The sequence below is a fragment of the Pseudomonas sp. s4 genome (genome assembly GCF_046764235.1).
Classification (GTDB): domain Bacteria; phylum Pseudomonadota; class Gammaproteobacteria; order Pseudomonadales; family Pseudomonadaceae; genus Aquipseudomonas; species Aquipseudomonas asiatica.
Genome location: NZ_CP177209.1, coordinates 4,970,217 through 5,025,692 on the forward strand (window position 1 = coordinate 4,970,217; position 55,476 = coordinate 5,025,692).

The 55,476-nt window shown below is 63.2% G+C and carries 56 protein-coding genes (2 of these 56 running past the window's edge); 35 read left to right on the forward strand and 21 right to left on the reverse strand.

Annotated features, from left to right (window positions below):
• From ACK56M_RS23080 to nhaA, 3 genes are all read left to right on the forward strand, one after another.
• Positions 1-165: the final stretch of a COG3650 family protein gene (locus tag ACK56M_RS23080; RefSeq protein ID WP_015271530.1), read on the forward strand. It extends 510 nt beyond the left edge of the window; only the last 165 of its 675 coding nucleotides appear in the window; its start codon lies off the left edge, out of view; its stop codon occupies positions 163-165.
• A 103-nt stretch (positions 166-268) separates the two neighbouring features.
• Complete coding sequence (locus ACK56M_RS23085; RefSeq protein WP_015271531.1) at positions 269-1,876, forward strand: NAD(P)/FAD-dependent oxidoreductase; 1,608 nt, start codon at positions 269-271, stop codon at positions 1,874-1,876.
• A 249-nt stretch (positions 1,877-2,125) separates the two neighbouring features.
• Positions 2,126-3,301 carry a Na+/H+ antiporter NhaA gene (gene nhaA / locus ACK56M_RS23090; RefSeq protein WP_015271532.1) on the forward strand — a complete coding sequence of 392 codons (1,176 nt, stop codon included), beginning with the start codon at positions 2,126-2,128 and terminating at the stop codon, positions 3,299-3,301.
• A gap of 69 nt (positions 3,302-3,370) precedes the next feature.
• Here nhaA and ACK56M_RS23095 read toward each other — a convergent pair whose 3' ends face one another.
• Positions 3,371-3,835, reverse strand: coding sequence for a glycine zipper 2TM domain-containing protein (locus ACK56M_RS23095; protein WP_013973925.1), 465 nt, complete (start codon positions 3,833-3,835; stop codon positions 3,371-3,373).
• 146 nt (positions 3,836-3,981) lie between these two features.
• Between ACK56M_RS23095 and ACK56M_RS23100 the strand changes: the two genes are divergently transcribed.
• Positions 3,982-4,215 (forward strand): hypothetical protein, encoded by a 234-nt coding sequence (locus tag ACK56M_RS23100; protein WP_015271533.1) that lies wholly within the window; start codon positions 3,982-3,984, stop codon positions 4,213-4,215.
• Between the two features lie 40 nt (positions 4,216-4,255).
• On the opposite strand, the gene pdxH is transcribed toward ACK56M_RS23100, so the two are convergent.
• The 5 genes from pdxH to dinG all read right to left on the reverse strand — a co-directional run bounded on the left by pdxH (position 4,256) and on the right by dinG (position 11,862).
• Entirely contained in the window at positions 4,256-4,903 is a 648-nt protein-coding gene (gene pdxH / locus ACK56M_RS23105) for a pyridoxamine 5'-phosphate oxidase (RefSeq protein WP_015271534.1), read from the reverse strand.
• A gap of 18 nt (positions 4,904-4,921) precedes the next feature.
• Positions 4,922-5,899, reverse strand: coding sequence for an OmpA family protein (locus ACK56M_RS23110; RefSeq protein WP_015271535.1), 978 nt, complete (start codon positions 5,897-5,899; stop codon positions 4,922-4,924).
• A gap of 99 nt (positions 5,900-5,998) precedes the next feature.
• A complete protein-coding gene (locus tag ACK56M_RS23115; RefSeq protein WP_015271536.1) occupies positions 5,999-7,144 on the reverse strand; it encodes an EstA family serine hydrolase in 1,146 nt (381 codons plus the stop codon).
• A gap of 257 nt (positions 7,145-7,401) precedes the next feature.
• Positions 7,402-9,636: a beta-galactosidase gene (locus tag ACK56M_RS23120; protein WP_015271537.1), complete on the reverse strand. Its 2,235-nt coding sequence runs from the start codon at positions 9,634-9,636 to the stop codon at positions 7,402-7,404.
• Positions 9,637-9,717: 81 nt separating this feature from the next.
• Positions 9,718-11,862: an ATP-dependent DNA helicase DinG gene (gene dinG, locus ACK56M_RS23125; RefSeq protein WP_013973931.1), complete on the reverse strand. Its 2,145-nt coding sequence runs from the start codon at positions 11,860-11,862 to the stop codon at positions 9,718-9,720.
• Between the two features lie 98 nt (positions 11,863-11,960).
• Between dinG and ACK56M_RS23130 the strand changes: the two genes are divergently transcribed.
• Positions 11,961-12,425 (forward strand): CopD family protein, encoded by a 465-nt coding sequence (locus ACK56M_RS23130; RefSeq protein WP_015271538.1) that lies wholly within the window; start codon positions 11,961-11,963, stop codon positions 12,423-12,425.
• A gap of 151 nt (positions 12,426-12,576) precedes the next feature.
• Here the strand turns inward: ACK56M_RS23130 and ACK56M_RS23135 are convergent, their stop codons facing one another.
• The 4 genes from ACK56M_RS23135 to ACK56M_RS23150 form a co-directional block, all read right to left on the reverse strand.
• Positions 12,577-13,335, reverse strand: a complete 759-nt coding sequence (locus tag ACK56M_RS23135; RefSeq protein ID WP_015271539.1) for a hypothetical protein — start codon at positions 13,333-13,335, stop codon at positions 12,577-12,579.
• Positions 13,328-13,603, reverse strand: a complete 276-nt coding sequence (locus tag ACK56M_RS23140) for a DUF1145 domain-containing protein (RefSeq protein ID WP_013973933.1) — start codon at positions 13,601-13,603, stop codon at positions 13,328-13,330. The genes ACK56M_RS23135 and ACK56M_RS23140 overlap by 8 nt, the downstream gene beginning before the upstream one ends.
• A gap of 98 nt (positions 13,604-13,701) precedes the next feature.
• Positions 13,702-14,421, reverse strand: coding sequence for an OmpA family protein (locus ACK56M_RS23145; protein ID WP_085721075.1), 720 nt, complete (start codon positions 14,419-14,421; stop codon positions 13,702-13,704).
• 89 nt (positions 14,422-14,510) lie between these two features.
• Positions 14,511-15,203: an OmpA family protein gene (locus tag ACK56M_RS23150; protein ID WP_411959092.1), complete on the reverse strand. Its 693-nt coding sequence runs from the start codon at positions 15,201-15,203 to the stop codon at positions 14,511-14,513.
• A 159-nt stretch (positions 15,204-15,362) separates the two neighbouring features.
• Here ACK56M_RS23150 and ACK56M_RS23155 point away from each other — a divergent pair, with 159 nt between their 5' ends.
• The 4 genes from ACK56M_RS23155 to ACK56M_RS23170 are packed head-to-tail and all read left to right on the forward strand — an operon-like array spanning position 15,363 to position 17,029.
• Positions 15,363-15,857: a DUF6231 family protein gene (locus ACK56M_RS23155; protein WP_015271541.1), complete on the forward strand. Its 495-nt coding sequence runs from the start codon at positions 15,363-15,365 to the stop codon at positions 15,855-15,857.
• A gap of 2 nt (positions 15,858-15,859) precedes the next feature.
• A complete protein-coding gene (locus tag ACK56M_RS23160) occupies positions 15,860-16,336 on the forward strand; it encodes a YchJ family protein (protein WP_411959093.1) in 477 nt (158 codons plus the stop codon).
• 2 nt (positions 16,337-16,338) lie between these two features.
• Entirely contained in the window at positions 16,339-16,824 is a 486-nt protein-coding gene (locus ACK56M_RS23165; RefSeq protein ID WP_015271543.1) for an LEA type 2 family protein, read from the forward strand.
• A gap of 7 nt (positions 16,825-16,831) precedes the next feature.
• Positions 16,832-17,029: an SEC-C metal-binding domain-containing protein gene (locus ACK56M_RS23170; RefSeq protein WP_003258907.1), complete on the forward strand. Its 198-nt coding sequence runs from the start codon at positions 16,832-16,834 to the stop codon at positions 17,027-17,029.
• 54 nt (positions 17,030-17,083) lie between these two features.
• Here ACK56M_RS23170 and ACK56M_RS23175 read toward each other — a convergent pair whose 3' ends face one another.
• On the reverse strand, positions 17,084-18,280 hold the full coding sequence (locus tag ACK56M_RS23175) for an MFS transporter (protein ID WP_054573725.1): 1,197 nt from the start codon (positions 18,278-18,280) through the stop codon (positions 17,084-17,086).
• A gap of 154 nt (positions 18,281-18,434) precedes the next feature.
• Between ACK56M_RS23175 and ACK56M_RS23180 the strand changes: the two genes are divergently transcribed.
• From ACK56M_RS23180 to pdeM, 8 genes are all read left to right on the forward strand, one after another.
• Entirely contained in the window at positions 18,435-19,775 is a 1,341-nt protein-coding gene (locus ACK56M_RS23180) for a PLP-dependent aminotransferase family protein (protein WP_015271545.1), read from the forward strand.
• A 378-nt stretch (positions 19,776-20,153) separates the two neighbouring features.
• Positions 20,154-22,595, forward strand: coding sequence for a penicillin acylase family protein (locus ACK56M_RS23185; RefSeq protein WP_054573726.1), 2,442 nt, complete (start codon positions 20,154-20,156; stop codon positions 22,593-22,595).
• Between the two features lie 105 nt (positions 22,596-22,700).
• Positions 22,701-23,042 (forward strand): hypothetical protein, encoded by a 342-nt coding sequence (locus ACK56M_RS23190; protein WP_015271547.1) that lies wholly within the window; start codon positions 22,701-22,703, stop codon positions 23,040-23,042.
• A 98-nt stretch (positions 23,043-23,140) separates the two neighbouring features.
• On the forward strand, positions 23,141-24,157 hold the full coding sequence (locus tag ACK56M_RS23195) for a ligase-associated DNA damage response exonuclease (RefSeq protein ID WP_015271548.1): 1,017 nt from the start codon (positions 23,141-23,143) through the stop codon (positions 24,155-24,157).
• Positions 24,154-25,812 (forward strand): ATP-dependent DNA ligase, encoded by a 1,659-nt coding sequence (locus ACK56M_RS23200; RefSeq protein ID WP_100412732.1) that lies wholly within the window; start codon positions 24,154-24,156, stop codon positions 25,810-25,812. Before ACK56M_RS23195 ends, ACK56M_RS23200 begins: the two co-directional genes overlap by 4 nt.
• A gap of 223 nt (positions 25,813-26,035) precedes the next feature.
• Positions 26,036-27,151, forward strand: a complete 1,116-nt coding sequence (locus tag ACK56M_RS23205) for a succinylglutamate desuccinylase/aspartoacylase family protein (protein WP_015271550.1) — start codon at positions 26,036-26,038, stop codon at positions 27,149-27,151.
• A 67-nt stretch (positions 27,152-27,218) separates the two neighbouring features.
• Positions 27,219-29,672, forward strand: coding sequence for a ligase-associated DNA damage response DEXH box helicase (locus ACK56M_RS23210; RefSeq protein ID WP_015271551.1), 2,454 nt, complete (start codon positions 27,219-27,221; stop codon positions 29,670-29,672).
• Complete coding sequence (gene pdeM / locus ACK56M_RS23215; RefSeq protein ID WP_015271552.1) at positions 29,669-30,322, forward strand: ligase-associated DNA damage response endonuclease PdeM; 654 nt, start codon at positions 29,669-29,671, stop codon at positions 30,320-30,322. Before ACK56M_RS23210 ends, pdeM begins: the two co-directional genes overlap by 4 nt.
• A 10-nt stretch (positions 30,323-30,332) precedes the next feature.
• On the opposite strand, the gene ACK56M_RS23220 is transcribed toward pdeM, so the two are convergent.
• Positions 30,333-30,560, reverse strand: a complete 228-nt coding sequence (locus ACK56M_RS23220; RefSeq protein ID WP_015271553.1) for a hypothetical protein — start codon at positions 30,558-30,560, stop codon at positions 30,333-30,335.
• Positions 30,561-30,653: 93 nt separating this feature from the next.
• Positions 30,654-31,220 carry a dCTP deaminase gene (gene dcd / locus ACK56M_RS23225; RefSeq protein ID WP_003258001.1) on the reverse strand — a complete coding sequence of 189 codons (567 nt, stop codon included), beginning with the start codon at positions 31,218-31,220 and terminating at the stop codon, positions 30,654-30,656.
• A 328-nt stretch (positions 31,221-31,548) separates the two neighbouring features.
• Here dcd and ACK56M_RS23230 point away from each other — a divergent pair, with 328 nt between their 5' ends.
• Positions 31,549-31,758 carry a cold-shock protein gene (locus ACK56M_RS23230; protein WP_003254922.1) on the forward strand — a complete coding sequence of 70 codons (210 nt, stop codon included), beginning with the start codon at positions 31,549-31,551 and terminating at the stop codon, positions 31,756-31,758.
• Between the two features lie 124 nt (positions 31,759-31,882).
• On the opposite strand, the gene apbC is transcribed toward ACK56M_RS23230, so the two are convergent.
• On the reverse strand, positions 31,883-32,977 hold the full coding sequence (gene apbC, locus ACK56M_RS23235; protein WP_015271554.1) for an iron-sulfur cluster carrier protein ApbC: 1,095 nt from the start codon (positions 32,975-32,977) through the stop codon (positions 31,883-31,885).
• 158 nt (positions 32,978-33,135) lie between these two features.
• Between apbC and metG the strand changes: the two genes are divergently transcribed.
• From metG to ACK56M_RS23270, 7 genes are all read left to right on the forward strand, one after another.
• Positions 33,136-35,175: a methionine--tRNA ligase gene (metG, locus tag ACK56M_RS23240; protein WP_015271555.1), complete on the forward strand. Its 2,040-nt coding sequence runs from the start codon at positions 33,136-33,138 to the stop codon at positions 35,173-35,175.
• A 165-nt stretch (positions 35,176-35,340) separates the two neighbouring features.
• Complete coding sequence (locus ACK56M_RS23245; protein WP_015271556.1) at positions 35,341-35,889, forward strand: Rnf-Nqr domain containing protein; 549 nt, start codon at positions 35,341-35,343, stop codon at positions 35,887-35,889.
• Complete coding sequence (locus ACK56M_RS23250; protein WP_013973950.1) at positions 35,886-36,860, forward strand: RnfABCDGE type electron transport complex subunit D; 975 nt, start codon at positions 35,886-35,888, stop codon at positions 36,858-36,860. Before ACK56M_RS23245 ends, ACK56M_RS23250 begins: the two co-directional genes overlap by 4 nt.
• Positions 36,857-37,459, forward strand: a complete 603-nt coding sequence (locus tag ACK56M_RS23255) for an RnfABCDGE type electron transport complex subunit G (RefSeq protein ID WP_015271557.1) — start codon at positions 36,857-36,859, stop codon at positions 37,457-37,459. The genes ACK56M_RS23250 and ACK56M_RS23255 overlap by 4 nt, the downstream gene beginning before the upstream one ends.
• Positions 37,452-37,976, forward strand: coding sequence for an Rnf-Nqr domain containing protein (locus tag ACK56M_RS23260; protein WP_015271558.1), 525 nt, complete (start codon positions 37,452-37,454; stop codon positions 37,974-37,976). Before ACK56M_RS23255 ends, ACK56M_RS23260 begins: the two co-directional genes overlap by 8 nt.
• A gap of 4 nt (positions 37,977-37,980) precedes the next feature.
• Positions 37,981-38,619: an endonuclease III gene (gene nth, locus ACK56M_RS23265; protein WP_013973953.1), complete on the forward strand. Its 639-nt coding sequence runs from the start codon at positions 37,981-37,983 to the stop codon at positions 38,617-38,619.
• Between the two features lie 104 nt (positions 38,620-38,723).
• The gene (locus ACK56M_RS23270) at positions 38,724-38,900 is read left to right on the forward strand and encodes a PA3496 family putative envelope integrity protein (protein ID WP_003258006.1); all 177 of its coding nucleotides are present in this window, start codon (positions 38,724-38,726) and stop codon (positions 38,898-38,900) included.
• A 43-nt stretch (positions 38,901-38,943) separates the two neighbouring features.
• On the opposite strand, the gene ACK56M_RS23275 is transcribed toward ACK56M_RS23270, so the two are convergent.
• Positions 38,944-39,564: a response regulator gene (locus ACK56M_RS23275; RefSeq protein WP_411959094.1), complete on the reverse strand. Its 621-nt coding sequence runs from the start codon at positions 39,562-39,564 to the stop codon at positions 38,944-38,946.
• 362 nt (positions 39,565-39,926) lie between these two features.
• On the opposite strand from ACK56M_RS23275, the gene ACK56M_RS23280 reads away from it, so the two are divergent.
• Positions 39,927-40,409, forward strand: a complete 483-nt coding sequence (locus ACK56M_RS23280) for a hypothetical protein (protein ID WP_015271560.1) — start codon at positions 39,927-39,929, stop codon at positions 40,407-40,409.
• A 58-nt stretch (positions 40,410-40,467) separates the two neighbouring features.
• Here the strand turns inward: ACK56M_RS23280 and ACK56M_RS23285 are convergent, their stop codons facing one another.
• On the reverse strand, positions 40,468-41,685 hold the full coding sequence (locus tag ACK56M_RS23285; RefSeq protein ID WP_013973956.1) for an argininosuccinate synthase: 1,218 nt from the start codon (positions 41,683-41,685) through the stop codon (positions 40,468-40,470).
• 156 nt (positions 41,686-41,841) lie between these two features.
• Positions 41,842-42,759 carry a flagellar protein MotY gene (locus tag ACK56M_RS23290; protein ID WP_015271561.1) on the reverse strand — a complete coding sequence of 306 codons (918 nt, stop codon included), beginning with the start codon at positions 42,757-42,759 and terminating at the stop codon, positions 41,842-41,844.
• Positions 42,760-42,889: 130 nt separating this feature from the next.
• On the opposite strand from ACK56M_RS23290, the gene pyrC reads away from it, so the two are divergent.
• Together pyrC and rnt are read left to right on the forward strand one after the other, a co-directional pair.
• Positions 42,890-43,936 carry a dihydroorotase gene (pyrC, locus tag ACK56M_RS23295; RefSeq protein ID WP_015271562.1) on the forward strand — a complete coding sequence of 349 codons (1,047 nt, stop codon included), beginning with the start codon at positions 42,890-42,892 and terminating at the stop codon, positions 43,934-43,936.
• 59 nt (positions 43,937-43,995) lie between these two features.
• Complete coding sequence (rnt, locus tag ACK56M_RS23300; protein ID WP_230388460.1) at positions 43,996-44,607, forward strand: ribonuclease T; 612 nt, start codon at positions 43,996-43,998, stop codon at positions 44,605-44,607.
• Between the two features lie 159 nt (positions 44,608-44,766).
• Here the strand turns inward: rnt and ACK56M_RS23305 are convergent, their stop codons facing one another.
• Complete coding sequence (locus ACK56M_RS23305) at positions 44,767-45,369, reverse strand: peroxiredoxin (protein ID WP_003254945.1); 603 nt, start codon at positions 45,367-45,369, stop codon at positions 44,767-44,769.
• A 224-nt stretch (positions 45,370-45,593) separates the two neighbouring features.
• Here ACK56M_RS23305 and ACK56M_RS23310 point away from each other — a divergent pair, with 224 nt between their 5' ends.
• Both ACK56M_RS23310 and bfr read left to right on the forward strand, forming a co-directional pair.
• Positions 45,594-45,812: a bacterioferritin-associated ferredoxin gene (locus ACK56M_RS23310; RefSeq protein WP_003254947.1), complete on the forward strand. Its 219-nt coding sequence runs from the start codon at positions 45,594-45,596 to the stop codon at positions 45,810-45,812.
• Between the two features lie 201 nt (positions 45,813-46,013).
• The gene (gene bfr / locus ACK56M_RS23315; RefSeq protein ID WP_003258014.1) at positions 46,014-46,487 is read left to right on the forward strand and encodes a bacterioferritin; all 474 of its coding nucleotides are present in this window, start codon (positions 46,014-46,016) and stop codon (positions 46,485-46,487) included.
• Between the two features lie 57 nt (positions 46,488-46,544).
• Here bfr and grxD read toward each other — a convergent pair whose 3' ends face one another.
• The gene (gene grxD / locus ACK56M_RS23320; RefSeq protein ID WP_003254949.1) at positions 46,545-46,880 is read right to left on the reverse strand and encodes a Grx4 family monothiol glutaredoxin; all 336 of its coding nucleotides are present in this window, start codon (positions 46,878-46,880) and stop codon (positions 46,545-46,547) included.
• Between the two features lie 91 nt (positions 46,881-46,971).
• Positions 46,972-49,080, reverse strand: a complete 2,109-nt coding sequence (locus ACK56M_RS23325) for a molybdopterin oxidoreductase family protein (RefSeq protein WP_191472212.1) — start codon at positions 49,078-49,080, stop codon at positions 46,972-46,974.
• A 397-nt stretch (positions 49,081-49,477) separates the two neighbouring features.
• Here ACK56M_RS23325 and argF point away from each other — a divergent pair, with 397 nt between their 5' ends.
• Together argF and ACK56M_RS23335 are read left to right on the forward strand one after the other, a co-directional pair.
• A complete protein-coding gene (gene argF / locus ACK56M_RS23330; protein WP_015271565.1) occupies positions 49,478-50,398 on the forward strand; it encodes an ornithine carbamoyltransferase in 921 nt (306 codons plus the stop codon).
• Positions 50,395-51,504, forward strand: coding sequence for an ABC transporter ATP-binding protein (locus ACK56M_RS23335; RefSeq protein ID WP_015271566.1), 1,110 nt, complete (start codon positions 50,395-50,397; stop codon positions 51,502-51,504). The genes argF and ACK56M_RS23335 overlap by 4 nt, the downstream gene beginning before the upstream one ends.
• Before the next feature lie 121 nt (positions 51,505-51,625).
• Here ACK56M_RS23335 and ybaK read toward each other — a convergent pair whose 3' ends face one another.
• Positions 51,626-52,096 (reverse strand): Cys-tRNA(Pro) deacylase, encoded by a 471-nt coding sequence (gene ybaK / locus ACK56M_RS23340; protein ID WP_015271567.1) that lies wholly within the window; start codon positions 52,094-52,096, stop codon positions 51,626-51,628.
• 302 nt (positions 52,097-52,398) lie between these two features.
• Here ybaK and ACK56M_RS23345 point away from each other — a divergent pair, with 302 nt between their 5' ends.
• The 3 genes from ACK56M_RS23345 to glpR form a co-directional block, all read left to right on the forward strand.
• Positions 52,399-53,250: an MIP/aquaporin family protein gene (locus ACK56M_RS23345; protein ID WP_015271568.1), complete on the forward strand. Its 852-nt coding sequence runs from the start codon at positions 52,399-52,401 to the stop codon at positions 53,248-53,250.
• Positions 53,251-53,301: 51 nt separating this feature from the next.
• Positions 53,302-54,801, forward strand: a complete 1,500-nt coding sequence (gene glpK, locus ACK56M_RS23350) for a glycerol kinase GlpK (protein WP_015271569.1) — start codon at positions 53,302-53,304, stop codon at positions 54,799-54,801.
• 276 nt (positions 54,802-55,077) lie between these two features.
• On the forward strand, positions 55,078-55,476 hold the 5' portion of the coding sequence (glpR, locus tag ACK56M_RS23355; protein ID WP_015271570.1) for a DNA-binding transcriptional repressor GlpR. The gene runs 357 nt beyond the window's last position; 399 of the gene's 756 nt are visible here — the first part of the coding sequence; its start codon is at positions 55,078-55,080; its stop codon lies beyond the right edge, outside the window.

Genomic DNA, 55,476 nt, shown 5'->3' on the forward strand with positions numbered 1-55,476 from the left:
ACCCTGACCAGCGAAGCCAACGGCCAGCACGTGGAGCTGTGGGTCGCGCCACAACGCTGTGTAGACACCGCCACCGGTGCCATCCACCACTTACGTGCCGAACTGCGCATCGACGGCAAGACCCTGCTGGGCTGCGGTTACTATGGCGGTGCACGCGACAACTGATCGCCGGGCGCTTTTATCCTGCCAGTCGGGGCGGCGAACAGCTTATACTTGGCGGTTTGTGTAAAGCCGCCGGCCGCCCATGGCCGGGATACTGGACCCTGCCATGCTACGAATCACCGAACTGAAGCTGCCCCTGGACCATCCCGACGAAGCCCTGCGTGAAGCGATCGTCCAGCGCCTGGGCATCCGCGACGAGCAACTGCTCAGCTTCAACCTGTTCAAGCGCAGCTACGATGCGCGCAAGAAGAACAGCGAACTGCTGTTCATCTACACCATCGACCTGGAAGCCAGCAACGAAGCCGAGCTGCTCAGCAAGTTCGCCGACGATCGCAATATCGGCCCGGCGCCAGACGTAACCTACAAGTTCGTCGGCAAGGCCCCTGCCGATCTGCAGGAGCGCCCGATCGTGGTCGGCTTCGGCCCGTGCGGCATCTTCGCCGGCCTGTTGCTGGCACAGATGGGCTTCAAGCCGATCATCCTCGAGCGCGGCAAGGAAGTACGCCAGCGCACCAAGGACACCTGGGGCCTGTGGCGCAAGAGCGTGCTCAACCCCGAGTCCAACGTGCAGTTCGGCGAAGGCGGCGCCGGTACCTTCTCCGACGGCAAGCTGTACAGCCAGATCAAGGACCCGCAGCACCACGGCCGCAAGGTGCTGGAAGAGTTCGTCAAGGCCGGTGCACCGGACGAGATCCTGTACATCAACAAACCGCACATCGGCACCTTCCGCCTCACCGGCATGGTCGAGCAGATGCGTCAGGACATGATTGCCCTTGGCGCCGAAGTGCGCTTCCAGCAGAAGGTCACCGACCTGCTGATCGAGGATGGGCAACTGACCGGCGTGGTGCTGGAGAGCGGCGAACAGCTGCACTCGCGCCATGTGGTGCTGGCACTGGGCCACAGTGCCCGCGACACCTTCCGCATGCTGCACGCCAAAGGCGTGTACATGGAAGCCAAGCCGTTCTCGGTGGGCTTCCGTATCGAGCACCCGCAAACGCTGATCGACAAGGCTCGCCTAGGCAAGTACGCCGGTCACCCGAAACTCGGTGCCGCCGACTACAAACTGGTGTATCACGCCAAGAATGGCCGCTCTGTGTACAGCTTCTGCATGTGCCCGGGCGGCACCGTGGTCGCAGCAACCAGCGAGCCAGGCCGGGTGGTTACCAACGGCATGAGCCAGTACTCGCGTAACGAGCGCAACGCCAACTCAGGCATCGTCGTCGGCATCGACCCCGAGCGCGATTACCCGGGCGGCCCGCTGGCCGGCATCGAGCTGCAGGAACGCCTGGAAGCCCACGCCTACGTGATGGGCGGCAGCAACTACCAGGCCCCGGCACAGCTGGTGGGTGACTTCGTCGCTGGCCGGCCGTCGACTGCACTGGGCAGTGTCGAGCCGTCCTACAAACCGGGCGTGACCCTGGGCGACCTGGCGCCGAGCCTGCCGGACTTCGCCATCGAAGCCATTCGCGAGGCGCTGCCAGCGTTCGACCGGCAGATCAAGGGCTACAACCTGCATGATGCAGTGCTGACTGGGATCGAGACCCGCACCTCCTCGCCGCTGCGCATTACCCGCGGTGAGGACTTCCAGAGCCTGAACCTCAAGGGGCTGTTCCCGGCGGGTGAAGGGGCCGGGTATGCGGGCGGAATCCTGTCGGCGGGTGTCGATGGGATTCGCATCGCTGAGGCGGTGGCGCGGGATATGCTCGGCCTCTGAGCCTTTTACATGCCAGGGCCTCTTCGCGGGTAAAACCGCGAAAGGGCCACTGCAGACATCAGAAAAATCCACAACAAACATCAGACTTCCCCTCCCCACTCCTTCCCCATCTGCGTCTAGGCTTTCCCGCAGCCCAGCCAGCAATACCATATAACAAAAACGAATATGGTTTTTGTTTGAAAGCATATCGCCAAAGGCTAGGGTGTACGCCCGTTCCATTGTCAACTGCTCATGGAGAGCCTATAGCCCGTGCGTAGCCTGTTCACCCGCTTCTTCCAGCTCGAAGCCGCCAGTGGCCTGTTGCTGATCGCTGCGGCCATCCTGGCCCTGATAATCAACAACTCGCCGCTGTCCTACCTGTACAGCGGCCTGCTCGACGTTCCCGTCGCCGTTCAGGTCGGTGCGCTGCACATCGCCAAACCGCTGTTGCTTTGGATCAACGACGGCCTGATGGCCCTGTTCTTCCTGCTGATCGGCCTGGAGGTCAAGCGCGAGGTAGTCGACGGCCACCTGTCCAAGCCCTCCCAGGTAATCCTGCCAGCCACCGCCGCCGTGGGCGGCATGGTGATACCGGCACTGATCTACTGGTTCATCAACCGTGACAACCCTGCCGCCATAGCCGGCTGGGCTATCCCCACAGCCACCGACATCGCCTTCGCCCTCGGCGTACTGGCCCTGCTGGGCAAGCGCGTGCCGGTGTCGCTGAAACTGTTCCTGATGACCCTGGCGATCATCGACGACCTGGGTGCGATCATCGTCATTGCCCTGTTCTACTCGGGCACCCTGTCGAGCATGTCGCTGCTGCTGGCTGCCGCCTGCCTGGTATTGCTGGTGTCGATGAATCGGCTTGGCGTGGTCAAGCTTGGGCCCTACATGGTCGTTGGCCTGATCCTGTGGGTCTGCGTGCTCAAGAGCGGCGTGCATGCCACCCTGGCCGGCGTCGCCCTGGCCCTGTGCATCCCGCTGCGCACGCGCCATGCCGAACGCTCACCACTGCTTGCCCTGGAACAAGCCCTGCATCCTTGGGTTGCCTACGCCATCCTGCCGCTGTTCGCTTTCGCCAACGCCGGTGTATCGCTGTCAGGCGTGACCTTAGAAAGCTTCACCCACCCGGTGCCACTGGGCATCGCCGTGGGGCTGTTGCTGGGCAAGACCGTGGGTGTCTTCGGCCTGACATGGGTCGCGGTCAAGCTGCGCCTGGCCGCACTGCCTGCAGGCGCCAGTTGGGGGCAATTGCTGGGTGTGGCGATACTTTGCGGTATCGGCTTCACCATGAGCCTGTTCGTCGGCTCGCTCGCCTTTGTGCCTGGAAGCAGTGATTACGCCGGGATGGACCGCATGGGTATTCTCACCGGATCGTTCTTCGCCGCCGTGTTCGGCTATGCAGTAACCGCCATGGCCAGCCGCAAGTCCAACGTCGGCTGACCTGGCCGCAGCATGAAAAAACCCCGACTGGCGAGCGCCATGTCGGGGTTTTTTCTTGTTGGGCTACGGTCAGTGCGTGACGCGGCTGGTGCCATCGACGGTCATGATGCGCACGCGGTCGCCAACGCGGAAGATCTCGTTCTGCTGCACGGCCTGCACATAGGCACGCATGCTGCCATCGTCCTCACGCACGGTGATCTCGACACCCTGGGTACGGGTCAGGCCCTCTTCGGCGGCGGAACCGGCCAGGCCACCGGCAACGGCACCGATCACGGCGGCGACGATGCTGCCACGGCCACCACCCACGGCGCTCCCGGCCACGCCACCCACGATGGCGCCAGCACCGCCACCGATCGGGGTCTTGGTGCCTTCGATCTTGACCGGACGCAGGGACTCGATAGTGCCCATGCGCACAGTTTGCACGCGGCGGGCCTCATCACGGGAGTAGCTGTCACCGGTCAGGCTCGAGGCACAGCCACCCAGCAACAGCGACATGGTGGTAAAGGTCGCCACCAGCAAAGCGGATTTACGCATGGGTAAGGTCTCCATAAGTCAGGTGCTCATTAGACGCTGCACGTTGACGGCTGTCACGGTACAAACGTAATAAAATTGTTTTCATTCAGCCAAGGGACAGCCTGCACGGCTGTGTCGAGGCCTTTCAAGTGAGACCAAGGATAGCCATGGATTACTTCATCGTCGTGGTCACCACCGTTGCGGGGCTGTATTTCCACTGGTGGCTGTATGTGCGCATGCGCCGCTGGATGGACCGTGACCTGGCGTTGTCGCTGGCAGGGGCGGACCCGGAAAAACGCGCGTATATGCTGCAAAGGCTGGAGCAGGCGCGGGTGGAGAAGGTGGGGCGCAAGCAGTTGGCGGGGTGGTTGGAACGGCAGGCTACAGGGTATCCGGGGTAGCCTGATGGAGCGCCGGGGCCGCAAAGCGGCCCCGACAAACTCAGGGCGCCAACCGCTCCCGCAGCCATTGCCCATCCACCAGCCGGTAGTTCAGTCGGTCATGCAGGCGGCTGGCCCGCCCCTGCCAGAACTCGATGCGCTCAGGTAGCAAACGATACCCACCCCAATGCTCCGGACAATGCGGCTGGGTGTCGGAAAAGCGCGCCTCAGTGGCCTTGACCAGTCCCTCCAGCTCCTCACGACCGGCAATCACCTGGCTCTGTGGCGAAGCCCAAGCACCTAGGCGGCTACCCAGCGGGCGCACCTGGTAGTAGGCGTCAGACTCCTGGGGGGTGACCTTTTCCACCCGCCCTTCGATGCGCACCTGGCGCTCCAGCGCCGGCCAGAAGAAGGTCATGGCGGCGAAAGGGTTGACCAGCAGTTGCTGGCCCTTGGCACTATCGTAGTTGGTGAAGAAAGTGAAGCCACGCTCATCGAGCCCCTTCAGCAACAAGATACGGCAGTGCGGGCGGCCTTCACCGTCGACAGTGGCCAAGGTCATGGCGTTGGCTTCCACCGGCACCTGCTCGGTTTTCACCGCTTCGGCGAACCACTGGTGGAACAGGGCGAACGGCTCTCCCGGGGCCTGGGATTCGGCCAGGCCATCACGGGTGTAGTCGCGGCGCATATCGGCCAGGGATTGGGTCATTGCTGCGTTCCTTGACGATCAGTTGGTCTTCGCAGGGCTGTTGGCAGCTACTTTCTTTTCAGTGGTAGCTTTCTTGGCAACCGGCTTGGCCGGTGCAGCTTTTTTCTTGGCCGTGGTCTTGGCTGGCGCCTTGGCCTTGGCTTTGGTCACAGGCTTCTTCGCCGCAGCCTTGATGGCCGGCTTGCTGTCGGCAGGCTTGGCAGCAGGTGCTTTGACATCTTGCACCGCCACCATTGGCGCGCGCGCCGGGGCGGCTTGCTGGTACTTGGCCAGCAGGGCGACCATGGTGTTCTGCGGGGTCAACAGCATTTCCACACGGCGGTTCAGGGCACGGCCCTCGGCGCTGTCGTTGGCGGCGCGCGGCATTTCCGAGCCCATGCCCTTGAGGTTCAGACGGTCACGCTGCAGGCCGCTGAGGCGGAAGATGGCCGACACCGAAGCGGCGCGCTCCAGGCTGAGCTTCTGGTTGGCGGCAGCGACCCCGCTGCTGTCGGCATGGCCGAGCACCAGCACGGCGGTCTTGGCATCGCCTTCGACAGTCTTGGCCACACGAGTAATCGGGCCCAGGGTCATCGGCAGCAGCATGTTCGGACGATCGGGGTTGTACGAACTGTCCACCGGGATGGTTACGGCCAGCACGTTGTCACGACGCTCCAGCTCCAGCTTGCTGCCCTTGATCGCCTCACGCAGCTTTGGCTCGTACTCGTCCAGCCAGGCCTGGGTGGCCTTCTGGTCGACCTTCGGCACCACCGGCCCCTTGGCCTGCTTCTCTTCACCGCCGAACGGCCACCACCAACGGCTGGCGTTGTCGGACTTGGCGTCGGCCTTGGCCACATTTTCCGTGACGGCTTGCTTCACTTCCTGCTCGGCAACCTTGTCCGAACCGAAGGGCCACCAGCTAGAGGCGCTGTCCTTCGAGCCGTCCTGGGGGTGACTGGCGCAGCCGGTAACGGCGGTCAGGCACAGGGCGAGTGCTAAGGTTTTGTGTGAAGACATCAGCGATACACCATGAAATAGAAAGAAATTTTGCTTACGCCCTTCAGGCGTTGGCATTGAGGATAGTCAAAGGGCTGGGGCAATACCCGCATTACCCGATCAAAGGCAATTGGCAAGGACGCGTACCAGTTTCTGGGCTCGCGGGTCCATGAGCACATAAGGGCCAAGGGTATTGACCACGAAACCGAAGGCCACATCGTGTTCCGGGTCAGCGAAACCAACCGAGCCGCCGGCGCCTGGGTGGCCGAAGGCGCGGGCCCCGAGGCCGAACGTGGCATTGGCCACGTCTGGCTGGTCGAGCATGCAGCCCAGGCCAAAACGGGTCTGGGTGAGCAGAGTACGATCCTGGCCGAGGCTGTGCTCACGGGTGAGTTCGTCGAGCAGCTCTGATTCGAGCAGGCTACCGTCCAACAGCCCGGCATAGAAGCCCGCCAGGCTGCGCGCATTGCCATGGCCATTGGCCGCTGGCTGCTGCATGCGCCGCCACTCCGGCTTGTTGGTACTGGTCAGGATCGCCGGCGGGTTGGTGAAGGCACGGGTCGACAGAGCCTCGGGCTCGCGCATGGTCACCTGCAGCAGGCGCTGAGCCGCAGCGTCCCCGGCGTTGCCCTTGCCACGGGCGATATGCGCTACGCGATGAAACTCATCGTCCGCCAGGCCGATATGAAAATCCAGCCCCAACGGCCGAGCGGTACGGGCCACGATCGAGTCGCCGGGGCCACGGCCGTCGGCACGGCGGATCAGCTCGCCAATCAGCCAGCCGTAGGTAATTGCGGCATAGCCATGCTCGGTGCCGGGTGTCCACCAGGGCGTTTCGGCAGCCAGCGCATCGACCATGGCCTGCCAGTCATACAGTGCCTCGGCCGGCAGCAGCTCACGGATGGCCGGCAAGCCGGCGCGGTGGCTGAGCAGCTGGCGCAGGGTAATCGCCTGTTTGCCTGCCTGGGCGAACTCGGGCCAGTAGTTGGCCACCGGCGCATCAAGCGCCAGCTTGCCCTCGCCGACCAGTTGCAGGGCGGTGACAGCGGTGAAGGTCTTGGTGCAGGAAAACAGGTTGGCGATGGTATCGCTGTGCCAGGCCTGCTGGCCGTCCTTGTCGGCACTGCCGGCCCACAGGTCGACCACGGTTTCGCCACCAACCTGGATGCACAGCGCGGCGCCACGCTCCTGGGGATCATCGAACAGCGCGGCGAAGGCTTCGCGCACTGCTTCGAACTTCAGCTCATAGTGACCCTGGATCTGCACCCGCTGTTCTCCGTACGACCAATTCCGAAAATGGTGTGCATTGTTTCAGTAGTTGCGTGTTTTGCAAACTGGCTTGGGCCAAGTGGTCGCGACGAATGGCAGCCAGGACGAACGGTGCCCCTGTAGGAGCGGCCTTGCGTCGCGATGGGCTGCGCAGCAGCCCCGGTAATTTGTGCATTGCGGCTGAGATCCTGGGGCTGCTGTGCAGCCCATCGCGACACAAGGCCGCTCCTACACAAGACCGCGTCAGCCGGTTGCTAGGGCGCCGGTTTTTCCAGTTGGACGCGCAGCTGGCTCATTGCCTGCAAGTTGCTCTTGCGCACGGCATCGACAAACCCCGGGTATGGCATATCGGTGATCGCCACCAACCCTAGGTGACCGTTCTCGCCATCGAGCAGGCGGCCGCTGGCCGGCTGGTCGAGGTACTGGAACCAGTGCGCGCCAACGATCATCGGCTGCGCCAGGGCCGCCTTGAGGAAGTTGCCGTAGGCCGGGCCACGGTCCTCTTCCCGCGCCACTTCCAGCGGCCCCGGCCAGAACGGCCCGCGATCGCGCGAGCCGAACTGGAACTCGGACACCAACACCGGCTTGTCCAGCTCGGCCAGGCGGGTGAAGTCGTAGCCATCCTGCGGCTTGAGGGTATAGAAGTTGAAGCTGAGCACATCGCAGAACTCGGCGCAGGCCTTGACCGCCTCCGGCGTGCTGACGGCATAGCGGCCACCCAGCAGCAAGTGATTGGGCGCATGCCACTTCAACGAGTCGGCAATGGTCCTGAAGTAGGTTTCGGCGAACACCTGCTGGAAGTGCTGGTAGTCACGCTCGATTTCCGGGTGCTCCGGGTTCGGCAACGGTGCCTCGAAACCCGGGTCCTCCATCAGTTCCCAGGCGCTCAGCTCGATGCCCCAGGCCTTGGACAACCCTTCCTGGTTGCGGTACTTGTCACGCAGTTGCTTGAGGAAGGCGCGCTTGGCCGGTACGTCGGTAGTCAGGCGCAAGGTTCCGTAGGCCAGGCCGTAACGCGCCTTTGGGTCGCTACCGGGGGCGGCCCAGGCCAGTTCGTTGTCGGCGAAATAGCCGATCAGCCAGGGGTCGTCACGGTGATCGCGGGCGGCAATGGCCACGGCGCGCTCGGTGGCCATGGCAAAACGCGGGTCGAACGGGTCGGGCATGCGGCCCCACCAGTCCATGCCAGTGCTGATGCTGGCGTAATCCCCCACGATCGATAGCGGCAAGGTGTAAGGCATGCGCCTGGTCTGGCCCAGGGCCGGTTCGCTCCAGTTGCCGACCGTGTTGAAACCCCAGGCCTGCAGGCGGTCGAGCGCATGCGCCTGCCAGCGGGCGGTATCCAGCGCCAATGGTGGGCAGCTTGCTGGCTGCCCCTCTACCGCGGGCGGGCAGGGTTTGCCATAGGTGCGCTGCAGGTTGGCGGCATAGAAATCGAACCAGCGCCCCTGCTTGAAGTTGCGACCTTGCGACGAGGGGTTGCCATCGTCGTTGTTGCCATCACCATAGAATGCGGCCAGTGCATCCCCCTCAACCGGCAACCCCTTGAACATCCCCTCACGCCCGGCGACGTAGGTACGCCCGCCATCCGCGGCGACGGCATTCACCCCCAGGGAATAGAACGGATGCCCCTCGGGCGTTACCAGGTACCAGCGGCCGTCACGCTTTTCGGTGCGGAAGAAGCCTTTGGCCTCGAACGCCGGCCCGGCCAGCAGGCCTCCGTAAGCGTCCAGCTGCTGCTTGCCACGCTCTGCCAGCCAGCCTTTGAGCTGTTGCTGCTCGCGTACATCGGCCGCCTTGAGCTGCTCGTCATTGGTAACCTTTTCTGGCCAATGGCCGCGGGTGGACTGGCCATAGGCATCGATCAGTTCCTGGTAGGCCGCCTTGTATGCCTGGTCGTCATCCTGGATGCCCACCCGCTCGATCAGCAGGTTCTGCGCCACCTTGGGGTTGGGGATACTCAGGCTGACCGACGTCACCTGCTTGAGGTCGACCGCACCCGCGCTGCTGGTCAGCAGCAGGCGCTGGCCGCCATGGTTCCAGGGCATGGGCGGGCCGGCGCGCATGCCTTGGCTCAATGGCGAACTGGCCGTCAGCGGTACCATCACGGTTTGTGCAGGACCGGCCGGAAGGTCGATGCGGCTGGTCAACGTGCGCCCATCACTGCCCTGCACCACCACGTCCACGGTCAGCGCCCAATCCATCGCGCTTTGCAGGCGCAAAGTCAGGAACTGACCGCCGGACCAGTCCCACACACCGCTTTGCGGGCTCAGGCGCAGGGTCGGCCGCTCGGCCGGGTTGAACACCACGCGCCGCAACACTTCACCTTCGGCCGTCTGCTCCGCGTTGTACTGCGGCATGCCGGCATCCTCGGTCGCCACATTGACCACCGAGGCCGGGCGCACGAAGCTGAAAAGCGTCTGCTGCCCAGCCAGCAACGGCGAGCTGAACAACAGGGCAAAAACGGCGGGCAGGGTACGGCGGACCATAAGGCTGGGGCTCTCCTTCAGGGCCCTCATGGCCCACGACTGAGTAATGGACAACGCACCGGAGCAAGTGTGCTCCGGCGGTCAGGAAATCTCCCGCCGGAACGGCGGCAGCGCATTGAGAATAGCCTTGCCGTAGCGCTGGGTGACCAGGCGCCGGTCAAGCAAGGTGATAACACCGCGGTCCTGTTCGGTTCGCAGCAGGCGGCCGCAGGCCTGGATCAGCCGCAGCGAGGCATCGGGCACGGCAATTTCCATGAACGGGTTGCCGCCGCGAGCTTCGATCCACTCGGCCAACGCCGCTTCGACCGGATCATCAGGCACGGCAAAAGGAATCTTGGCGATAACCACGTGCTCGCAGTAGGCACCCGGCAGGTCGACACCCTCGGCAAAGCTGGCCAGGCCGAACAGCACGCTGTGCTGGCCATCGTCGACCCGTGCCTTGTGCTTGTTCAGGGTTTCCTGCTTGGACAGGTTGCCTTGGATCAGCACTAGCTTGCGCCAGTCACGGTCCAGGCCATCGAACACGTCCTGCATCTGCTTGCGCGAGGAGAACAGCACCAGCGCGCCACGGGCATCTTCGACGATGTTCGGCAGTTCGCGGATGATCGCTGCGGTATGCGCCGCAGCATCGCGCGGGTCGGCCTTTAGGTCGGGGACCCGCAGCAGGCCGGCATCGCCATGCACGAACGGGCTGGGCACCACGCAAGTGACCGCGTCACGGGGCAACCCCGAGCGCATGCGGAAGCGGTCGAACTTGCCCAGCGCAGTCAGCGTCGCCGAGGTCACCAGTGCGCCATGTGCCACGCTCCACAGGCTGCGGCGAAGCATTTCGGCGGCCAGGATGGGGCTGGCATTGACTTCGATGTCGAACAGCGCACCGCTCTCGGCCAGGGTCAGCCAACGGGCCATGGGTGGGCTGTCTTCCGGATCTTCGGCGGTAAAGGCCGTCCACAGTTCCCAGTTGCCCTGGGCACGGGTGACCAGGCTACCGAACAGCGGGTACCACTCCTCGGCCTGGTGGCTGGCGATGCCGATGTTGACCTCACCGTCCATGCCTTCCTTGAGCAGGTCGGCCAAGCGGGTGAACAGGTCGTTGAGGCGGGCAAAGCCTTTTTTCAGCTCGATGCCCACTTCGCGAATCTGCTCCGGCACCACGCCGCCTTCAAAGCGGTAGCGCGGGCGCTCACGGCCTTCGTTGTCCTCGCTGGGGCGGAAGTCGGCAACCTGCTCGCACAGGGTGAACATGAACTGCTGCTGGGTGCGCACTTCCCGCGCAAGCTCCGGCACCTGCTCGATGTACTTGCCCAGGTCACCGGGCAGCGGGTGCTGGGCCAGCAGCTTGGTCAGGTTCTTGGCGGTCTGCTCCAGCCAGTCGGCAGTAGAGCGCAGGCGCGAATAGTGGGCGAAATGGCCGATAGCCTTGTCCGGCAGGTGGTGGCCTTCGTCGAACACGTACATGGTGTCGCGCGGGTCGGGCAATACCGCGCCGCCGCCCAGGGCCAGGTCGGCCAGCACCATATCGTGGTTGGTGACGATCACGTCGACCTTGCCCATGCCTTCACGGGCCTTGTAGAACACGCACTGCTGGAAGTTCGGGCAATGACGGCCGGTACACTGGCTGTGGTCGGTGGTCAGGCGTGCCCAGTCCTGGTCTTCCAGGGCTTCGGGCCAGCTGTCGCGGTCACCGTCCCAGCGGTTGCCGGCAAGCTTCTCGATCATGCTGTTGAACAGCTTCTGGCTGCGCTCGTCGACTTCGATGTGGAAGCCTTCTTCCTCGAACAGCTGGGCGGTGGCCGACTGGGCGTGGCCCTCCTGCAGCAGGATGTCGAGCTTGGACAGGCACAGGTAGCGGCCACGGCCCTTGGCCAGGGCGAAGCTGAAGTTCAGCCCGCTGCTGCGCATCAGGTCGGGCAGGTCCTTGAAGACAATCTGCTCCTGCAGCGCCACGGTGGCGGTGGCGATCACCAAACGCTTGCCGGCGGCCTTGGCGGCCGGAATGGCAGCCAGGCTGTAGGCCACCGTCTTGCCGGTACCGGTGCCCGCCTCCACTGCCACCACGGCAGGCTCGCCGGCACGGCGGCCTTCTTCGTCGCAGGCGATGTCGCCGAGCACCTTGGCCACTTCGGCGATCATCAGGCGCTGGCCATAGCGCGGCTTGAGGCTCTTGGCTTCGAGAAAACGCGTATAGGCGCCCTGGATGGTGGCTTTGAGTTCGTTGCTGATCATGGTCTGCAGGCGCCCGGAGGGCTGGATATATTTTCAGTGTTTCGCATGGGGCGGCTATCATACCCCGCTATTGCCCTTTATGCCGCATGGAGATCCGGATGCTTGCCTTTGCCCTGCCCTACACACTGCATGTCCTGGCCGCCCTGGTGTGGGTCGGCGGCATGTTCTTCGCCTGGCTGGTGCTGCGCCCGGCAACGGTTGCAGCCCTTGAAGGGCCTGCCCGGCTGCGCTTGTGGGTGGAAGTTTTCCGACGCTTCTTCGGTTGGGTCTGGCTGGCAGTGGCGATTTTGGCGATAAGTGGTATCGGCATGTTGCACATGCGCTTCAGCGGCTTCGAGACTGCACCGAAATATGTGCAGGTGATGATCGGTGGGGGCATCGCCATGTTTGCCCTGTTCATGCGCATCCAGGCGCTGCTGCTGCCGGAATTGAGGGGGGCAGTGCAGGCCGAGGACTGGCCGGCGGGTGCGGCAGTGCTGGGACGGATTCGGCGGATGGTGGGGATCAACCTGCTGCTCGGTCTGGCGGTGGTAGCCGTGGCCAGTTCGCGGCTGATGCTCTGACAGGATCTGCTCGGCCCCTGTAGGAGCGGCCTTGTGTCGCGATGGGCTGCGCAGCAGCCCCGGCAATTTGTGCGAAGGCGCTGAAATCCTGGGGCTGCTGCGCAGCCCATCGCGACACAAGGCCGCTCCTACAGGGGGGCGCGGCAAGGCTTCAGAGGCGCTGCAGAATCAGCTCACCTACAGCGCCGGCCAACCCAGGTTGGCCCGGCTGCCCCGGCCGGCCGTTGGCGCCGGCGTCTGTGCGGTAAACCAGGCAACCCTTGCTAGCGCCGCCCTTGCCGGCCTTGCCAGCAGCCCCGGCCTTGCCCGGTGCGCCGCCGTCCAGGCGGACCACGATGCGTTCCTGCGGGAAGCCCTGCGGCACGCTCAGGCGGATGCGCCCACCCGGCGCGCCATCGTGCCCGTTGCCGCCGTCATCGCCGTTGGCACCGCGGCTGGCCTGGCCCCAGGTGCAGCCACCGGCCTGGCCGTTGGCGCCATCCAGCCCCACGTACCCCGGCGCACCGGCACCGCCACGGGCATCGATGGCCAGGCGCTCGGCATCCACTTCAGCCAGTTTCAGGTCCAGGCTGCGGCCTGACCGGGCCCCCCGCTGGTAAGTACCCGCCGCTCCCGGCGCACTGAATTCGCTACCCTCACCCAGCCGCGCACTGCGCGCCTCGATCAGCAACGGGCTATCGGAAGGTGCAATGGCGATACGCGCATCGCGCCCCAGCTCCAGCTGGTCGACCTTCAATTCCGCGAGCGTGGCAGGCAGCAGCAGGGTTGCGGCATCGGCGACACGCAACTGTGCCAGGTGCACGCTGGCAGACTTGTCGGGCAGGCGCAGCATGGAATTGGCAGCGACCTCCAGGCTTTCGGCCTGGGCCAGGGGAGCGGCCAACATGGCCAATAACATCAGATTACGCATTTCGCGGCGCCTCCTGCACACGGGGGATGGACATGACATGGAAGATACCCGTCAACAGGATCTGCAAACGATCGAACCAGCGGTGGCTGCGGCCGCGCAAGCTGCCATTGAAGAACAGCACTTCAAGCAGGTGCAGGCCCAGCAAGGTGATGCCGGCGGCGTTGATCAGCAGGTTGAAGGGCAAGGGTTGTGGCATGAACTGATTGAACAGCACCACCCCCCAGAAAGCGACAGTCAGGACCTTGCCCAAGCCCAGGATGAACTTCATATCCCGCCCCCATGGATTGTTGTTATGTCGAGACGGCCCGTTCGAGCGGGCCGTGCGACCAACATTAACTGCAATGCCCGGACAGGCGCCAGCACCACTCAGTTGAGGTGCAGTTCCACCCGTCGGTTGCGGGCACGGCCCTCCTCGCTTTCGTTGTCGGTGAGCGGTTCACTCTCGCCGCGCCCCTGGCTGGTGACCTTGCCCGCCTCCAGCCCCTGGCCGATCAGGTAAACGGCCACGCTGCTGGCGCGGCGTTCGGAAAGTGCCTGGTTGTAGCTGTCGGAGCCGACGTTGTCGGTATGCCCGATCACGCTTACCTTGGCCACCGTCGGTGAATCGAGTTTTGCCACCAGGCCTTGCAGACGCTGCTGGGCCGCCGGGGTCAGCTCGGCGGAATCGAAGGCGAACATCACCGCGCCGTTGTCATCCAGGATGATCACCTCCGGCGAGGGTTCAGGTTCAGTGGCAGGCGGCAATGCGGGGTACACCCTCAACGGGCAACCCATGTGGTCGACCGCAGTGTTGGTGGGGGTATCGGGGCAACGATCACGGCGGTCGAAAATGCCGTCGCCATCTTCGTCGCCATCCTGGGCGTAACAGATCAGGCCCCCGGCGATGGCGCCAAGGGCACCGCCGCCAGCCGCCCAACTCGAACTTTCGATGGCGCCCAGGCCACCACCGACCAGGCCGCCGAGCAGGCTGCAGATGGGCCAGGTCCTCTGGTTGAGCGGCGCGCTGCCATCGCTGTGGGTGGCGCAGCCCGCTAGCAGGCTGGCAGCCACCAACAGCGGCAGCGCCGCCTTCGACGTCACACTCATGCTGAATGCTCCTGTGTCATTGGCCACGGGCGGCTGACCGCCGTGAAGACGCGCCCGTGCCACTGCTCAAGGCACGGGCGCACGCCGGTCTACCGCTGGATCTTGATCTCGGTACGGCGGTTCATGGCACGCCCCTCGGCCGTGGCGTTGTCTGCCACCGGCTGGGTTTCACCAGCACCGACCACCGACACGAAGCTGCTGCGCGGCACACCGCTCTCGACCAGGTAATCGGTCACCGAGTGGGCACGGCGCTCGGACAGTCTCTGGTTGTAGCTGTCGGAGCCGACGCTATCGGTATGGCCGCTGACGCTCAGGCGGGCGGACGGCGCCTCCTGTTTCAGGCGCGTGGCAATGGTGTTGAGGCGCTCCTTGTCGCTGGCGGTCAGGCGCGCAGAGTCGAACTCGAAGTGCACATCGCGGATGACGATGACTTCTTCCTTCTGCACCACCACTTCCTCGACCACCGCGGCCGGCTCCGGTGGGCAGCCGTTGGCATCGACCTGCACACCGCGCGGGGTGCCTGGGCACTTGTCACGGCTGTCCGGCACACCGTCACCATCCTCGTCGCCATCGCCATGGGCCCAGCAATAGCCCGCCGCCAGGCCACCGCCCAGCAACGCGCCCCAACCAGCCCAGCTGGAGCTCTCGATGGCGCCCAGGGCAGCGCCGCTTACACCCCCGACGGCGGCACATTTCGGCCAGTCGGTCTTTTGCAAACCTGCACAACCAGTCAACACACTGGTGAGCAGAACCAGGGGTATCGCTGTGCGTACTATGCTCATTTCATTGCTTCTCCTAGGGGGAATCGGCATAAGGCCGATTTCAGGGAGTAAAGACCGAGCATCTGATCCCTGCCACCAATAAGCCACGACACAGTCACATGCCTCTTTGCCCGCACGCTGCGGCCCGCTAGTCTTGGATGACTTCAACGAGGATTGGCAATGACCGACGGTTTTTCCCAGCGCACCCCGCAGCAGGCCTTGGCGGCCCTGCTCGATCGCTTCACTCCGCAACGCCTGCTGCTGGTGGGCACGCGCTTCCCGGCGCTGGACGCCTTCGCCCAGGCGCACCCACAGGTAACCATCGCCACGGCCGCCCCAGGCCCGCTGCCGGCAGAACTGGCAGCCCAGCGCTTTGACCTGGCGGTACTGGTGGACTGCCTGGAGCACCTGCCAAAACGCACCGGCCTGGAATTGCTCGGTGGCATTCGCAACCTCAATGCCAGCCGGGTCGCTGTGCTGGCCGACCTGGCCGCCTGTGGCTGGCAGGACACCGATTTCTTTGCCCTTGCCCTGTCGGCCAGCGAGAAATTCCGCCGTGACCAGCAGGTATTGAGCCTGTTCACCTATGATCTACATGACTACAAGCAGGTACCGGACTGGCTGAATGCCAAGTTCTGGGCCAACCCTGAAAACTTCGGCAAGTACTGGTGGTGATGATGAGTGTCTCGGTCTGCCCTTGTGGCAGTGGCAACCTGCTCGACGCCTGCTGCGGGCACTACCATGCCGGCACCCCGGCGCCGGATGCCCAGGCGCTGATGCGCTCACGCTACAGTGCCTACGTGCTGGGCCTGGTCGACTACCTGGTGGCCACCACCCTGCCGGCCCAGCAAGCCGGCCTGGACCGTGCCGCCATGGCCGCCTGGAGCGCCCAGAGCACCTGGCTGGGCCTGGAGGTGGAAAGCGCAGAGGTGCTGGGCGGCCAGCCAGAGCACGGTTTTGTCACCTTCACTGCACGCTGGCACGACCTGGAGGGTGACCATCAGCACCGCGAGCGCTCGGCATTCGTCCAGCACGCCGGGCGCTGGTACTTCATCGACCCCACGGTCGGGCTCAAGGCCGGGCGCAACGACCCCTGCCCCTGCGCCAGCGGCCAGAAGTTCAAGAAATGCTGCGCCAGTTACGTGGGTAGCTGACCATGATCGCCCGCACCCGCCCGCTGCTGCTCGCCACCCTGATGGCATGGCTTGCACTGCTGGCGGGCTGCGCCAGCTGGGGCGGTGACGACTGGCGCGAACCCGAGGTGCACCTGGTCGAGGTGGAGACGGTCAAGGCCAGGTTGCTGGAGCAGGAGTTCGTGCTGCATCTGCGAATCGACAACCCCAATGACAGCCGCCTGTTCATCCGCAACCTGTCGTATGCCATACGCCTCAACGACCTGTTGCTGGTGCAGGATGAAACCAGCGTGTGGCGCAGTGTCGGCGGGCATGCCCGGCGTACTTTCAAGATCACCGCACGGACCAACCTGTGGCAGCACCTGAAACCGCTGGCCAAGCTGCTGAAAAGCGAACAACCACTGCATTACAGCCTGCAGGGCGAGCTGGCGACCGGGTTGCTCATCCATCGGGACCTGCACTTGTCGCGCAGTGGTGAGATAATCCCCGGCGATTACAAACCGGAGTGACCCTGCAATGTCCCAGCAACCCCACGTTCATGGCCCTGACTGCAACCACGATCATGATCACCACCACGATCATGGCCATGTACACGGCCCGCACTGCAACCACGGCCACCAGGAGCCGGTACGCAACGCCCTGAAGGACGTTGGCCGTAACGACCCATGCCCGTGCGGTAGCCAGAAAAAGTTCAAGAAGTGCCACGGCGCCTGACCTGAACAGCACTCGCGCGTCCCTGCTGCGGGCCGCGCGGAGGGTAGCCGGGGTCTAACTGGCCCTGGCAGGCCCTGAAACCTTGCGCTGCAGCAACCCTGCGGTGGCCATGAGCAGCACGATGCAGAGGGCCATGCAAATGGCATTGGTGCCATCCCAGCCGACCGTACCCAGCAACAGCGATGGGCTGAATGCACCAACGGTCGCGAACACCGCAATGGCCAGATCGTTCTTCCCCTGCATCTGCATCGCTGCCGGGCTGTTTTGCAGCGTCTGCGCCAACAGCGCCCCACCGCCCACGTAGGTCAGGTTCCAACCCAGGCCCAGGGCTATCAGTGACAAGGTCATCATCGCGTAGCTGTGCGACCACATGTTCATGGCCGTGCAACCGATCAGCAGGCACAGGCCGAGACAGATGGTGGCCCTGATGCCGAGCTTGTGGATGATGGCGCCGGTGAAGAACGACGGCGCAAACATGGCAATCACATGCCATTGAATCGCCAAGCGAACGTCGGAAAAGTCCTCATGCATGTGTTTCATGTGCATGGACGCCTGGATCATCAGCAAATTCATGATGCCGTAGCCCAGCGCGGCCACCGCCATGGCCACGGCAACCACCGGGCTCAGCGGCTCGGCGGTCGTGCCAGCCGGTTTCGCTGCACGGTCGTTACTGGCGGTGCCGGTATCGCCGGGCAGGCAGGCCGCTGTCAGCAACGACATCACCGCCAGGCCGACAAAAGCGGCGTAGCACAGCGAAAACAGCGGATACCCACCAACGTCCCTCAGCCACTCGGTGAGCGCCGGCCCGACCACGGCAGCGATCACCCCACCGGCCACCACCAGGGAAAGCGCCTTGGGCTTCAGGTTCTGGGCCAGATTGTCGGTGGCCGCGAAGCGATTGAAGTTGGCAAACGCAATGTAGATGCCCAATGCCGAATGGCTGATCACCAGCGTCGGGAAGTGCTGGTACTGCACCGCCAGGTAACCACTGATGCCAGACACCGCCAAAGGGACCGAGCCCAGCATGAAGGCGCGCTTGCGGCCAATGCGGCTCATCAGCCTGGAGACCGGATAGGTAGCCAGCATCAGGCAAAGGAACTGGAACCCATAGGGCACAGTGGACCATGTGGCAGCAGGCGCCAGCGCCGCCCCGACAATGGCCGCCATGGTCACGGACATGACCGCAGTCGTCAGGTTGATCGATTGCGCGGTGAAATACAGGTACGTGCGCCGTGGAAGGGGGCTCGACATGGCGTGTGCTCACGGTTGGTGGACGGGTGGAATTCTGCATTGGAAAGATGCCGACAGGTGCATGGTGGCATCTGCCGCGCCCTGTAGTTCGAACAGTCGACGCGCTTTCCAGTTAACTGTTAGGCTGTTTTTTCTAACAGCTGCTGGACCCGCCATGCGCCCGCACAGCCTTCATGATCAGTTGAAACAGCGCCTCGAAGCCGGCGAATGGCTGCCTGGCCAGCGCATGCCGTCCATCCGCAAGCTGACGGCGGCGGTTGGCTGCAGCTACCACGATGTCGTCTCCAGCTATGCCCGATTGGTAAGCGAAGGTGTGTTGACCGCCATTCCTGGCCGCGGCTACTTCGTCGCCAGCCACACACGGCAAACCGGCACAGTGGATACGCCCGCAGGCATGGCCGACGACCCGCTGTTCAAGTTGCTGCAGGGGGGCCAGCACTACACCAAACTGGGCAGCGGCTGGCTGCCACCCGCCTGGCGAGACACCGAGCTGCTGGCCAGGGCAATTCGGCGCACGGCACGCCTGGAGCAGAGTTCGCTGGCAGAATATGGCGACATCCAGGGCTACCTGCCCATGCGCAAGCAGTTGTGCGTGCACCTGAAACGCCTGACCCGTGTGGATGCCCGGCCAAGTCAGTTGCTGACTACGCTGGGCGCCACACAAGCGCTGGACCTGGTGGCGCGGTTGTTGATCAAGCCAGGCGATCACGTGTTCGTCGACGAGCCTGGCAATGGCAACCTGATCAAGCTGATCCAGTTGGCCGGCGGCCATGTGGTCGGGGTGCGCCGAACCCAGGACGGACCGAACGTTGAAGACATGAAGGAGCACCTGGCCAGGCACAAGGTCAAGGCACTCTTCTGCAACAGCACCTTCCACAACCCGACCGGCGGCAACATCAGCCCGCACAATGCCTTCAGCGTCCTGCGCCTGGCGGTGGAACACGACTTCTTCGTGGTCGAGGACGATGTCTACGGCGACTTCAGCCCGGGTGTGCGCCAGACCTTTGCCGAACTGGACAACCTTGAGCGGGTCATCTACATCGGCAGCTTCTCGAAATGCCTGTCCGCCTCATTGCGCGTGGGCTACATCGCCTGCTCGGCAGAGCTGATGGAGCCGCTGACACGCCTGAAGCTGCTGACCTGCGTGGCGGTACCGGCGTTTTGCGAGCGCTTCGTCAACACCATCTTGTCCGACGGCACCTATGCCCGGCACATGCAAGACCTGCAGCAGCGCCTGATCCGGCAGCAGGCGCAGACCCAGCAGTTGTTGCGGGCGCGTGGCTGGCAATTCGACATAACGCCCCAAGGTGGCATGTTCCTGTGGGTCTACCACCCCGAACTGGCCGACCTGCAGCCCTTCATGCGTCGCCTGGAACAGCACAAGGTGCTATTGATGCCAGGCTCGGCCTTCGCCGTCAGCCGTGACTATCAACGCCTTGCTCGCATCAATTGCACGCACTTTTCCGACGCCGTGGCCGAACATTTCAAGGTTTGAGTGCATGTCTTGATTTTTGAGGTGGCGCGCAAATCGAGCGCCGCCCGCGCGGCGCTTCGCAGCACAAGGCTGCTCCTACATCTGTTTCGGGCCAGTAATGCCTATGCCAGTGCACGCGACCGCCTTGTTCGTACAACGCGATATCGAGCCATGCGCCAAAGCGTTCGCGCACAAACCTCACAGGAATAATTGGCCTGAAACAAATGTAGGAGCAGCCTTGTGCTGCGAAGCGCCGCGCGGGCGGCGCTCGATCTCACAGGCACCACACACCCCACGCCAAGCACAAAAAATAAACCGCCCAGGGACCTTGCACGGCGCCTGCGCGCTCACTACCTTAGCGCCTTTCGAAACCCGCCACGCCTTGCAGGAGCCCTTGTCATGGCCGCCTCCGCCTTTCCTCCATTCCGCCCGCGGTTCGCAACCGCTGCCACGCTGCTCGGCATGCTCGGGCTGGCCGGCTGCCAGACGGGCGGCTACCAGGGCAGCGTGCCACCGACCAGCGGCGTGCAGCCGCTCAAGGGCCTGGCGCAGAACGTCTCGGTACGGCGCAACGCAATGGGCGCACCACTGATCGAAAGCAGCAGCTTCCATGACGCCCTGTTCAGCCTGGGCTATGTGCATGCCGGCGACCGCATCGAGCAGATGGTCGCCATGCGCCTGCTGGCCCAGGGCCGCCTGGCAGAACTGGCCGGCAGCGACGCGCTGGACATCGACCGCCTGATGCGCGCGGCCAACCTCAAGCAAAGCGCCGCCCAGCAGTACGCCGACGCGTCGCCACGGCTCAAGCGCTTCTTCGAAGTGTATGCACGCGGGGTCAACGCCTACCTGTTCCGCTACCGCGACAAGCTGCCCGCCGGCCTGGCCAGCAGTGGATACCGCCCCGAATACTGGAAGCCCGAGGACTCGGCACTGATCTTCAGCCTGTATGCGTTCAGCCAGTCGGTGAACCTGCAGGAAGAACTGAGCGCCCTGACCCTGGCGCAAAAAGCCGGCAGCGACAAGCTGGCCTGGCTGCTACCCGGTGCCCCGGACGAGCCGTTGGCCGAAGCCGAAGTGGACAAGCTCAAGGGCCTGAACCTGGCCAGCCAGTTGCCGGGGCTGCCAGCCCTGGCAGCCGCCAGCCAGAAGCTGGCCGACCTCGACCTTCTGGGCAGCCCGGGCTCGGCCAACCTGGCCCTGGCGCCGCAGCGCAGCCGCAGCGGCAAAAGCTTGCTGGCCTGCGACAGCCGAGCCGCCTGGGCCCTGAGCCCGGTGCAGATCCACACCGGCAAGTACCAGGTCGCCGGCCTGTCGTTGCCTGGCCTGCCGATCGTGCTGGCCGGCTACAACGGCAAGCTGGCCTGGAGCAGCAGCGCGGTCATGGCCGACAACCAGGACTTGTATCTGGAGCAACTGCGCCACCAGGGCAGCCAACTGAGCTACCTCGCCGACGGCAAATGGCTGCCGGCCCGCGCCCGTAGCGAAACCTTCTTCGTCCGCGGCCAGCGCCCGCTGCGCGAGGTGATGTACGACACCCGCCACGGCACCCTGCTGGCCCAGCCAGGCAATGCCAGCCTGGGCCTGGCGCTGAACCTGCCACAGTTCAAGGGCGACCGCAGCCTGGATGCGCTGTTCGACCTGACCCGTGCCAAGAGCGTGGAGCGTGCCTTCGACAGTACCCGTGAAGTGACCGCCGCCGCCCTCAACTTCGTCTTCGCCGAACCCGAGCACATCGGCTGGCAAGTCAGTGGCCGCTACCCCAACCGCCGCGAAGGCCAGGGCCTGCTGCCGTCGCCTGGCTGGGACGGGCGCTACGACTGGGACGGCTATGCCGACCCGATGCTGCACCCTTACGATCAGGACCCGCCCGCCGGCTGGATCGGCCACGCCAACCAGCGCAGCCTTCCGCGTGGCTATGGCATGCAGCTGTCCAGCACCTGGTACTACCCAGAACGCGCCGAGCGCCTGGCCCAGTTGGCCGGCAATGGCCGCCACGACAGCCGCAGCCTGATGGCCCTGCAGAACGACCAGACCACCCTGCTGGCCGACAAGCTCAAGCAGATGTTCGACGCCCCGGGCATGGCCCAGCCGCTCAAGCAGGCGATCGACGCCCTGCCCGCCGCACAGCGCGACAAGGCCAGCGACGCGCTGGCCCGGCTCAAGGCCTTCGATGGCCGCCTGAGCCCGGTGTCGGCCGATGCCGCACTGTACGAACTGTTCCTCCAGGAAGTCGCCCGGCAAACCTTCCTTGATGACCTGGGCCCGGAATCCGGCCCGGCCTGGCAGGCGTTCGTCAGCAATGCCCGCTTGTCGTTCTCGGCGCAGGCCGACCACCTGCTGGGCCGCGACGACAGCCCGTTCTGGGATGACCGCAATACCCCGCAGAAAGAAGACAAGCCGGCCATTCTCGCCCGCAGCCTGGCTGGTGCTGTGGATGCCGGCACCGCTCAACTGGGAGCCGACCGCCGCGCCTGGCAGTGGGGCAAGCTGCACCAGTACCGCTGGCCTGCACCGGCCTACCATGGCCTGGGCGATGCCCTCGGTCGCCCGCCGCTGGCTGCCGGTGGCGACTTTACCACCCTGGCCCTGACGCCATACGCTTGGGGCAGCGACTTCGACACCCGCCTGCCGGCCTCGGCACGGATGATCGTCGACTTCGGCCAGGCCGAGCCGTTGCAGGTGCTGACCAGCAGCGGGCAGTCCGGCAACCCGGCCAGCACGCATTACAGCGATGGGCTGGATGCCTGGTTCAAAGGGCGCTTCATGAGCCTGCCACTGCAGCAGCAGAACTTCGGGCGGGCGTATGGCAACCAGCGTTTGACGTTGGTGCCTGGGCGCTAGTGGAGCCTTTCCTCCTTACCGGCAGCCACCCAGCTACCTAGCATCCTCGGTGCCGCACTGTTCCCGGACAGGTGCGGCACACTTTCCATCAAGAGGATGATGAACATGGCTACAGAAACCCTGAAAATTGAAATTTCCTGGCCTGATACGCTCAAAGTTCCAGCTGGCGCTACCGTCAATGCACAACTTTGGCTGGGAACCGCAATCGCCGACTACCGCATGATCAGCGACGGAGATGCCAGCGCCCCTGCGGTTTCTTCACCCGTCACCCTGGAAATCGCTTATGACTCCGAGGACCTACTGCCCGACAGCGTCGATACCACTTGGGATCACTTCCGCGCTTCGCCATATCTGATGCATGACGGCAAACGCCTGAACATCGCCCGCGTCGCCAAGATCAGCATCGAAGAAGCCCGAAAATCGGGCTGGAAGGTCGCTATTTCCTGACGCGGGTCTGGCAGCCCTCAAGAGGGCTGCCTCACACATAGAACTTGTCGCAGGCCTCGCCACTCTGACCTAGCAAGCCCTACTCCAGACGTTGAGCCATGGACCTCGTCATCGCCCGCCCCGAAGGCCTGTACTGCCCGCCCGGTGATTTCTACATCGACCCGTGGCGCCCCGTAGACCGCGCTGTTATTACCCATGGTCACGGCGACCATGCCCGCGTCGGCAACCGCCATTACCTCACCGCCGCCTCAGGCGCCGGCATCCTGCGCAGCCGCCTGGGCCAGGACATCCACCTGCAAACCCTGCCGTACGGCGAACGCCTGCTGCACCATGGCGTAACCCTGAGCCTGCACCCGGCCGGGCATGTACTGGGCTCGGCGCAAGTGCGCCTGGAGTACCAGGGCGAGGTCTGGGTCGCCTCCGGCGACTACAAAGTGGAACCCGACGGCACCTGCACGCCGTTCGAACCGGTGCGCTGCCACACGTTCATCAGCGAATCGACCTTCGGCCTGCCCATCTACCGTTGGCCCAGCCAGGGCGAGATTTTCACCGGCATTAATAACTGGTGGCGCGCCAATAGCGAACAGGGCAAAGCCAGCGTGCTGTTCTGCTATGCCTTCGGCAAGGCCCAGCGAATCCTCCACGGGCTGGACGCCAACATTGGCCCTGTCCTCGTGCATGGTGCTGTCGAACCACTCAACCGGGTTTACCGGGACGCTGGCGTCTACCTTCCGCAAACCCGCTATGTCGGCGATATCCCTCGCAACGACCCGCTGCTGCGCCAGGCACTGGTCCTGGCACCGCCTTCGGCGGGTGGCAGCAGTTGGATGCGCCGTTTCGGCGACTACAGCGATGCCTTTGCCAGTGGCTGGATGCTGTTGCGCGGCACCCGACGCCGGCGTGGGGTAGACCGAGGTTTCGTGCTCTCGGACCATGCCGATTGGCCGGGATTGCTCTGGGCCATCGGCCAGACCGGCGCAGAACGCGTGATGGTCACCCATGGTTCGGTCAATGTGCTGGTGCGCTACCTCATCGAACAAGGCCTCGATGCCCGCGCCTTCGTGACCGAGTACGGTGAGGAAGATGACATTGTGACCACGGAGCCAGGCGCATGAAAGCATTCGCCGAGCTGTACATGAGGCTGGATGCGACCACCTCCAGCACTGCAAAGCTCAAGGCGCTACGCGACTACTTCAACACCGCCCCGCCTGTGGATGCCGCCTGGGCGGTGTACTTCCTGGCAGGTGGCCGCCCCCGCCAGCTGGTGCCTACACGCGTGCTGCGGGAGCTGGCCGGCAGGTTGGCGGGGCTGCCTGACTGGCTTTTCGAGGAGTGCTACCAGGCCGTTGGCGACCTGGCCGAAACCATTTCCCTGCTGGTTCCGGAAAGCCGCCACCCTGGCGACGACGGCCTCGCCCGCTGGGTCGAAGCCCATCTGCTGCCATTGCGGAACCTGCCGGTCGAGGAGATCCAGCAACGCCTGCCGCCTCTTTGGGCCCAGCTGGACCGCCCCAGCCTGATGCTCTGCCTGAAACTCATCACTGGCAGCTTTCGCGTGGGCGTATCGAAGCTGTTGGTCACTCGCGCCCTCGCGCAACTGGCCGGGCTGGATGCCAAACGCGTGGCCCAGCGCCTGGTTGGCTACACCGACATCAGCCACCGCCCGACGGCAGCCAGCTATCAACGGCTGATAGCCCCGGAATCAGACGATGAACATAGCTTGCGTGGCGGCCAGCCCTACCCGTTTTTCCTGGCCCACCCCCTGCAGGTATCAACCGAACAGCTCGATACACTGCTCGGGCCGCCGAGCGAATGGCAAATCGAGTGGAAATGGGACGGCATTCGCGCCCAGGTGGTCAAGCGCGAAGGCCAGCTGTGGGTCTGGTCGCGCGGTGAGGAACTGGTCACCGAACGCTTCCCCGAATTGCACAGCCTGGCGCAGACGTTACCCGACGGTGTCGTGCTCGATGGCGAGATCCTGGTTTGGAAACCTGGTGGCTCAGCGGCTGAGCTGGCTGTGCAGCCATTTGCCCTGTTGCAGCAGCGCCTGGGACGCAAGACCTTGGGCAAGAAGCTGCTGAGCGACGCCCCGGTCGTGCTGCAGGCCTACGACCTGCTGGAATGGCAAGGCGAGGATTGGCGCAGCCGCCCGCAGCATGTACGCCGCCAGCAGTTGGAGCAGGTACTTGAGCAGCACCCATTGGCCCCGGTATTGCTCTCGCCTCTGCTCGAAGGCCAGGACTGGGCCGACCTTGCCCGCCAGCGCGAACAGTCCCGCAGCCTGGGGGTGGAAGGGCTGATGCTGAAACAGCGAGAGGCGTTGTATGGCGTGGGGCGCACCAAGGACATGGGCACCTGGTGGAAGTGGAAGATCGACCCGTTCAGCGTCGATGCCGTGCTGATCTATGCTCAGCGCGGCCACGGCCGGCGGGCCAGCTTGTACAGCGACTACACCTTCGCCGTGTGGGACGCGCCAGCCGGTACGCCGGGTCGGGCACTGGTCCCCTTTGCCAAGGCCTATTCAGGGCTCAGTGACGAAGAAATGCGCAAGGTCGACGCCATCATTCGCAAGACCACGGTTGAAACCTTCGGGCCGGTGCGCAGCGTGACGCCGACGCTGGTGTTCGAGTTGGGCTTCGAGGGCATCGCCCTGTCCAGGAGGCACAAGAGCGGCATCGCCGTGCGCTTTCCGCGGATGCTGCGCTGGCGGCTGGACAAGCCAGTGGAAGAAGCGGATGACCTGGCTACATTGCAGGCGCTGCTGGCCTGAAACCATTTCGATACGGCGTTGGCTTTTTCGCGGGCACGCCCGCTCCCGCAGGTTCATCACAGGCCGGGAGGATTGTGAGGTTCCTTGTGGGAGCAGGCACGCCCGCGAAGAAGCCGACGGGGTAATCGGGGCGCAATCGAAGGAGGCGCAAGCCCGAAAACTGTGCTTCCATCTTTGTGCCGACTGTGTCGCAGACCGTTTTCGCCACGCACCCAGGACCACCATGCACCACTCAACTCACGACCTGCTCTCGCCCGTTCCGGGCATCACCCGCCAGTTGCACAGCTTCCACTTCGGACCTCGCGGTGGCGGCAAAGTCTATATCCAGGCCTCGCTGCATGCCGACGAGCTGCCCGGCATGCTGGTGGCCTGGCACCTCAAAAGCCGCCTGGGTGAACTGGAACAGCAAGGCCGCCTGCAGCGCGAGATCATCCTGGTGCCGGTGGCCAACCCGGTCGGCCTGGAACAAGTGCTGCTGGACGCGCCGCTGGGACGATTCGAACTGCAAAGCGGCGAGAACTTCAACCGTAACTTCGTCGATCTTTCCGACAGCATCGGCGACCAGATCGAAGAACACCTGACCGAAGACCCGGCACACAACCTCGCGCTGATCCGCGAATACCTGCGGCGGGGGCTGGACGCACACCCGGCGCGCACACCGCTGCAGGCCCAACGCCTGATATTGCAGCGCCTTGCCTGCGATGCCGACATGGTGCTGGACCTGCACTGCGACTTCGAGGCGGTCGAGCACCTGTACACCACGCCAGACGCCTGGCCGCAGATCGAACCTCTGGCCCGCTACCTGGGTGCCCAAGCCAGCCTGCTTGCCACCGACTCTGGCGGGCAGTCGTTCGATGAATGCTTCAGCCTGGTCTGGTGGCAGCTGCAACAACGCTTCGGCAAACGTTTCCCGATTCCGCTGGGCTGCTGCTCGGTCACCGTCGAGTTGCGCGGCCAGGCCGATGTCAGCCACGACCTGGCCAGCAAGGACTGCCAGGCGATCCTCGACTTCCTTACCCATGCGGGGGTCATCGAAGGCGCAAGCCCGGCCCTGCCCGCCTTGCGCTGCCCGGCCACACCACTGGCCGCAGTAGAACCGGTGATAACGCCACTGGGCGGGTTGCTGGTGTACCACGCCCGGCCAGGCCAGCACCTGGAGGCGGGCCAGTTGATCGCTGAAGTCATCGACCCGCTCAGCGACCGGGTGACGGCCATCCGCAACAGCCAGCCCGGCCTGCTGTATGCACGTAACGTACGGCGCATGGCTACCGCAGGCATGGTCATCGCCCACGTCGCAGGCGAGCAGGTGTGCCGCAGCGGCTATCTGCTGGCAAACTGATCCGGTAAAACCATTGCGCCTGGCTGGTTGTCTGTAGAAACACAGCCACCGAAGGACCCTATGCCCCATGCCCGCCGCCACCGACCTCGCCAAGGCCTGGTTCGCCAAGCGTGGCTGGAAGCCTTTCGCTTTCCAGCGCCGCGTCTGGGCCGCCGTGGAACGGGGCGAATCCGGCTTGCTGCATGCCAGTACCGGTGCCGGCAAGACCTACGCGGTATGGCTCGCCGCACTGAGGGCCTTCAAGGCCGAAGCCCAAGGACGTCATGCTGCACCCTTGCAGGTGGTGTGGGTTACCCCCATGCGAGCCTTGGCCGCCGACACCGCCCGCGCACTGCAGATGCCGCTGGACGACCTGGGCCTGCCCTGGAGCGTGGGCATTCGCAGCGGCGACACCGGCAGTGCCGAACGTGCCCGGCAAGCACGGCGCCTGCCCAGCGTACTGGTCACTACCCCTGAAAGCCTTACGCTGCTGTTGACCCGGGCACAAGCTCGCGAAGACTTCGCCACACTGCGCCTGGTAGTGGTGGACGAATGGCACGAACTACTGGGCAACAAGCGTGGAGTACAACTGCAACTGGCTTTGGCCCGCCTGCGCCACTGGCACCCGAGCCTGCCGACCTGGGGCCTGTCCGCGACCCTCGGCAATCTCCAACATGCGCTGGACGTATTGCTGCCACAAGGCGGCCTGCTGGTACAAGGCCGACAGGACAAGCAGTTGCAGGTCGATACCCTGCTGCCAACGGCCATCGAGCGCTTCCCCTGGGCCGGGCACATGGGTTTGAAGATGCTCGATCAGGTCAGCCGGGAGATCGATGCCAGCACTAGTTGCCTTGTCTTCACCAACACTCGGGCGCAGGCCGAACTCTGGTACCAGGCCCTGCTCGAGGTACGCCCCGAGTGGGCCGGGCTGATTGCCTTGCACCATGCCTCACTGGCCCGCGATACCCGTGACTGGGTCGAGCGCAGCCTCAAGCAAGGCAACCTGAAGGCAGTGATCTGCACCTCCAGCCTGGACCTGGGGGTGGACTTCCTGCCCGTGGAGCGAGTACTGCAGATCGGTTCCGCCAAGGGCATTGCCCGCCTCGTGCAACGGGCCGGGCGCTCCGGCCATGCGCCGGGGCGGCGCTCCCGGGTGACTCTGGTGCCCACCCACAGCCTGGAACTGGTGGAAGCAGCCGCCGCCAGGCACGCCCTGGCAGCCGGGCACATCGAAGCCCGGCATTCGCCGCGCTTGTGCATGGACGTGCTGGTGCAACACTTGGTAAGCATGGCTTTGGGCAGCGGCTTTCACCCGCAGCAGTTGCTGGCCGAAGTGCGCAGTACCTGGGCCTTCAGCGAATTGCGTGACAGCCAGTGGCAATGGGCGCTGGACTTCGTCTGCCATGGCGGCAGCTCACTCAGCGCCTACCCAGACTACCAGCGCGTCGAGCGCCAGCCCGACGGCACTTACAAGGTTGCCAGCGAACGTTTGGCACGTCGCCACCGCATGAGTATCGGTACCATCGTCAGCGACGCCAGCCTGCAGCTCAAGTACTGGAGCAAGGGTGGTGGGGGCAAGGCGCTGGGCAGCGTCGAAGAGGCGTTCATTGCCCGTTTGCGCCCTGGCGACACCTTGGTGTTCGCCGGGCGAGTGCTGGAACTGGTGCGCGTGGAAAACATGACGGCCTACGTACGCCGCAGTACCGCGCGCAAGGCAGCGGTTGCACGCTGGAATGGTGGCCGCATGCCGCTCTCCAGCGAACTGGCCGACGCACTGGTCGAGCAGCTCGGCGCAGCATCCCAAGGGCGCTTTCAAAGCCCGGAGATGCGTGCAGTACGCCCCCTGCTGGCCTTGCAGGCGCAATGGTCGGCGCTGCCCACCCCCGAAACGCTGCTGGCAGAAACCTTCAAGTCGCGCCAGGGTTGGCACCTGTTCCTGTATCCGTTCGCCGGGCGCATGGCCAACCTTGGACTGGCCAACCTGATCGCCTGGCGGGTGAGCCGCGTGCAGCCGCTTTCGGTTTCGATTGCGGTCAATGACTACGGTTTCGAACTGCTCAGTCCAGGCAAGGTGGACTGGACGACGCACCTGCCGCAGGCACTTGGTACCGAACACCTGCTGGATGATGTGCTGGCCAGCCTCAACGCAGGAGAAATGGCGTTGCGTCGTTTTCGCGAGATCGCACAGATTGCCGGGTTGGTGTTTGGCGGGTATCCGGCGGCGCAGAAAAGCCTCAGGCAGATCCAGGCCTCCAGCGGCTTGTTCTATGAGGTATTTCGCAAGCATGACACCGGCAACCTGCTGCTGGCCCAGGCACGGGACGAGGTGCTGAATGAGGAACTGGAGATCGAGCGGTTGCACCGGCAATTGCTGAAGATGGGCCAGTTACAGCTGGAACTGCGACCACTCAAACGGCCCGGACCGTTGGCATTTGCCTTGCTGGTGGAAGGCATGCGCGAAACGTTGAGCACCGAGAGACTGGCGGACCGGATTGCGAGGATGGTCGCGGAGCTGAACAGTGCGGCGGACGCTACGGAATGACCAACCTTCTACCCATCGAACACCATGGCCAAGTGCTCTGGCTGCTTTCGGACAAGGCCATCTACTGGCCAGCCCGTCATGCTCTGCTGGTGGCCGACGTGCACATCGGCAAGGCAGCAAGCTATCGCGCCTTGCACCAACCGGTACCGCGCGGCACCACCGAGGCGACACTCTCCCGCCTGGATGCATTGCTGGCAAGGCATGATTGCGAGCAACTGATCATTCTTGGCGATTTTCTGCATGCGCGCGCAGCGCAGGCGCCGGCAACTTTGGCAACGCTGCAGGCCTGGCGAGAGCGCCACAGAACCCTGAAAATCGTGCTGATCCGCGGCAATCACGATCGAAACGCCGGTGACCCGCCCGCGTCACTTGGTATCGAAGTCGTGAGCGAACCTTGGCTGTTGGAACCCTTTGCGCTACAGCACGAACCCCGCCCCCACCCGACCCAACCGGTGTTGGCAGGGCACGTACACCCGGTATTCGTCCTGCGCGGCAAGGCTCGGCAACGCCTGCGATTGCCCTGCTTCCTGATCGATGGACAGGTCAGCCTGCTGCCGGCGTTCGGTGAGTTTACCGGGGGTTGGGAAATCGCCCCCACGGGCGCCAGCCGGGTGTTCCTGACCGGGGCAGACCGCGTCTGGCCGCTCTAGCCCGGATCACTCAGGCTACAGGTGCCGGTGGAGGCTCGTCCGGCAGGGTCGGCTCGCCCGGCTCCATGGGTGGTGTATCACCGGGCTCCGGCGGTTGCGGGGTATCCGGGTCAGGCTGGTGGGGCACGCCCCCCGCCTGCATCGGCAGCGGGTGTGCCAGCAGTGACCATGGTAGCAACCCGACGTGGTTGGGCTGCAGGCCTGCCAGCTTGGCACTGATTGCGGGGTGGAGTTTCATTGGCTGCTCCTGGCAAGGCCGCTACGCGTCATGCGCACCGGCGTTATCCAGTTGGAGTGCCAAAGGCGCGGGGAATTCCCCGCGCTTGTCGGCTCAGGTACGCGGCAGGGTGACGCCGCGCTGGCCCTGGTACTTGCCGCCACGGTCCTTGTACGACACTTCACATTCTTCGTCGGACTGCAGGAACAGCATCTGGGCCACACCTTCGTTGGCGTAGATCTTCGCCGGCAGCGTGGTGGTATTGGAGAACTCCAGTGTCACATGGCCTTCCCACTCGGGCTCGAGCGGGGTGACATTGACGATGATGCCGCAACGGGCGTAGGTGCTCTTGCCCAGGCAAATGGTCAACACATCACGCGGAATGCGGAAATACTCGACGGTACGCGCCAGGGCGAAGGAGTTCGGCGGGATGATGCACACGTCGCTCTTGATGTCGACGAAACTGCCTGCATCGAAGTTCTTCGGGTCGACGGTGGCCGAGTTGATATTGGTAAACACCTTGAATTCGTCGGCGCAGCGCACGTCGTAGCCGTAGCTGGAGACGCCGAAGGAGATCACCCGGCTGTCCTGTTCGCCGCGCACCTGGCGCTCGACGAACGGTTCGATCATGCCGTGTTCCTGCGCCATGCGGCGAATCCACTTGTCCGATTTGATGCTCATGGCGGGGTGTCCTGAAGAGTTGCGAGGTGAAAATTCGAGACGCGCATCTTACCGGTCCCGGCGCCCAGGTTAAAGTTCCATGCCTCATCCCGCGCCGGGCGGGGGCTTCAGCCGCCGTCGATCCGAATTTGCGTAAAGCGCCTTCTGACCATTGGCAGGTTGCGGAAAGTGGGGTAAGGTGGCGCCACTGTGCTGCACGTGACACCGAGAATCTCTAGTTTGATGCACGATCCTGATCGGCCCATCGCTGAATTTTCTGCTCTCTTTGCGCTCAGTCCCGGCCAGGGTTTTTCCTGACCGTTATCAAATTGTCCAAGGAGACAGAAAAATGTCCAACCGTCAATCCGGTGTTGTTAAGTGGTTCAACGATGAGAAAGGCTACGGCTTCATCACCCCTCAGTCGGGCGACGACCTGTTCGTGCACTTCAAAGCCATCCAAGCTGACGGCTTCAAAACCCTGAAAGAAGGCCAGGCTGTTACTTTCGTCGCTACCCGCGGCCAGAAAGGCATGCAGGCTGAAGAAGTTCAGATCGCCTAAGTCGATCGAAGCTTCCTAGCTTTCAAAAAACCCGCCTTCCGGCGGGTTTTTTTATGCCTGGCCGAAAGACCGTGTCGCCTGCTTCGCGGGCTTGCCCGCGAAGAGAGCGACGCGATCTGACAGATCAATCTTCGCTGATGGTAATGCTAGGCATCGCCGGCGCAGCAGCTTCCTGCAGCACGATCCGCGCGCCCACCTGACGGGCCAGCTCCTGATAGACCATCGCAATCTGGCTTTCCGGCTCGGCGATCGCCGTCGGCTTGCCACTATCGGCCTGCTCGCGAATCAGCATCGACAGCGGCAACGACGCCAACAGGTCGACGCCATACTGGCTCGCCAGCTTCTCGCCACCGCCTTCGCCGAACAGGTGCTCGGCATGACCGCAGTTCGAGCAGATGTGCACGGCCATGTTCTCCACCACGCCCAGCACCGGGATGTTGACCTTGCGGAACATCTCCACGCCCTTCTTGGCATCCAGCAGGGCCAGGTCCTGCGGGGTGGTGACGATCACCGAACCGGCAACCGGTACCTTCTGCGCCAGGGTCAGCTGGATGTCACCGGTGCCCGGCGGCATGTCGATCACCAGGTAATCCAGGTCGTCCCAGGCAGTCTGGGTCACCAGCTGCAGCAGCGCGCCGGAAACCATAGGGCCACGCCATACCATCGGCGTGTTGTCGTCGGTAAGGAACGCCATGGACATGACTTCCACGCCATGGGCCTTGATCGGCACGAACCACTTCTGCTCGCGAATTTGCGGGCGGGTGCCTTCGGCGATGCCGAACATCACGCCCTGGCTGGGGCCATAGATATCGGCATCGAGAATACCCACCCGCGCGCCCTCGCGAGCCAGCGCCAGGGCCAGGTTGGCCGCGGTGGTCGACTTGCCCACACCGCCCTTGCCCGAGGCCACGGCGATGATGTTCTTGACGTTGGCCATTGCCGGCACCTGAGCCTGGGCCTTGTGCGCAGCCACCACGCAGTCGATCGACACCTGGGCACTGCTGACGCCCTCCAGGTTGCCGATGGCGGTCTGCAGCACCTGGGCCCAGCCGTTCTTGAACAGCCCTGCGGCATAACCCAGTTGCAATTGCACGCTGACCTGGCCGCCCTGGATATCGATTGCGCGCACACAGCCGGCGCTGATCGGGTCCTGGTTCAGGTAGGGGTCGGTGTACTGGCGAAGCACGCCTTCGACGGCGGCACGGGTGACGGCACTCATGGAGACTCCCAATGGCAAACTGAATGTAAAACAGACGCCTATCCTAACCCGTCAATCGTCAGCAGATGCGCATGCGGGGTGAAATATCTTCGCCAGCCCTTTATAGTGGCCGATCACCCTCATTTTTACCCCGTCGCCAGATAAGTAGCCGAGCCACCATGTCCGAGCCACGTCAGATTCTCGTCACCAGCGCCTTGCCCTATGCCAACGGATCGATCCACCTTGGCCATATGCTCGAGTACATTCAGACAGACATGTGGGTCCGCTTCCAGAAGCTGCGCGGCAACCAGTGCATCTACGTCTGCGCCGACGACGCCCACGGTTCGGCCATCATGCTGCGCGCCGAGAAGGAAGGCATCACCCCGGAACAGCTGATCGCCAACGTCCAGGCCGAACACAGCAGCGACTTCGCCGACTTCCTGGTGGACTTCGACAACTTCCACTCCACCCACAGCGAAGAAAACCGCGAACTGTCGGGCCTGATCTACGCGCGCCTGCGAGACGCCGGGCACATCGCCACCCGTTCGGTAACCCAGTATTTCGACCCGGAAAAGGGCATGTTCCTCGCCGACCGCTTCATCAAGGGCACCTGCCCCAAGTGCGCGGCCGAAGACCAGTACGGCGACAACTGCGAGAAATGCGGCGCCACCTACGCGCCCACCGAGCTGAAGAACCCCAAGTCGGCCATCTCTGGTGCCACCCCGGTATTGCGTGATTCCCAGCACTTCTTCTTCAAGCTGCCGGACTTCCAGGCCATGCTGCAGCAGTGGACCCGTAGCGGCACGCTGCAGGACGCGGTAGCCAACAAGCTGGCCGAATGGCTGGACTCGGGCCTGCAGGAGTGGGACATCTCGCGCGACGCGCCGTACTTCGGCTTCGAGATCCCAGGCGAGCCAGGCAAGTACTTCTACGTGTGGCTGGATGCACCGATCGGCTACATGGCCAGCTTCAAGAACCTTTGTGCACGCCGCCCGGAGCTGGACTTCGACGCGTTCTGGAACGAAGGCTCCAAGGCCGAGCTGTACCACTTCATCGGCAAGGACATCGTCAACTTCCACGCCCTGTTCTGGCCAGCCATGCTCGAAGGCGCGGGCTTCCGCAAGCCGAGCGCGGTCAACGTGCACGGCTACCTGACCGTGAACGGCGCCAAGATGTCCAAGTCGCGCGGTACCTTCATCAAGGCCCGCACCTACCTCGACCACCTGCAGCCGGAATACCTGCGCTACTACTACGCCGCCAAGCTGGGCCGTGGCGTCGATGACCTGGACCTGAACCTGGAAGACTTCGTACAGAAGGTCAACTCCGACCTGGTCGGCAAGGTGGTCAACATCGCCAGCCGCTGCGCCGGTTTCATCCACAAGGGCAATGAAGGCGTGATGGTGGCTGGCGATGCTGCACCGGAGCTGACCGAAGCCTTCCTGGCGGCCGCCCCGTCGATCGCCGACGCCTATGAAGGCCGCGACTTCGGCCGTGCCATGCGCGAAATCATGGCGCTGGCCGATCGCGCCAACGCCTGGATCGCTGACAAGGCCCCATGGTCGCTGGCCAAACAGGAAGGCAAGCAGGATGAAGTTCAGGCCATCTGCGCCCAAGGCATCAACTTGTTCCGTCAGCTGGTGATCTTCCTCAAGCCGGTGCTGCCGGTACTGGCTGCCGATGCCGAGGCCTTCCTCAACGTGGCACCACTGACCTGGAACGACCACCTGTCGCGCCTGGAAAACCATCAGCTGAACCCGTTCAAGGCGCTGATGAGCCGCATCGAACCGGCCAAGGTCGAAGCCATGGTCGCCGCCAGCAAGGAAGACCTGCTGGCCGCCGAAGCCAAGGCCCCGGCCGGCAATGGCGAGCTGGCCAAGGACCCACTGTCGGCGGAAATCGAGTTCGACACCTTCGCTGCCGTCGACCTGCGCGTGGCGCTGATCGTCAAGGCCGAGGCCGTACCGGGCGCGGACAAGCTGCTGCAACTGACCCTGGACATCGGTGACGAGCGCCGCAACGTGTTTTCCGGCATCAAGTCGGCGTACCCCGACCCGTCCCAGCTGGAAGGCCGGCTGACCATGATGGTGGCCAACCTCAAACCACGGAAGATGCGCTTTGGGGTGTCCGAAGGGATGGTCATGGCGGCCGGGCCTGGCGGTGAAGAGATCTACCTGCTGAGCCCGGACAGCGGTGCCAAGCCAGGCCAGCGCATCAAGTAACAAAACCTGCTGGACCTTGTGGGAGCGGGCGTGCCCGCGAAACTGACTACGCGGTGCATGGCACTGGCGTTGCCGGTGCTCGCGGGCACGCCCGCTCTCACAATGACTCCGGCACCTTGATGCCAAACCCGGACAATCGCCCCGATTCCCGGCTATCGTCATCTCATGAGCGACTACATCCTGGTACTGATCAGCGCTGCGCTGGTCAATCACCTGTGCCTGCAACAACAGCCATTCCCAAGGCTGCACCTCCACGTGCACGGCCTCGCCTGCGCACTGTGCATTGCCTTGGGCGTGATCGGCGCACAACTACTGGTGCGCGGGGTGCTTGCCCCACTGCAAGCCCAGGACCTTGCCCTGTTCCTGTTGTTGCCCTGGCTGGCCGTGCTTGCCTGGGGCGTACCATGGCTACTGACAAGATGGCGCCCGAGCTGGCCGGTGACGCAACTGCCCGCGCTGCTGTTGAGCAACGCGGTAGTACTGGGCTTGACCCTGCAACAGGCAAGCGACGAAAGCACATGGCTCGCTACCTTGCTGCAAGGCCTGCTGGCTGGCGGCGGCTTCTGGCTGGCGTTGGTGCTGTTCGCCGACCTGCGCCAGCGCAGCGCTCATGCCGACGTCCCCGGGGCAATGCGCGGCCTGCCCATCGAACTGCTTGGGGCCGGAGTAATGGCCATGGCGTTTTCCGGCTTCAACGGGCTGTTTGCCCAATGACCGCCAAGCCCGACCCGCGGCTACGCACCAGCATGGGCCTGGTGTTGCTGGCCTGCGTACCTGGCCTGCTGGCGCTGTTCTGGCTTCATGGCTGGAGTTTGCTACTGAACCTGTTGCTGTGCGCCAGCACCGCGCTGCTGTGCGAGGCGCTGTTGCTTACCTTGCGAGCACAACCGCTGCGCACGGCGCTGAACGACGGCAGCGCGCTGGTGACCGCCGTGCTGCTGGCCGCCGCCCTGCCCACCTTGGCACCCTGGTGGTTGCCGGTGGTCGCTACCAGCGTTGCCATCGGCATCGGCAAGCAGGCCTTTGGCGGGGTTGGGCGCAACCTGTTCAACCCGGCCATGGTCGGCTACGCCTTCGTGCTGCTGAGCTTCCCGTTGCAGATGAACCATTGGCCGGGGCCGGCACCAGGCCTGCTCGACAGCCTGCAGCTGGTGTTCGCCGGCGGCGAGCAGATCGATGCCTGGGCCAGGCCGACGCTGCTCGACGGCCTTCGCCACAACCACAGCCTGACCATCGATGAACTGTTCGCCGGTCACCCGGGTTTCGGCAGCATCGGTGGACGGGGCAGCGAATGGGTCAACCTGGCGTTCCTGCTGGGCGGCCTGTTCCTGCTGCAACGCAAGGTTATCAGTTGGCATGCGCCGGCCGGTCTGCTGGCTGGGTTGTTCCTGTTCAGCCTGCTGGGCTGGAATGGCTCGGGCTCGGACTCCAACGGCTCTCCCCTGGTGCACCTGTTCTCCGGCTCGACAATGATGGCGGCGTTCTTCATTGCCACCGAACCGGTGTCCGGGCCCCGGCAGGAGTGGGCGAAGCTGGGTTTCGGCCTGGGGGCGGGCCTGCTGATCTATCTGATCCGCACCTGGGGTAGCTACCCGGACGGTACAGCGTTCGCCGTCCTGCTCATGAACCTCATGGCGCCGAGCCTCGAACGCCTGGCTCTGCAGCGCCAGCAGGTTGCCCGATGAAGCGCCTGGTACGTGATGTGGGTTTGTTGCTCCTGACCGGAGCACTGGCGCTGTCGACCACTTTGGCCTGGCGGCACTGGACCAGCGCAGCCATCGCCGACGCCGAGAAGCAACTGAATAGCCGCCAGCGGCTGGCGGTGTTGCCAGAAGGCAGTTACGACAACCAACCTTTGGACAGCCCGTTGCCCAGGCCCGCCGCACAGCGGCCAAACAGCCGCATCCTGGCAGCTTACCGGGCAACGCTGGCGGGTAAACCGGCCGCCGTCATACTGGTCACAAAGGCCCAGGGCTATGCCGGGCCTATCGTGCTGAGCGTGGCCATCGCAGCGGACGGCCGACTGATCGGCAGCCAGGTGGTCGAGCACCAGGAAAGCCCTGGGCTGGGTGCACGCCTGGGTGATGCGCAGCTGAACTGGCTGGGGCAATTTGCCAACCGTCAGCTGGGCGACCACTGGGCGCTGAAGCGCGACCAGGGCGACTTTGACCAGTTGGCCGGCGCAACCGTGACCTCACGTGCAGTGATCGTCGCGCTACAGGAAGCGCTGAGCTACTTCGATGAGCAGCGCAGCGTATTGCTGGAGGGCGCCACGCATGAATAGGCTCTACCTGCTCGGCGCAAGCCTGGTGCCTCTGCTGGGCGCCACCCGAACACTGAGCGAAGGCGCCACCATAGGCGTGTGCGCAGTGCTGCTGAGCAGCCTTCACCAGCTATCAATGGCACCCCTGCGCCGACGGTCCGCCACCTGGACCTATGTACTGGCCAGCCTGCTGGTTCTGGCGGCCCTGGCCAGTTGCTTGCAACTGGCACTGCGTGCCTGGCTGCTGCCACTGGCACTCGCCCTCGGCCACTATCCCGCACTGCTGTGCCTGCAATGCCTGGCCATTGACTACCTGCTGCCCGATCAAGGGCGCTGGCGCCTGCTCGCCGGCCACCTTTGCGCGTTGTTTGCCACATGCCTGCTGCTTGGTGCCAGCCGCCAATGGCTGGCCGACGGTATCGGCCTGCACCTGGCCAGCCTGGCCCCGGGCGCCTTGCTACTGCTCGGACTGCTGTTGGCCTTGTACAATCGTCTGCGTCCGGGCCCTGCCCAATCACGTCATCAAGGAAAGCTCTGATTTCATGAATGCCGCCAAACGCCTGGAGATCTTTCGCAGGCTGCACGAAGACAACCCCGACCCGAAGACCGAACTGGCGTACACCACCCCGTTCGAGTTGCTGGTCGCCGTGACACTGTCTGCGCAATCCACCGATGTCGGCGTCAACAAGGCTACCGCACGCCTGTTCCCGGTCGCCAACACCCCCGAGGCCATCTATGCGCTGGGCGTCGAAGGCCTGAGTGAGTACATCAAGACCATTGGCTTGTACAACAGCAAGGCGAAAAACGTTATCGAAGCCTGCCGGCTGCTGATCGAACGCCATGACAGCCAGGTCCCGCAGACACGCGAAGCCCTGGAGGCGCTACCCGGCGTTGGCCGCAAGACCGCCAACGTAGTGCTCAACACAGCGTTCCGCCAGCCGACCATGGCCGTGGATACCCATATCTTCCGGGTCAGCAACCGTACGGGCATTGCGCCAGGCAAGACGGTGCTGGAAGTGGAGAAAAAGCTGATCAAGTTCGTGCCAAAGGATTACCTGCTCGACGCCCACCACTGGCTGATCCTGCACGGGCGCTATGTGTGCCAGGCACGCAAGCCACGCTGCGGCAGTTGCCGGATTGAAGACTTGTGCGAGTACAAGCACAAGACCTCCGACGATTGAGTCGATAGCTCGAAACCACCCACTGCGATTGAAAAAATCTTTTTTACCAGCGTCTGCTTTCTGGTTATAAGGACGGCCAATGGCCCCTTGGCTTGGAGCGACTCATGAGTAGCGATAAAGACGACCTGTCGATCGAAGATGATTTTGTTGCCGCAGATGACGAAGCGGAACCCCAGGTGGAAACCGCAAAGACCAACCTGAGCAAGCGCCGCACCATCGACAATATGCTGGAGGAAAGGCGCCTGCAGAAGCAGTTGGCCGACTTCGACTACGATCTGTAACCTTGGCAAAGCCTCCTGGCTGGAGGCTTTACGGCCTTGGTGATCAGCTTAACCCTTGCCGTTGCGCCAGCTCGATCAAGTCGACCAGCGACCGTGCATTGAGCTTGAGCAACAGGCGCGACTTGTAGGTACTGACCGTCTTGTTGCTGAGGAACATGCTGTCGGCAATTTCCTTGTTGGAACGCCCTCGCGCCAGCTGCTGCAACACGGTCATCTCCCTTGCCGAGAGGCGGTTGACCATATCCGTCTCGCTCCCCCCCCTTCCACGTGATAAGTGCAGGGCCTGGTTGGGGAAGTAGCTGTAGCCCGACAGTACGGCCTTGATGGCGCTCAGCAGTTCGGTGAGTTCCTGCTGCTTGCACACATACCCCGCCGCCCCCGCCTGCATGCAGCGCATCGAGAAGTTGCCGGGGGCCTGCGATGTCAGCACCAGCACCTTGCTGCCCGGGCTGAAGGCCGTCATGCGGGTGATTACTTCCAGGCCATCCAGCTTGGGGATGCCGATATCGAGCACCACGATATCCGGCAGGTGTTGCCGTGTCAGTTGCAGCGCAGCCACTCCGTTGTCGGTTTCCGCCACGACGTCATACCCATGCCGCTCCATCAGCATGCGTACGGCCAGGCGTATGACCGGATGATCATCCACGATAAGCACTTTATTCATGCGATATCCATTCATTGCTTTTGCTTTGGCCCGCCAAGATAACCTACAGAGCGCCTGCTGGCGCGGTGATTTACCGGCGAAATATATGAACAGATGGAACCTACAACACTTACAGAAATTTCCTACACTCAACTGATGTACTTGTAACAATCAAATTCCCTGTTACCGAATGAACGGTATCACCGGCCTGTAAAAGTGCACCAGTTGAAAACCGGCCGATACCTCGGGAAATGTTCAATTCAAATGCCTGAACAGGCAACATCACCAGGATTTCGAGCGATTATTCTCACGGGAAACAATCCAGTCTTTAGTTGAGCAGCGCGGTAAGGCAAAGATATGCAAAATCGCTGGAGACGACCCATATGCACCAAGTACAACCTGTCGCCCCGCTGACGATCATTGCCATCTTCGCAGGGATTATCGAAGCCTCCGCCCTTGCCACATTGCCGTTTCTCAGCGAGTCCAGTCAAAAGCTCTATACTTGGTTTCTGGTGGGCTTCCCATTCTTCCTGACGGCACTGTTCTTCCTCACGCTCAACTTCAATTACAAGTCGTTCTACGACCCGTCGCCAAACAGGACGACAAACGACAACACATCGACACCGAGTGATGTGTCCAAGCATGCAATGCCCGGTAGTACCGGCGAAGCGCTGCAGGGCGAGCCTGTCACGTTCATGTTTTCCGGCCCCGATGCCTATCGCATGATGGAGCAGCAATTGCTGTCCGCCCTCGCCCAACCGCCTCAGCAATCTCGCACCTGGCGCTTTTGCAACCTGGACAGACGCCAGTGCGCGCAACTATCGATCAGCGCGCTTGATGAACAGGTGGCGAACGACGGCCATTGATTCCACGGACAAAAAAAACCCCGGCCTGAGCCGGGGTTCTTGCCGCACATGACGGTAATCAGAGCAGCGAGCGGCCCTTGTTGGCAGCAATGCGCATACGCAGGGCGTTGAGCTTGATGAAGCCAGCTGCATCCGCCTGGTTGTAGGCGCCGCCATCTTCCTCGAAGGTAGCGATGTTGGCGTCGAACAGCGAGTCGTCCGACTTGCGGCCGACAACGGTGACGTTGCCCTTGTACAGCTTCAGGCGTACCACGCCGTTCACGTTGACCTGCGAAGCGTCGATCATCTGTTGCAGCATCAGACGCTCCGGGCTCCACCAGTAGCCGGTGTAGATCAGGCTGGCGTACTTCGGCATCAGCTCATCCTTCAGGTGAGCGACTTCGCGGTCCAGGGTGATCGACTCGATGGCACGGTGGGCCTTGAGCATGATGGTGCCACCAGGGGTCTCGTAGCAACCGCGCGACTTCATGCCGACGTAACGGTTCTCGACGATATCCAGACGGCCGATGCCATTGGCACCACCGATACGGTTCAGGTCGGCCAGGACGGTGGCCGGAGTCTTCTCGACACCGTCGATGGCAACGATGTCACCGTTGCGGTAGGTCAGCTCGATGTAGGTAGCCTGATCCGGGGCGTTCTCAGGCGAGACACTCCAGCGCCACATGTCTTCTTCGTGCTCGGTCCAGGTATCTTCCAGGACACCGCCTTCGTAGGAGATGTGCAGCAGGTTGGCGTCCATCGAGTACGGCGACTTCTTCTTGCCGTGGCGCTCGATCGGGATGCCGTGCTTCTCGGCGTAGTCCATCAGCTTCTCGCGGGACAGCAGGTCCCACTCACGCCATGGGGCGATTACCTTGACGCCTGGCTTCAGCGCGTAGGCACCCAGTTCGAAACGCACCTGGTCGTTGCCTTTGCCGGTGGCGCCGTGGGAAATGGCGTCGGCGCCGGTTTCGTTGGCAATTTCGATCAGGCGCTTGGCGATCAGCGGACGGGCGATGGAAGTACCCAGCAGGTACTCGCCCTCGTAGACGGTGTTGGCGCGGAACATCGGGAACACGAAATCACGCACGAATTCTTCGCGCAGGTCGTCGATGTAGATCTCTTTAACGCCCATTGCCTGGGCCTTGGCACGAGCCGGCTCGACCTCTTCGCCCTGCCCCAGGTCAGCGGTGAAGGTCACCACTTCGCAGTTGTAGGTATCCTGCAGCCACTTGAGAATCACCGAAGTATCAAGGCCGCCGGAATACGCCAGTACGACCTTTTTTACGTCCGCCATGCCATCACTCCACGGGGTTGTACGGAAAGGGATCGATTCTAACGACGTTACGGATAAATTTACAGTGGGGCGACAGCTTCTGACGACAAAGCGACAAGAAGTTTCGGAAGGGCGACTTACCGTCGGAAATTATGAAATGCCGTGTGGGAGCAGCCTTCAGGACTTGGCAGGTGTTGGCTCAGGGGCCTTTTCGACAGGCTTCTCAACCGGCTTCTCGATTACCGCAACCCGATCCAGTTCGATATTCACCCGACGATTACGCGCCCGGTTGGCAGCATTGGTGTTCTTCGCCAATGGATAACGCTCGCCATGGAAACGCACGGTAATCTGCTCTTCCGGAACGCCATGGGCCTTGAGGTAGTCGGCTACCGCCAGTGCCCGGCGGCGCGACATGTCGCGATTGGTCAGGCGATTGCCACTGTTGTCGGAGTGGCCGTTGAGCTCTACATGGTTAACTGTCGGGTCAGCCTTGATGTAGTCGAGGATCACGTCCAGCCGTGCCTTGGCCGCGCCATCCAGCTCGAAGCCTCCCCCGGGGAAGCCCACCTGGGTCTGACGCACCTGATCGTAGTTCATCGGCAGCAGCTTGCCGGCACAGGCCTGATAGTCGTTGTAGGCCTTGGCGAAGCTGACCGGCAGCACACGCACTTCCATCGGCCTGCCCGCCTCGCCGGCATAATTGCGTACCACCGTGCTGCGCCCATCGAGCAGGCCGTTGATCAGGCGACTGGCCTGGCCCTGGGAAGAACTGAACAACACCCCGGTACGGGCCATGCGCACGCTGCCCAGATTGATGTCGCTGCGCCCAGGCTGCCACGGCGCAGCAGCTGCCAGCAATGTGGCCGTGCCCGCCCCCAGTACGTTGCTGTCCGAGCGCAACTGGAACACCGGTTGCTCGCCCGCGCGGCGCACGAACTCGCCACTGCCGAAACCGTCGATCGGCTGGATCAGCCGGCATTCGAACTGGTCACCCTCGACCTTCCAGGCAATGTTTTCCATGCGCGTCTGGAAGGTCAGCGCACCGGCCGGCAGGCTGGCGAACAGGGTCAACAGGGCTAGGTAACGCTGGCGCACGGGCGGCTCCACAAATTCTGACGGCTTACCTGCAGGCTATCGGACGCCTGGCGGAAAACTTGATAGCCGTGCTCCACCCAGGGTTTTCCGGTAGCATTGGGGCTTGAGTTCGACCCGCCTGGAATCCCCAATGTCCGATCGCCTGACCCTCCTGCGTCCCGACGACTGGCACATCCATCTGCGCGATGGTGCCGTCCTGCCCCACACCGTTGGCGATGTGGCGCGTACTTTCGCCCGTGCCATCATCATGCCCAACCTGGTTCCGCCGGTACGCAATGCCGTAGAGGCCGGCGCCTACCGTGAGCGCATCCTGGCCGCCCGCCCGGCTGGCAGCCGCTTCGAGCCGCTGATGGTGTTGTACCTCACCGACCGCACCAGCCCCGAGGACATCCGCGCGGCCAAGGCCAGCGGTTTCGTGTATGCCGCCAAGCTGTACCCTGCTGGCGCCACCACCAATTCAGACTCGGGCGTGACCAGCATCGACAACATCTTCCCGGCCATCGAGGCGCTGGCGGAAGTTGGCATGCCGCTACTGGTGCATGGCGAAGTGACCCGTAGCGAGATCGACGTGTTCGACCGCGAGAAGCGCTTCATCGACGAGCATATGCGCCGTGTGGTCGAGCGCTTCCCGACACTGAAGGTGGTGTTCGAGCACATCACCACCAGCGATGCCGCGCAGTTCGTCACCGAGGCCCCGGCCAACGTCGGCGCGACCATCACCGCGCAGCACCTGCTGTACAACCGCAACCACATGCTGGTTGGCGGCATTCGCCCGCACTTCTACTGCCTGCCGATCCTCAAGCGCAACACCCATCAGGTGGCGTTGCTGGATGCGGCCACCAGCGGCAACCCGAAGTTCTTCCTGGGTACCGACTCGGCCCCACACGCCCGACACGCCAAGGAAGCCGCCTGCGGTTGCGCCGGTTGCTACACCGCCTACGCAGCCATCGAGATGTACGCCGAAGCGTTCGAGCAGCGTAACGCGCTGGACAAGCTGGAAGGCTTTGCCAGCCTGCACGGCCCGGCGTTCTACGGCCTGCCGGCAAACACCGACACCATTACCCTGGTCCGCGAAGAATGGACCGCCCCGGATAGCCTGCCGTTTGGCGAGCAGACCGTAGTCCCGCTGCGCGCCGGCGAAAAACTGCGCTGGCGCCTGCTGGAGGAAAACGCGTGAGCGAAGACCTCTACGAAGACGACCTCGACACCCAAGGCAGCAGCGGCTCGCGCCATCCGATGGCCGAGCGTTTCCGCGGCTATCTGCCGGTAGTGGTAGACGTTGAAACCGGCGGCTTCAACAGCGCTACCGATGCCCTGCTGGAAATTGCCGCAGTCACCATCGGCATGGACGAAAAGGGCTTCCTGTTCCCCGAGCACACCTACTTCCACCGCGTGGAGCCATTCGAGGGCGCCAACATCGAGGCGGCCGCGCTGGAATTCACCGGGATCAAGCTGGACCACCCGCTGCGTATGGCAGTCAGCGAAGAAAGTGCGCTGACCGACATCTTCCGTGGCGTACGCAAGGCGCTCAAGGCCAATGGTTGCAAGCGGGCGATCCTGGTCGGCCACAACAGCAGCTTTGACCTGGGCTTCCTCAATGCGGCGGTGACGCGCAATGACCTGAAGCGCAACCCGTTCCACCCGTTCTCCAGCTTCGACACCGCTACCCTGGCGGGCCTGGCTTATGGCCAGACCGTACTGGCGCGGGCCTGCCAGAGCGCCGACATCGACTTCGACGGACGTGAGGCGCACTCGGCGCGCTATGACACCGAGAAGACGGCCGAGCTGTTCTGCGGCATCGTCAACCGCTGGAAAGAGATGGGCGGCTGGCGCGATTTCAACGATTGATCTGCAAAAGCGTTCGCGCGCATTCCCGCTCCCACCGGTACTGCAGTGGCCTCAGCCATTGTGCTATTCCTGTGGGAGCGGGCAAGCCCGCGAAAAGGCCGGCACAGGACGGCACAAAAAAACCGGCCACAAGGGCCGGTTTTTTCATGCACGCGGCAATTACAGCTTGCCAGCGTTCTCGCTCAGGTAGGCAGCAACGCCTTCCGGCGAAGCGTTCATGCCTTTGTCGCCTTTTTTCCAGTTGGCAGGGCAGACTTCGCCGTGCTCTTCGTGGAACTGCAGGGCGTCGACCAGGCGCAGCAGCTCGTCCATGTTGCGGCCCAGTGGCAGGTCGTTGACGATCTGCGAACGAACAACACCGTTGGTGTCGATCAGGAAGGCGCCACGGAAGGCTACGCCGCCTTCGGACTCGACGTCGTAGGCCTTGCAGATTTCGTGGGTCATGTCGGCAGCCAGGGTGTACTTGACCTGGCCGATACCACCGTTGTTGACCGGGGTGTTACGCCAGGCGTTGTGGGTGAAGTGCGAGTCGATCGACACGCCGATCACTTCCACGTTGCGCGCCTGGAAGTCAGGGATGCGGTTGTCCAGGGCGATCAGCTCGGACGGGCAGACGAAGGTGAAGTCCAGCGGGTAGAAGAACACCAGGCCGTACTTGCCCTTGATGGCCGAAGCCAGGTTGAAGCTGTCGACGATCTCGCCGTTGCCCAGCACGGCCGGAACGGTGAAATCGGGGGCTTTCTTACCAACGAGTACGCTCATTGTAATCTCCTGATGAGGGTGAAAAACCGTTTGCCGGGCCAGACGGGCTTGCCCGACATCCAACAAAGGCCGTCCATCATACACGGCTTCTGGTGACAGGCCGACTCCAACGACGAAGCAACCGCCGGCCGCTCAAGCACGGCCCTTTCAGAAACCCCTTTGACAAGCATTCTCATTAACATTAAGCTCCACTCCATCGAGCCCACCAACGATGGTCAGCCTTTATGTATGTGTGTCTTTGTGTCGGCGTTACCGACGGACAGATCCGCGATGCGATCTATGAAGGATGCTGCAGCTACAAGGAAGTGCGAGCCGCCACAAACGTCGCCAGCCAGTGCGGCAAATGTGCCTGCGTTGCCAAGCAGGTGGTCCGCGAGACCCTGACCGAGCTTCAGGTCAGCCAGGCAGCCCTGCCCTACCCCGTGGAATTTACCGCAGCCTGATAACAAAGAATTCGAAGAACCGGACCTTGCGTCCGGTTTTTTTATGCCCGCAATTCAATAAGTTAGCGCTCCAACGCGGTTCACAAACATTCTTATTTCCATTAATTTTCACTTATTATTCAAGAACTTAGGTTTGACACACCTAAGTATCGGGCTCAAACTTCACTGTATTGGCACACTTCTACAGGGCAGGAACCCGACATGAAAGGCGACGTAAGCGTCATCCAGCATCTCAACAAGATCCTCGGAAACGAGCTGGTCGCGATCAACCAGTACTTCCTGCACGCACGCATGTACGAAGATTGGGGCCTGAACAAACTCGGCAAGCACGAGTACAAGGAATCCATCGACGAGATGAAGCACGCTGACAAACTGATCAAGCGTATTCTCTTCCTCGAAGGCATCCCCAACGTCCAGGACCTGGGCAAGCTGCTGATTGGCGAGCACACCAAAGAGATGCTCGAATGCGACCTGAAGATCGAACAGAAAGGCCTGGTCGACCTGAAAGCGGCCATCGCCCATTGCGAAACCGCTGGCGACTTTGGCTCGCGTGACATGCTCGAAGATATCCTCGAGTCCGAGGAAGAGCACATCGACTGGCTGGAAACCCAGCTGGGGCTGATCGACAAGATTGGTATCGAGAACTACCTGCAGTCGCAGATGGGCGAAGAATAAATATTCGCCCCATGAAAAAACCCGCGATCAGCGGGTTTTTTCATGCTTGCCGGAAATTCAGGCCTCGGAAGCCTTGGCCTTGGCAGCCGCTTCCTTGATCAGGGTCTGCAGCTCACCCTTCTCGAACATTTCCAGCATGATGTCGCTGCCGCCGACCAGTTCACCGGCTACCCACAGCTGCGGGAAGGTCGGCCAGTTGGCGTATTTTGGCAGGTTCGCACGGATTTCCGGGTTCTGCAGGATGTCGACGTAGGCGAACTTCTCGCCACAACCCATCACGGCCTGCGATGCACGCGCAGAGAAGCCACACTGCGGGGCATTCGGCGAGCCTTTCATGTAAAGCAGAATGGTGTTGTTGGCAATCTGCTCTTTGATCGTTTCGATGATATCCATGTAGCACCTCGGCTGAACTTTCCGACGCGGTCGTCGGCACGGTGACGCATTGTAACGGAAAGCCGAGCAGCATGCTCGGCCTTACCATTCCTTACGCGGCCTCTACCTGCACGGGTACGCCATTGAGGGCGGCGTTGCCGGAAACCTGATCACGCAGGCGCTCATCGGTGAGGTCGTTGGCACTCACCCCAGGTTGCGCCTTGGCGATCTGCATGTGCACGCCTTGACGAGAGTGACCGAAGCCATGGGGCAGGCTGACTACACCGGGCATCATGTCCTCGCAGGCCTGAACCTCGACTTCAAGATCCCCGGTACGCGAGCGGATACGAACTCGCTGGCCGTCCTGCAACTGACGATGCTGCAGGTCCTGCGGATGCATTAACAACTGATGGCGCGGTTTGCCTTTCACCAGTCGATGAAAGTTGTGCATCCATGAATTGTTGCTGCGAACATGGCGACGGCCGATCAGCAGCAGTTCGCCCGGCACCGGAGGGGCCTGTTGCGCCAGTCGCCCCAAGTCATCCAGCAGCACCTGGGGCGCCGCTTCGACGGCCTTGCTGGCAGTCGTCAGGCGCGCAGCGAGGTTGGCGCGCAATGGCCCCAGGTCGAGGCCATGCGGGTGCTCGTCCAGCGCTGCCAGCGAAAGCTGCCAGGGTGTCGTTTCACCATAACGCCCCTTGCGCAGGGCCAGGTCGATCATCTGCGCTGGCGCCCAGGTCGGTTTCAACTCCAGCTCGGCGCGTTTGGCGAACGCTTGTGCCAGCCCGACAAAAATCTCCCAGTCATGCAATGCCCCTTCGGGCTTGGCCAGGATCGCCCGGTTGAAGCGGGTCACGTTGCGCACGGCCAGCAAGTTGAATGTGCTGTCGTAATGGTCGTTTTCCAGCGCCGAGGTGGAGGGCAGGATCAGGTCGGCATGGCGGGTGGTTTCGTTGATGTACAGGTCAATGCTGAGCATGAACTCCAACCCCTCCAGCGCCACATCCAGCTGGCGGCCATTGGGCGTTGAGAGCACGGGGTTGCCAGCCACCGTCACCAGCGCACGCACCTGCCCTTCGCCTGGCGTCAGCATTTCCTCGGCCAAGGCCGCCACGGGCAGTTCGCCGCCGTACTCGGGCAAGCCCGACACCCGGCTCTGCCAGGCGTTGAAATGGCCACCCGAGGTGGTCGCTACCAGGTCGACGGCAGGCTCGGTGCACAACGCGCCGCCTTCACGGTCAAGGTTGCCGGTTACCAGGTTGATCAGTTGCACCAGCCAGTGGCAAAGGGTGCCGTAGGCTTGGGTCGAAACCCCCATGCGGCCGTAGCACACCGCGCTGTCGGCCGCGGCAAAGTCCCTTGCCAGCTGGCGAATGTCTGTCGCGGCAATGCCACAGTGCGCGCTCATGGCCTCCGCGCTGAACGGCGCGATCGCTTCGCGCACCTGCTGCAAGCCGATGACCGGCAAGTGCGAGCCGCGCGCCAGGCCTTCAGTGAACAGGGTGTTGAGCAAGCCACACAACAAGGCCGCATCCCCTCCAGGGCGAATGAACAGGTGACTGTCGGCCATCGCCGCCGTTTCGCTGCGCCGCGGGTCCACCACCACCAGGCGCCCACCCCGGGCCTGCAGGGCTTTCAGGCGTTTTTCCACGTCCGGCACGGTCATGATGCTGCCGTTGGAGGCCAGCGGGTTGCCGCCGAGGATCAACATGAAACCGGTCTGGTCGATGTCCGGGATCGGCAGCAGCAGGCCATGGCCGTACATCAGGTGGCTGACCAGGTGCTGCGGCAACTGGTCCACCGAGGTGGCAGAGAAGCGGTTGCGGGTTTTCAGCAGGCCCAGGAAGTAGTTGCTGTGGGTCATCAGGCCGTAGTTGTGCACGCTCGGGTTGCCTTGGTACACCGCCACAGCATTGCGCCCATGGACCTGCTGGATCGCCCACAGCCTGTCGGCGGCCAGGGCAAAGGCCTCGTCCCAGCCGATGGCCTGCCAGTGCTCGCCCACCCGCTTGTGCGGTTGGCGCAGGCGGTCGGGGTCGTTCTGGATGTCCTGCAGGGCCACGGCCTTTGGGCAGACATGGCCGCGGCTGAACGGGTCCTGGGGGTCGCCCTTGATCGAACTGATCAGCGCCCGCCCATCGTCGTCATGGCTGACTTCAATGTTCAGCCCACAGATCGCTTCGCACAGGTGACAGGCACGGTGATGCAGGGTCTTGGTCATGGCCGCCTCTGCCTTGTTGTTGTGGAGGATGTGTAGAAGGTTGTCGAACATCGACTATGCGCCCAGCCCCCGCCACCGGCCAGCGCACTTCGCGGTGTGAATCCACCGACATCAGGCACACGATTTGCGACAGCCATTTGCCAAATTGCTGGCAAGCCGTGTACAAACCTCTGTAGCAAATAAAAAACAGCACTGCCCGTCGGGTAAAGACACCCTTTGCAACACCCTTTGGTACTGGGCAGCTGTTTCCCCTCTTGGCTTCAGGCGACATTTACTTATAGTATTGCGCCTTTCCCTATTTCGTCCGCCCCCGTGCGGCTTACGCCGCAGGTCACTCCCGTTGTCAAAAAAAACCATACGGTCGACCTGCATACCGTTGCAGATAAGGTAGTCAATCATGAGCGCTAGGCACTTTCTCTCCCTGCTGGACTTCACCACCGACGAATTGCTCGGTGTGATCCGCCGCGGCATCGAGCTGAAGGACCTGCGCAAGCGAGGCGTGCTGTTCGAGCCCCTGAAGAACCGCGTGCTGGGCATGATCTTCGAAAAGTCCTCGACCCGTACCCGCGTGTCATTCGAGGCAGGCATGATCCAGCTCGGCGGCCAGGCCATCTTCCTGTCCCCGCGCGACACCCAGCTGGGCCGTGGCGAGCCGATAAGCGATAGCGCCATCGTGCTGTCGAGCATGCTCGACGTGGTGATGATCCGTACCCACGCCCACAGCACCCTGACCGAATTCGCCGCCAACTCGCGTGTGCCGGTGATCAACGCGCTGTCCGACGAGTCGCACCCGTGCCAGCTGCTGGCCGACATGCAGACCTTCCTCGAACATCGCGGCTCGATCCAGGGCAAGACCGTCGCCTGGATCGGCGATGGCTTCAACATGTGCAACTCGTACATCGAGGCAGCCAGGCAGTTCGACTTCCAGCTGCGCATTGCCTGCCCGGAAGGCTACGAGCCGGACCCACGCTTCATGGCCATTGGTGGTGACCACGTGCAGATCGTACGTGACCCGAAGGAAGCCGTGCGCGGCGCCCATCTGGTGACCACGGATGTCTGGACTTCCATGGGCCAGGAGGAGGAAACTGCACGGCGCCTGGCGCATTTCGCGCCTTACCAGGTCACCCGCGAACTGCTCGACCTGGCGGCACCCGACGCCCTGTTCATGCACTGCCTGCCAGCCCACCGTGGTGAGGAAATCAGCCATGACCTGCTCGACGACCCACGTTCGGTCGCCTGGGACCAGGCTGAAAACCGCCTGCATGCACAGAAGGCCCTTCTCGAATTCCTTGTAGAACCGGCTTACCACCACGCATGAGTCAACCCCTACTGCTCAACCTGCGCAACCTCGCCTGCGGCTATGGCGACCAGCGCATCGTTCAGAACCTCAATCTGCACCTGAACGCAGGCGACATCGGTTGCCTGCTGGGTTCATCCGGTTGCGGCAAGACCACTACCCTGCGCGCCATCGCCGGTTTCGAACCGATACACGATGGCGAGATCCAGTTGGCTGGCGAAGTCATTTCCCGGGCCGGTTTCACACTGGCCCCGGAAAAACGCCGCATCGGCATGGTGTTCCAGGATTACGCGCTGTTCCCGCACCTGACCGTGGCGCAGAACGTTGCCTTCGGCATCGCAAAGCACCCCCGCCAGGCCGAGGTCATCGAAGAGATGCTCGAGCTGGTCAAGCTGGGCGGTCTGGGCGGGCGCTACCCGCATGAACTGTCCGGCGGCCAGCAGCAACGGGTCGCCCTGGCCCGTGCACTGGCACCGGAGCCGCAACTGCTGCTGCTCGACGAACCATTTTCCAACCTCGACGTAGAGCTGCGCCGGCGCCTGAGCCATGAGGTTCGCGACATTCTCAAGAGCCGCGGCACCAGCGCCATCCTGGTGACCCATGACCAGGAAGAAGCCTTTGCCGTCAGCGACCAGGTTGGCGTGTTCAAGGAAGGCCGCCTGGAGCAGTGGGACACGCCCTACAACCTTTACCACGAGCCGCAGACGCCGTTCGTGGCCAGCTTCATTGGCCAGGGGTATTTCATCCGTGGGCAGATGATCAGCCACGAGGCGGTCAATACCGAGCTGGGTGAATTACGCGGCAACCGTGCCTACATCATGGCGCCGGGCAGCTCGGTGGATGTGCTGCTGCGCCCTGACGATATCGTCCACGCACCGGGCAGTGCGCTGCAGGCGAACATCGTCGGCAAGAGCTTCCTTGGGGCATCGACCCTGTACCGCCTGCAATTGCCGACCGGCAGCCAGCTCGAGGCGATCTTCCCTAGCCATGACGACCGTCAGGTCGGTGAGGATGTGGGGATTGCGGTCAAGGCCGATCACCTGGTGCTGTTCCCGGTGCCGGGCAGCGTGGCGGCGCAGTTGCCGCGGCAGGACAACGGCGTTCGCCGGTACAGCTCGGCGACCTGATTCGAAATTTTGGGGCCGCTCTGCGGCCCATCGCGACACAAGGCCGCTCCTACAAGGGTACGTATTCCCCCTGTAGGAGCGGCCTTGTGCCGCGAAGGGCTGCAAAGCAGCCCCAGAAATCTCAGCCCCGACCAATCCCGGCAAACTTGCCCTGGGTGTACTCAGCCAGCACCACCGCCGCCAACTCCACCTCCAGCCCACGCCGCCCGGCGCTGACATGGATGGTTGCAAAGTTCTGCGCCGAATCATCGATGAAGGTGCGCAGGCGCTTCTTCTGCCCCAGCGGGCTGATCCCGCCCACCAGGTACCCCGTGGCTCGCTGCGCCGACGCCGGGTCGGCCATCTCGCACTTTTTCACCCCGGCAGCCTGGGCCAGGGCCTTGAGGTCGAGCGTACCCACCACAGGTACCACCGCCACCAGCAATTCACCCTTCTCACTGCTCGCCAGCAAGGTCTTGAACACCTGCTGCGGGTCGAGACCGAGCTTTTCCGCCGCCTCCAGGCCATATGACGCCGACTTGGGGTCATGTTCGTAACTGTGCACACGATGCTCGGCACGGTGTTTCTTCAACAGGTCTAGGGCGGGGGTCATGCGGGGGCTCCGGTCGGGACAGCTCGGCGGCTACTTTAGGACAATTCCCACACCGCAGCCAGCGCACCGCAATTGCGCGGCTCTAGTACGCGGATCCGCACCTGAAATCAGCATCCAGATCGTGACCGACCGTTCACTTTCGACCTTTGACATCAGCGTTTCTTGTCTATATTTTTTCGTTTCTGAATAAAATGGTGCACTTTTAAGGTGCATTTCCAACATCTGCCCGGGTCAACGGGGATAGACTCCGGGCTTTGCTGTCGAGCGCCACGCGCCTCACAACAAAAAAAACGAGGTCATACATGACGACTGCTCTACGCCAACCCACGCTTTCCAGCCAATGCCTGGCCGAGTTCCTGGGCACTGCACTGCTCATCTTTTTCGGTACCGGCTGCGTCGCCGCGCTCAAGGTCGCGGGCGCAAGCTTCGGCCTTTGGGAAATCAGTATCATCTGGGGCGTGGGCGTCAGCATGGCGATCTACCTCACCGCCGGTATTTCCGGCGCGCACCTGAACCCCGCGGTGAGCATCGCCCTCACACTGTTCGCCGGCTTCGACAAGCGCAAGCTGCCCTTCTACATGCTGGCCCAGGTATGCGGCGCGTTCTGTGGCGCAGCGTTGGTCTACACCCTGTACAGCAACCTGTTCTTCGATTTCGAACAGGCCCACGCCATGTTGCGCGGTAGCGAAGCCAGCCTGGAACTGGCCTCGGTCTTCTCCACCTATCCGCACCCATCGCTGTCCACCGGCCAGGCGTTTCTGGTCGAGGTGATCATCACCGCCATCCTGATGGCCGTGATCATGGCCCTGACCGACGACAACAACGGCCTGCCGCGCGGCGCCATGGCCCCGCTGCTGATCGGCCTGCTGATCGCCGTGATCGGCAGCGCCATGGGCCCGTTGACCGGCTTTGCCATGAACCCGGCCCGCGATTTCGGGCCAAAACTCATGACCTTCCTGGCCGGTTGGGGCGAAATCGCCTTCACTGGCGGTCGGGACATGCCTTATTTCCTGGTTCCGGTGTTCGCACCGATCCTTGGCGCCTGCCTGGGTGCCGCGACCTATCGCGGCCTGATCGCACGCAACCTGCCAATGGCAGCCGCCGTGAACCCTGAGACAAATGACAATCGCCAGGGCGATACTCAAGTCAACTGACGCCGGCATCACGCCCAGCCCTGACCCCCTATTTTCGCAAGGCCTACGACCATGACAGACACCCAGGATAAGAACTACATCATCGCCCTGGACCAGGGCACCACGAGTTCGCGGGCCATTATTTTCGACCGCGACGCCAATGTGGTGGGGACCTCCCAGCGCGAGTTCGCCCAGCACTACCCGCAGGCGGGCTGGGTCGAGCACGACCCGATGGAAATCTTTGCCACGCAGAGCGCGACCATGGTCGAGGCCTTGGCCCAGGCGGGCATCAGCCACGCCCAGGTCGCCGCACTGGGTATCACCAACCAACGTGAAACCACCGTGGTGTGGGACAAGGAAACCGGCCGCCCGGTGTACAACGCCATCGTCTGGCAGTGCCGCCGCAGCACCGAGATCTGCGCCCAGCTCAAGCGCGACGGCCATGAAGACTACATTCGCGAAACCACTGGCCTGGTCACCGACCCATACTTCTCCGGCACCAAGCTGAAGTGGATCCTCGACAATGTCGAGGGTGCCCGCGAACGCGCCGAGCGCGGCGAGCTGCTGTTCGGCACCATCGATACCTGGCTGATCTGGAAGTTCTCCGGCGGCAAGGTGCATGTCACTGATTACACCAACGCCTCGCGCACGCTGATGTTCAACATCCACAGCCTGCAGTGGGACGACAAGCTCCTGGAAATCCTCGGCATCCCACGGCAGATGCTGCCCGAAGTACGCCCTTCCTCCGAGGTCTACGGCCATACCAAGAGCGGTATCGCCATTGCCGGTATCGCCGGTGATCAGCAATCGGCACTGTTCGGCCAGATGTGCGTGGAACCGGGCCAGGCCAAGAACACCTATGGCACCGGCTGCTTCCTGCTGATGAACACCGGTGACCAGGCGGTGAAGTCGTCCCATGGCCTGCTAACCACCATCGCCTGCGGCCCGCGTGGTGAAGTGGCCTATGCGCTGGAGGGTGCAGTGTTCAATGGTGGTTCCACCGTGCAGTGGCTGCGTGACGAACTGAAGATCGTCAACGACGCACTGGATACCGAATACTTCGCCAGCAAGGTCAAGGACAGCAACGGCGTATACCTGGTGCCTGCCTTCACCGGCCTGGGTGCCCCGTACTGGGACCCGTATGCCCGTGGCGCACTGTTCGGCCTGACCCGTGGCGTGAAGGTGGACCACATCATCCGCGCCGCGCTGGAATCGATCGCCTACCAGACTCGCGACGTGCTTGACGCAATGCAGCAGGATTGCGGCCAGCGCCTGTCCGAGCTGCGCGTGGACGGCGGCGCGGTGGCCAACAACTTCCTCATGCAGTTCCAGGCCGACATCCTCGGCACCTGCGTGGAGCGGCCGAAGATGCGCGAAACCACGGCGCTGGGGGCGGCCTACCTGGCAGGCCTGGCCTGTGGCTTCTGGAGCGGCCTGGACGAACTGCGCGACAAGGCGATCATCGAGCGCGAGTTCAGCCCGCAGCTGGATGAAACGCAGAAAGAGAAGCTGTACGCAGGCTGGAAGAAGGCAGTCGACCGTACCCGTGACTGGGAAGATCACGAGGCCTGATCCTACCTGACAGGCGCTACACCACGTGTAGGAGCGGCCTTATGTCGCGAAAGGGCCGCGAAGCGGCCCCAGCAGCATTTGCTATGACGCGAAAATCCTGGGGCCGCTTCACGGCCCTTTCGCGACACAAGGCCGCTCCTACAAAGAAGCGCCAGCGCAGGCCACAAAATCGATGCAGGGCATTTGTCCCCGCCGCCGCCCCGATAGTCTACTGGTCGTAGTCCGCGTCCTACGGCATCATTGCAGCATTTGTCCGGCAGCCCCAAAGGACCGCCCATGAATCTGCCCCCTCGCCAACAACAAATCCTCGAACTGGTGCGCGAACGCGGTTACGTCAGTATCGAAGAAATGGCGCAGCTGTTCGTCGTCACACCGCAAACCATCCGCCGTGATATCAACCAGCTGGCCGAGCTCAATCTGCTACGCCGCTACCACGGGGGCGCGGCCTACGACTCGAGCATCGAGAACACCGCCTACGCCATGCGCGCCGATCAGATGCGCGACGAAAAGCAACGCATCGCCGAAGCCGTGGCACGGCAGATTCCCGACCATGCCTCGCTGTTCATCAACATCGGCACCACCACCGAATCCATCGCCCGGGCACTGCTCAACCACAACCACCTGAAAGTCATCACCAACAACCTGCACGTGGCCGCGATCCTAGCCGCCAAGGAC

Bases quoted from the DNA above. Each gene is read 5' to 3' on its own strand.
- ACK56M_RS23085 (WP_015271531.1), top strand. From the start codon at position 269: ATGCTACGAATCACCGAACTGAAGCTGCCCCTGGACCATCCCGACGAA.
- ACK56M_RS23095 (WP_013973925.1), bottom strand. From the start codon at position 3,835: ATGCGTAAATCCGCTTTGCTGGTGGCGACCTTTACCACCATGTCGCTG.
- ACK56M_RS23100 (WP_015271533.1), top strand. From the start codon at position 3,982: ATGGATTACTTCATCGTCGTGGTCACCACCGTTGCGGGGCTGTATTTC.
- pdxH (WP_015271534.1), bottom strand. From the start codon at position 4,903: ATGACCCAATCCCTGGCCGATATGCGCCGCGACTACACCCGTGATGGC.
- ACK56M_RS23110 (WP_015271535.1), bottom strand. From the start codon at position 5,899: ATGTCTTCACACAAAACCTTAGCACTCGCCCTGTGCCTGACCGCCGTT.
- ACK56M_RS23120 (WP_015271537.1), bottom strand. From the start codon at position 9,636: ATGGTCCGCCGTACCCTGCCCGCCGTTTTTGCCCTGTTGTTCAGCTCG.
- dinG (WP_013973931.1), bottom strand. From the start codon at position 11,862: ATGATCAGCAACGAACTCAAAGCCACCATCCAGGGCGCCTATACGCGT.
- ACK56M_RS23130 (WP_015271538.1), top strand. From the start codon at position 11,961: ATGCTTGCCTTTGCCCTGCCCTACACACTGCATGTCCTGGCCGCCCTG.
- ACK56M_RS23135 (WP_015271539.1), bottom strand. From the start codon at position 13,335: ATGCGTAATCTGATGTTATTGGCCATGTTGGCCGCTCCCCTGGCCCAG.
- ACK56M_RS23140 (WP_013973933.1), bottom strand. From the start codon at position 13,603: ATGAAGTTCATCCTGGGCTTGGGCAAGGTCCTGACTGTCGCTTTCTGG.
- ACK56M_RS23145 (WP_085721075.1), bottom strand. From the start codon at position 14,421: ATGAGTGTGACGTCGAAGGCGGCGCTGCCGCTGTTGGTGGCTGCCAGC.
- ACK56M_RS23150 (WP_411959092.1), bottom strand. From the start codon at position 15,203: ATGAGCATAGTACGCACAGCGATACCCCTGGTTCTGCTCACCAGTGTG.
- ACK56M_RS23155 (WP_015271541.1), top strand. From the start codon at position 15,363: ATGACCGACGGTTTTTCCCAGCGCACCCCGCAGCAGGCCTTGGCGGCC.
- ACK56M_RS23160 (WP_411959093.1), top strand. From the start codon at position 15,860: ATGAGTGTCTCGGTCTGCCCTTGTGGCAGTGGCAACCTGCTCGACGCC.
- ACK56M_RS23165 (WP_015271543.1), top strand. From the start codon at position 16,339: ATGATCGCCCGCACCCGCCCGCTGCTGCTCGCCACCCTGATGGCATGG.
- ACK56M_RS23170 (WP_003258907.1), top strand. From the start codon at position 16,832: ATGTCCCAGCAACCCCACGTTCATGGCCCTGACTGCAACCACGATCAT.
- ACK56M_RS23175 (WP_054573725.1), bottom strand. From the start codon at position 18,280: ATGTCGAGCCCCCTTCCACGGCGCACGTACCTGTATTTCACCGCGCAA.
- ACK56M_RS23180 (WP_015271545.1), top strand. From the start codon at position 18,435: ATGCGCCCGCACAGCCTTCATGATCAGTTGAAACAGCGCCTCGAAGCC.
- ACK56M_RS23185 (WP_054573726.1), top strand. From the start codon at position 20,154: ATGGCCGCCTCCGCCTTTCCTCCATTCCGCCCGCGGTTCGCAACCGCT.
- ACK56M_RS23190 (WP_015271547.1), top strand. From the start codon at position 22,701: ATGGCTACAGAAACCCTGAAAATTGAAATTTCCTGGCCTGATACGCTC.
- ACK56M_RS23195 (WP_015271548.1), top strand. From the start codon at position 23,141: ATGGACCTCGTCATCGCCCGCCCCGAAGGCCTGTACTGCCCGCCCGGT.
- ACK56M_RS23200 (WP_100412732.1), top strand. From the start codon at position 24,154: ATGAAAGCATTCGCCGAGCTGTACATGAGGCTGGATGCGACCACCTCC.
- ACK56M_RS23205 (WP_015271550.1), top strand. From the start codon at position 26,036: ATGCACCACTCAACTCACGACCTGCTCTCGCCCGTTCCGGGCATCACC.
- ACK56M_RS23210 (WP_015271551.1), top strand. From the start codon at position 27,219: ATGCCCGCCGCCACCGACCTCGCCAAGGCCTGGTTCGCCAAGCGTGGC.
- pdeM (WP_015271552.1), top strand. From the start codon at position 29,669: ATGACCAACCTTCTACCCATCGAACACCATGGCCAAGTGCTCTGGCTG.
- ACK56M_RS23220 (WP_015271553.1), bottom strand. From the start codon at position 30,560: ATGAAACTCCACCCCGCAATCAGTGCCAAGCTGGCAGGCCTGCAGCCC.
- dcd (WP_003258001.1), bottom strand. From the start codon at position 31,220: ATGAGCATCAAATCGGACAAGTGGATTCGCCGCATGGCGCAGGAACAC.
- ACK56M_RS23230 (WP_003254922.1), top strand. From the start codon at position 31,549: ATGTCCAACCGTCAATCCGGTGTTGTTAAGTGGTTCAACGATGAGAAA.
- apbC (WP_015271554.1), bottom strand. From the start codon at position 32,977: ATGAGTGCCGTCACCCGTGCCGCCGTCGAAGGCGTGCTTCGCCAGTAC.
- metG (WP_015271555.1), top strand. From the start codon at position 33,136: ATGTCCGAGCCACGTCAGATTCTCGTCACCAGCGCCTTGCCCTATGCC.
- ACK56M_RS23245 (WP_015271556.1), top strand. From the start codon at position 35,341: ATGAGCGACTACATCCTGGTACTGATCAGCGCTGCGCTGGTCAATCAC.
- ACK56M_RS23250 (WP_013973950.1), top strand. From the start codon at position 35,886: ATGACCGCCAAGCCCGACCCGCGGCTACGCACCAGCATGGGCCTGGTG.
- ACK56M_RS23255 (WP_015271557.1), top strand. From the start codon at position 36,857: ATGAAGCGCCTGGTACGTGATGTGGGTTTGTTGCTCCTGACCGGAGCA.
- ACK56M_RS23260 (WP_015271558.1), top strand. From the start codon at position 37,452: ATGAATAGGCTCTACCTGCTCGGCGCAAGCCTGGTGCCTCTGCTGGGC.
- nth (WP_013973953.1), top strand. From the start codon at position 37,981: ATGAATGCCGCCAAACGCCTGGAGATCTTTCGCAGGCTGCACGAAGAC.
- ACK56M_RS23270 (WP_003258006.1), top strand. From the start codon at position 38,724: ATGAGTAGCGATAAAGACGACCTGTCGATCGAAGATGATTTTGTTGCC.
- ACK56M_RS23275 (WP_411959094.1), bottom strand. From the start codon at position 39,564: ATGAATAAAGTGCTTATCGTGGATGATCATCCGGTCATACGCCTGGCC.
- ACK56M_RS23280 (WP_015271560.1), top strand. From the start codon at position 39,927: ATGCACCAAGTACAACCTGTCGCCCCGCTGACGATCATTGCCATCTTC.
- ACK56M_RS23285 (WP_013973956.1), bottom strand. From the start codon at position 41,685: ATGGCGGACGTAAAAAAGGTCGTACTGGCGTATTCCGGCGGCCTTGAT.
- pyrC (WP_015271562.1), top strand. From the start codon at position 42,890: ATGTCCGATCGCCTGACCCTCCTGCGTCCCGACGACTGGCACATCCAT.
- rnt (WP_230388460.1), top strand. From the start codon at position 43,996: ATGGCCGAGCGTTTCCGCGGCTATCTGCCGGTAGTGGTAGACGTTGAA.
- ACK56M_RS23305 (WP_003254945.1), bottom strand. From the start codon at position 45,369: ATGAGCGTACTCGTTGGTAAGAAAGCCCCCGATTTCACCGTTCCGGCC.
- ACK56M_RS23310 (WP_003254947.1), top strand. From the start codon at position 45,594: ATGTATGTGTGTCTTTGTGTCGGCGTTACCGACGGACAGATCCGCGAT.
- bfr (WP_003258014.1), top strand. From the start codon at position 46,014: ATGAAAGGCGACGTAAGCGTCATCCAGCATCTCAACAAGATCCTCGGA.
- grxD (WP_003254949.1), bottom strand. From the start codon at position 46,880: ATGGATATCATCGAAACGATCAAAGAGCAGATTGCCAACAACACCATT.
- ACK56M_RS23325 (WP_191472212.1), bottom strand. From the start codon at position 49,080: ATGACCAAGACCCTGCATCACCGTGCCTGTCACCTGTGCGAAGCGATC.
- argF (WP_015271565.1), top strand. From the start codon at position 49,478: ATGAGCGCTAGGCACTTTCTCTCCCTGCTGGACTTCACCACCGACGAA.
- ACK56M_RS23335 (WP_015271566.1), top strand. From the start codon at position 50,395: ATGAGTCAACCCCTACTGCTCAACCTGCGCAACCTCGCCTGCGGCTAT.
- ybaK (WP_015271567.1), bottom strand. From the start codon at position 52,096: ATGACCCCCGCCCTAGACCTGTTGAAGAAACACCGTGCCGAGCATCGT.
- ACK56M_RS23345 (WP_015271568.1), top strand. From the start codon at position 52,399: ATGACGACTGCTCTACGCCAACCCACGCTTTCCAGCCAATGCCTGGCC.
- glpK (WP_015271569.1), top strand. From the start codon at position 53,302: ATGACAGACACCCAGGATAAGAACTACATCATCGCCCTGGACCAGGGC.